Source organism: Brevibacterium sp. LS14, from assembly GCF_012027885.1.
GTDB classification, from domain to species: Bacteria; Actinomycetota; Actinomycetes; order Actinomycetales; family Brevibacteriaceae; genus Brevibacterium; species Brevibacterium casei.
The window spans coordinates 1-57,671 of the sequence record NZ_SJXG01000038.1 but is presented as its reverse complement, the minus strand read 5'-3'; the positions used below and the strand labels follow the sequence as shown (position 1 = coordinate 57,671).

48 protein-coding genes and 1 tRNA gene (1 of these 49 running past the window's edge) are annotated in these 57,671 nt (G+C 68.3%); 35 read left to right on the top strand and 14 right to left on the bottom strand.

The features are described from left to right. On the bottom strand, positions 1-1,110 hold the 5' portion of the coding sequence (locus EZE58_RS05690; RefSeq protein WP_167560029.1) for a hypothetical protein. Its footprint begins 690 nt before the window's first position; only the first 1,110 of its 1,800 coding nucleotides appear in the window; it begins with the start codon at positions 1,108-1,110; its stop codon lies off the left edge, out of view. Positions 1,111-1,334: 224 nt separating this feature from the next. On the opposite strand from EZE58_RS05690, the gene EZE58_RS05685 reads away from it, so the two are divergent. Together EZE58_RS05685 and EZE58_RS05680 are read left to right on the top strand one after the other, a co-directional pair. Then, a tRNA-His gene (locus EZE58_RS05685) sits at positions 1,335-1,407 on the top strand. Positions 1,408-1,624: 217 nt separating this feature from the next. Further along, positions 1,625-2,038 (top strand): VOC family protein, encoded by a 414-nt coding sequence (locus EZE58_RS05680; RefSeq protein WP_009379405.1) that lies wholly within the window; start codon positions 1,625-1,627, stop codon positions 2,036-2,038. A gap of 26 nt (positions 2,039-2,064) precedes the next feature. Here EZE58_RS05680 and EZE58_RS05675 read toward each other — a convergent pair whose 3' ends face one another. Then, a complete protein-coding gene (locus EZE58_RS05675; protein ID WP_009379404.1) occupies positions 2,065-2,733 on the bottom strand; it encodes a DUF1345 domain-containing protein in 669 nt (222 codons plus the stop codon). 62 nt (positions 2,734-2,795) lie between these two features. On the opposite strand from EZE58_RS05675, the gene EZE58_RS05670 reads away from it, so the two are divergent. The 3 genes from EZE58_RS05670 to EZE58_RS05660 all read left to right on the top strand — a co-directional run bounded on the left by EZE58_RS05670 (position 2,796) and on the right by EZE58_RS05660 (position 6,935). After that, positions 2,796-3,650, top strand: coding sequence for a ribokinase (locus tag EZE58_RS05670; protein ID WP_167560027.1), 855 nt, complete (start codon positions 2,796-2,798; stop codon positions 3,648-3,650). Then, entirely contained in the window at positions 3,647-4,597 is a 951-nt protein-coding gene (locus tag EZE58_RS05665) for a dihydrodipicolinate synthase family protein (RefSeq protein ID WP_101624954.1), read from the top strand. Before EZE58_RS05670 ends, EZE58_RS05665 begins: the two co-directional genes overlap by 4 nt. 196 nt (positions 4,598-4,793) lie before the next feature. Further along, positions 4,794-6,935, top strand: a complete 2,142-nt coding sequence (locus EZE58_RS05660; protein ID WP_240941159.1) for a choice-of-anchor I family protein — start codon at positions 4,794-4,796, stop codon at positions 6,933-6,935. 54 nt (positions 6,936-6,989) lie between these two features. Here the strand turns inward: EZE58_RS05660 and EZE58_RS05655 are convergent, their stop codons facing one another. From EZE58_RS05655 to EZE58_RS05635, 5 genes are all read right to left on the bottom strand, one after another. Continuing rightward, the gene (locus tag EZE58_RS05655) at positions 6,990-7,802 is read right to left on the bottom strand and encodes a siderophore-interacting protein (RefSeq protein WP_167560025.1); all 813 of its coding nucleotides are present in this window, start codon (positions 7,800-7,802) and stop codon (positions 6,990-6,992) included. A 127-nt stretch (positions 7,803-7,929) separates the two neighbouring features. Further along, complete coding sequence (locus EZE58_RS05650; protein WP_167560023.1) at positions 7,930-9,264, bottom strand: glutaminase; 1,335 nt, start codon at positions 9,262-9,264, stop codon at positions 7,930-7,932. 214 nt (positions 9,265-9,478) lie between these two features. Continuing rightward, positions 9,479-9,835: an antitoxin gene (locus tag EZE58_RS05645; RefSeq protein WP_167560021.1), complete on the bottom strand. Its 357-nt coding sequence runs from the start codon at positions 9,833-9,835 to the stop codon at positions 9,479-9,481. 151 nt (positions 9,836-9,986) lie between these two features. Next, a complete protein-coding gene (locus EZE58_RS05640; protein ID WP_009379395.1) occupies positions 9,987-10,631 on the bottom strand; it encodes a response regulator transcription factor in 645 nt (214 codons plus the stop codon). Beyond that, on the bottom strand, positions 10,628-11,884 hold the full coding sequence (locus tag EZE58_RS05635) for a histidine kinase (RefSeq protein ID WP_167560019.1): 1,257 nt from the start codon (positions 11,882-11,884) through the stop codon (positions 10,628-10,630). Before EZE58_RS05635 ends, EZE58_RS05640 begins: the two co-directional genes overlap by 4 nt. 109 nt (positions 11,885-11,993) lie before the next feature. Between EZE58_RS05635 and EZE58_RS05630 the strand changes: the two genes are divergently transcribed. Next, entirely contained in the window at positions 11,994-13,526 is a 1,533-nt protein-coding gene (locus EZE58_RS05630; protein WP_167560017.1) for an MFS transporter, read from the top strand. A gap of 5 nt (positions 13,527-13,531) precedes the next feature. Here EZE58_RS05630 and EZE58_RS05625 read toward each other — a convergent pair whose 3' ends face one another. Further along, complete coding sequence (locus EZE58_RS05625; protein WP_063249156.1) at positions 13,532-14,239, bottom strand: DUF2993 domain-containing protein; 708 nt, start codon at positions 14,237-14,239, stop codon at positions 13,532-13,534. A 39-nt stretch (positions 14,240-14,278) separates the two neighbouring features. Here EZE58_RS05625 and EZE58_RS05620 point away from each other — a divergent pair, with 39 nt between their 5' ends. Then, positions 14,279-15,199, top strand: coding sequence for a hypothetical protein (locus EZE58_RS05620; RefSeq protein WP_144588191.1), 921 nt, complete (start codon positions 14,279-14,281; stop codon positions 15,197-15,199). Here EZE58_RS05620 and orn read toward each other — a convergent pair. After that, positions 15,196-15,849: an oligoribonuclease gene (gene orn / locus EZE58_RS05615; protein ID WP_223289957.1), complete on the bottom strand. Its 654-nt coding sequence runs from the start codon at positions 15,847-15,849 to the stop codon at positions 15,196-15,198. The two genes, EZE58_RS05620 and orn, sit on opposite strands and share 4 nt — an antisense overlap. 196 nt (positions 15,850-16,045) lie before the next feature. Between orn and EZE58_RS05610 the strand changes: the two genes are divergently transcribed. Genes EZE58_RS05610 through EZE58_RS05600 form a run of 3 tightly spaced genes read left to right on the top strand, consistent with a single transcriptional unit; the run spans position 16,046 to position 20,377 of the window. Continuing rightward, a complete protein-coding gene (locus EZE58_RS05610) occupies positions 16,046-17,638 on the top strand; it encodes a hypothetical protein (RefSeq protein WP_144588318.1) in 1,593 nt (530 codons plus the stop codon). A 22-nt stretch (positions 17,639-17,660) separates the two neighbouring features. Next, on the top strand, positions 17,661-18,584 hold the full coding sequence (locus EZE58_RS05605) for a tetratricopeptide repeat protein (RefSeq protein ID WP_144588193.1): 924 nt from the start codon (positions 17,661-17,663) through the stop codon (positions 18,582-18,584). A 59-nt stretch (positions 18,585-18,643) separates the two neighbouring features. Beyond that, the gene (locus EZE58_RS05600; RefSeq protein WP_144588195.1) at positions 18,644-20,377 is read left to right on the top strand and encodes a hypothetical protein; all 1,734 of its coding nucleotides are present in this window, start codon (positions 18,644-18,646) and stop codon (positions 20,375-20,377) included. A gap of 66 nt (positions 20,378-20,443) precedes the next feature. Here the strand turns inward: EZE58_RS05600 and EZE58_RS05595 are convergent, their stop codons facing one another. Both EZE58_RS05595 and EZE58_RS05590 read right to left on the bottom strand, forming a co-directional pair. Further along, complete coding sequence (locus EZE58_RS05595) at positions 20,444-20,905, bottom strand: hypothetical protein (protein ID WP_009379376.1); 462 nt, start codon at positions 20,903-20,905, stop codon at positions 20,444-20,446. After that, on the bottom strand, positions 20,902-21,252 hold the full coding sequence (locus EZE58_RS05590) for a hypothetical protein (protein WP_009379374.1): 351 nt from the start codon (positions 21,250-21,252) through the stop codon (positions 20,902-20,904). Before EZE58_RS05590 ends, EZE58_RS05595 begins: the two co-directional genes overlap by 4 nt. A gap of 116 nt (positions 21,253-21,368) precedes the next feature. Between EZE58_RS05590 and EZE58_RS05585 the strand changes: the two genes are divergently transcribed. From EZE58_RS05585 to EZE58_RS05535, 10 genes are all read left to right on the top strand, one after another. Next, positions 21,369-22,580: a cysteine desulfurase family protein gene (locus EZE58_RS05585; RefSeq protein WP_232252475.1), complete on the top strand. Its 1,212-nt coding sequence runs from the start codon at positions 21,369-21,371 to the stop codon at positions 22,578-22,580. Next, complete coding sequence (gene mnmA, locus EZE58_RS05580; protein WP_009379371.1) at positions 22,577-23,749, top strand: tRNA 2-thiouridine(34) synthase MnmA; 1,173 nt, start codon at positions 22,577-22,579, stop codon at positions 23,747-23,749. The genes EZE58_RS05585 and mnmA overlap by 4 nt, the downstream gene beginning before the upstream one ends. A gap of 41 nt (positions 23,750-23,790) precedes the next feature. Next, complete coding sequence (locus EZE58_RS05575; protein WP_101624793.1) at positions 23,791-25,779, top strand: prolyl oligopeptidase family serine peptidase; 1,989 nt, start codon at positions 23,791-23,793, stop codon at positions 25,777-25,779. Next, positions 25,736-26,851, top strand: coding sequence for a hypothetical protein (locus EZE58_RS05570; protein WP_167560015.1), 1,116 nt, complete (start codon positions 25,736-25,738; stop codon positions 26,849-26,851). The genes EZE58_RS05575 and EZE58_RS05570 overlap by 44 nt, the downstream gene beginning before the upstream one ends. Before the next feature lie 56 nt (positions 26,852-26,907). After that, the gene (ligA, locus tag EZE58_RS05565; protein ID WP_009379368.1) at positions 26,908-29,067 is read left to right on the top strand and encodes an NAD-dependent DNA ligase LigA; all 2,160 of its coding nucleotides are present in this window, start codon (positions 26,908-26,910) and stop codon (positions 29,065-29,067) included. A 114-nt stretch (positions 29,068-29,181) separates the two neighbouring features. Further along, on the top strand, positions 29,182-29,652 hold the full coding sequence (locus EZE58_RS05560) for a hypothetical protein (RefSeq protein ID WP_009379366.1): 471 nt from the start codon (positions 29,182-29,184) through the stop codon (positions 29,650-29,652). Positions 29,653-29,665: 13 nt separating this feature from the next. After that, positions 29,666-32,485, top strand: a complete 2,820-nt coding sequence (gene gatC / locus EZE58_RS05555; protein ID WP_009379364.1) for an Asp-tRNA(Asn)/Glu-tRNA(Gln) amidotransferase subunit GatC — start codon at positions 29,666-29,668, stop codon at positions 32,483-32,485. Between the two features lies 1 nt (position 32,486). Further along, positions 32,487-33,986 carry an Asp-tRNA(Asn)/Glu-tRNA(Gln) amidotransferase subunit GatA gene (gene gatA / locus EZE58_RS05545; protein WP_009379362.1) on the top strand — a complete coding sequence of 500 codons (1,500 nt, stop codon included), beginning with the start codon at positions 32,487-32,489 and terminating at the stop codon, positions 33,984-33,986. Beyond that, positions 33,983-35,464: an Asp-tRNA(Asn)/Glu-tRNA(Gln) amidotransferase subunit GatB gene (gene gatB, locus EZE58_RS05540; protein ID WP_095375971.1), complete on the top strand. Its 1,482-nt coding sequence runs from the start codon at positions 33,983-33,985 to the stop codon at positions 35,462-35,464. The genes gatA and gatB overlap by 4 nt, the downstream gene beginning before the upstream one ends. A 195-nt stretch (positions 35,465-35,659) precedes the next feature. After that, positions 35,660-36,709 carry a hypothetical protein gene (locus tag EZE58_RS05535; protein ID WP_100227496.1) on the top strand — a complete coding sequence of 350 codons (1,050 nt, stop codon included), beginning with the start codon at positions 35,660-35,662 and terminating at the stop codon, positions 36,707-36,709. 8 nt (positions 36,710-36,717) lie between these two features. On the opposite strand, the gene def is transcribed toward EZE58_RS05535, so the two are convergent. Then, a complete protein-coding gene (gene def / locus EZE58_RS05530; protein ID WP_009379356.1) occupies positions 36,718-37,290 on the bottom strand; it encodes a peptide deformylase in 573 nt (190 codons plus the stop codon). Positions 37,291-37,718: 428 nt separating this feature from the next. On the opposite strand from def, the gene cysK reads away from it, so the two are divergent. The 13 genes from cysK (at position 37,719) to EZE58_RS05465 (ending at position 53,723) form a co-directional block, all read left to right on the top strand. Next, entirely contained in the window at positions 37,719-38,648 is a 930-nt protein-coding gene (gene cysK, locus EZE58_RS05525; RefSeq protein WP_009379353.1) for a cysteine synthase A, read from the top strand. Between the two features lie 131 nt (positions 38,649-38,779). Continuing rightward, positions 38,780-39,493: a serine O-acetyltransferase EpsC gene (epsC, locus tag EZE58_RS05520; RefSeq protein WP_009379351.1), complete on the top strand. Its 714-nt coding sequence runs from the start codon at positions 38,780-38,782 to the stop codon at positions 39,491-39,493. A gap of 618 nt (positions 39,494-40,111) precedes the next feature. Beyond that, positions 40,112-41,053 carry a hypothetical protein gene (locus tag EZE58_RS05515; RefSeq protein ID WP_164672059.1) on the top strand — a complete coding sequence of 314 codons (942 nt, stop codon included), beginning with the start codon at positions 40,112-40,114 and terminating at the stop codon, positions 41,051-41,053. Between the two features lie 358 nt (positions 41,054-41,411). Next, positions 41,412-42,623: an LLM class flavin-dependent oxidoreductase gene (locus EZE58_RS05510; RefSeq protein ID WP_009379347.1), complete on the top strand. Its 1,212-nt coding sequence runs from the start codon at positions 41,412-41,414 to the stop codon at positions 42,621-42,623. Next, positions 42,620-43,327, top strand: a complete 708-nt coding sequence (locus tag EZE58_RS05505) for a CE1759 family FMN reductase (RefSeq protein ID WP_009379346.1) — start codon at positions 42,620-42,622, stop codon at positions 43,325-43,327. Before EZE58_RS05510 ends, EZE58_RS05505 begins: the two co-directional genes overlap by 4 nt. Before the next feature lie 2 nt (positions 43,328-43,329). Next, on the top strand, positions 43,330-43,809 hold the full coding sequence (locus tag EZE58_RS05500) for a MarR family transcriptional regulator (protein ID WP_095375967.1): 480 nt from the start codon (positions 43,330-43,332) through the stop codon (positions 43,807-43,809). Between the two features lie 29 nt (positions 43,810-43,838). Beyond that, positions 43,839-44,786, top strand: coding sequence for a 2-hydroxyacid dehydrogenase (locus EZE58_RS05495; RefSeq protein WP_131248125.1), 948 nt, complete (start codon positions 43,839-43,841; stop codon positions 44,784-44,786). A gap of 146 nt (positions 44,787-44,932) precedes the next feature. Next, a complete protein-coding gene (gene ilvD / locus EZE58_RS05490; protein ID WP_131248124.1) occupies positions 44,933-46,645 on the top strand; it encodes a dihydroxy-acid dehydratase in 1,713 nt (570 codons plus the stop codon). 20 nt (positions 46,646-46,665) lie between these two features. Next, complete coding sequence (locus EZE58_RS05485; protein ID WP_119296426.1) at positions 46,666-47,607, top strand: D-2-hydroxyacid dehydrogenase family protein; 942 nt, start codon at positions 46,666-46,668, stop codon at positions 47,605-47,607. Positions 47,608-48,116: 509 nt separating this feature from the next. After that, positions 48,117-48,971, top strand: coding sequence for an ABC transporter permease (locus tag EZE58_RS05480; RefSeq protein WP_306460268.1), 855 nt, complete (start codon positions 48,117-48,119; stop codon positions 48,969-48,971). Between the two features lies 1 nt (position 48,972). Further along, positions 48,973-49,890, top strand: a complete 918-nt coding sequence (locus EZE58_RS05475; RefSeq protein WP_063249092.1) for an ABC transporter permease — start codon at positions 48,973-48,975, stop codon at positions 49,888-49,890. Next, on the top strand, positions 49,883-51,988 hold the full coding sequence (locus EZE58_RS05470) for an ABC transporter ATP-binding protein (RefSeq protein WP_009379335.1): 2,106 nt from the start codon (positions 49,883-49,885) through the stop codon (positions 51,986-51,988). Before EZE58_RS05475 ends, EZE58_RS05470 begins: the two co-directional genes overlap by 8 nt. A 46-nt stretch (positions 51,989-52,034) precedes the next feature. Continuing rightward, positions 52,035-53,723, top strand: coding sequence for an ABC transporter family substrate-binding protein (locus EZE58_RS05465; protein ID WP_223289960.1), 1,689 nt, complete (start codon positions 52,035-52,037; stop codon positions 53,721-53,723). A gap of 225 nt (positions 53,724-53,948) precedes the next feature. On the opposite strand, the gene EZE58_RS05460 is transcribed toward EZE58_RS05465, so the two are convergent. Together EZE58_RS05460 and EZE58_RS05455 are read right to left on the bottom strand one after the other, a co-directional pair. Then, the gene (locus tag EZE58_RS05460; protein ID WP_167560070.1) at positions 53,949-54,770 is read right to left on the bottom strand and encodes an aldo/keto reductase; all 822 of its coding nucleotides are present in this window, start codon (positions 54,768-54,770) and stop codon (positions 53,949-53,951) included. A 234-nt stretch (positions 54,771-55,004) separates the two neighbouring features. After that, a complete protein-coding gene (locus tag EZE58_RS05455) occupies positions 55,005-55,523 on the bottom strand; it encodes an adenine phosphoribosyltransferase (RefSeq protein ID WP_167560011.1) in 519 nt (172 codons plus the stop codon). Between the two features lie 100 nt (positions 55,524-55,623). Here EZE58_RS05455 and EZE58_RS05450 point away from each other — a divergent pair, with 100 nt between their 5' ends. Beyond that, entirely contained in the window at positions 55,624-56,214 is a 591-nt protein-coding gene (locus EZE58_RS05450; protein WP_167560009.1) for a methyltransferase domain-containing protein, read from the top strand. A gap of 544 nt (positions 56,215-56,758) precedes the next feature. Then, positions 56,759-57,577 carry a hypothetical protein gene (locus tag EZE58_RS05445; protein WP_167560007.1) on the top strand — a complete coding sequence of 273 codons (819 nt, stop codon included), beginning with the start codon at positions 56,759-56,761 and terminating at the stop codon, positions 57,575-57,577. The last annotated feature ends 94 nt before the right edge of the window (positions 57,578-57,671 follow it).

The following is a 57,671-nucleotide window of genomic DNA, read 5'->3' as shown; positions in this document are numbered from 1 at the left end:
GATCCGGGTGTTCGGGGGCAGGCTGTAGGACTTCGGGGTGGATTCGCCGTCGAAGAGCGCCTGTGCGGAGTCGCCGACCTGCCAGAGCAGGGCCGCTCGGCCCCCGATCCTCGTGTCGACGGCGAAGGTCGGCGCCTGATCGACCGTGCCCGAGTAGCGCACCGCACCGGTCGCTGCGTCGAGGACTTCGAGCTTGTCGCCGTCGACGACGAGCACGCCGCGATCCGACGCCGTCACCGAGGCGCTGCCGGGGATCTTCGCCTCCCACGTCGGTGTGTTCTCGAACGTCGGGACGATGTCGTCGGTCGTCTCCACGGTGAGGTCGGAGGCGGCGTCGAGCTGCTGGTCCGAGTTGATCGTCTGTGGGGATTCGGGGGCGCTGGTGGGGACGATGTTGGGGATGACGAAGGCGCCGATCATGAGGATCGCGATGCCGATGAGGACGAGGCCGGGCACGGTGAGGCGTCCGAGTCGGCGCTGCTTCCTGCCCGCCGGACGCTTCCGCGCGGGCTTCTGCCTCGGCTTCTGCGTGGGCGGGGTCTGGGCTGCCGGTCCCGAGTACGGGGTGCCGAGTGGGTACTCCTCGCCGGCGGCCGCCTCGGCGGACTCCGGCGCACGCCCGGCGTCCGTGCCGGTCGTCGGTGCGGGGTCCGTGCCCATGGCCGCCGCCGGTGCCGCGTCCGCCGCAGTTTCGGAGGAGGGGGAGGCTCCGCTCGCCGAGGTTGTGGTCGGGTCGGTCTCCCGGGCAGCCGGTTCGGTCGGGGTCGACTGGGCAGGCGTGGTCGACTGGGCAGCCGGGGTCGGCTGGTCGGGCTGGGAGACCGGGGCAGGTGCGGAGGCACCGGGAGCCGAGGCGTCGGCCGTCGCGGCAGGTGCGGGCTCCTTCGGCGCGGTGCTCTGGGCGGGGACGATCCGGCCTGCGGCATCGATTTCGACGTCGACGCCCTGGTCGCCGTTGTCGATGGTCACCGACACCGGAGTCTCGGTGGCGCGGGCATAGTCGCCGAGGTAGGTCATCGCCTGGCCCGTGTCAGAGTAGCGACTCGTCGCCCCATCGAGGGACAGGTAGGTGTACCCGTCCTGGGAGACAGAGATCAGCGCACGTGGCATGTACCAGGGGTCCTTGGGAAGTCGACGGCAGGGCGGTGACAATCCTAGTGAATGAGGATGGGGCCTCCCACCGCTTTTCCGAAACCGTTATACATCTCTACGGAATCGTTGCACGTCAGGAGATCTGCGTCTCATTATGCACCTGACCGCCTGTGCGTTTGCCCCACCGCAGTGCGGGACGTTAATATGTATCTTGCTGTCTGCGCCGAGGTGCAGGCTGTGTGGTGGGTATAGCTCAGCTGGTAGAGCGCCGCGTTGTGGTCGCGGATGTCGCGGGTTCAAGTCCCGTTACTCACCCCGATGGGAAGCCCCGCGATCCGCGAGAAATCAAGGATCGCGGGGCTTCTGCCGTGTCAGGCGCCCGCCCCACCAACCCTTTGTGGTCGAAGAACCGAGGGATTTTCGCTGAATCGGCTGATTTCCCTCGGTTCTTCGACCACAACTGGGCTGCGAGTGGTGTGGTTCCTGCCCACGCCATCGACGCAGGGCTCATGTCGCGGCGTTAGGGTGAGGAATGACCGAATTCCCGCGCCTGCTCCACACCGTCCTCGACGCCGAGGACCCCCGCGACCTGGCCGAGTTCTACCGGCAGTACCTCGGACTGCACTACCGCATCGGCGACGAACCGCCGACCGACGGCAGTCCCGACGAGGCGGACTGGCTCGTCCTCGTCGACGCGGCCGGCAACCGGACGCTCGCGATCCAGCAGGTCGACGAACTCACGCCCACCACGTGGCCCGACCCGGACGTGCCCATGCAGCTGCACCTCGACTTCACAGTCCCCGATGCCGAGGCGCTGGAGACCCACCGGGAGCGCGCCGAGGCGCTCGGAGCCCGCATCCTCCTCGACCGCACCGACGATCCCGACGAACCGCTCTACGTCTTCGCCGACCCCGCCGGACACCCCTTCTGCGTCTTCGTCGCCTGACCCGCGCCTGGGATATCGCCCACGGCTCACCCCTGGGCGATGAGGTTCTGGAGGACCTGGAAGGCGACGGCGACGACGAGGGCGTTGTAGAAGAACGCGGCGATGCTGTGGAGGAGGACGATCCGGCGTGCGGGCACCCCGCAGACCTCGACGTCCGAGGTCGCGAACGACGTGCCGATCGTGTACGAGAAGTAGAGGTAGTCGAGCGTCGAGGGTGTGGTCGTCGTCGGGAACCGCAGCTCCTGCTCGTCGTTGGCCGCCTCGGTGACCTCATAGATCTCCGCGAACGCGATGTGGAGCATGAGCCACGAGAGGATGATGCCCACGCTCGCCGCGAAGAGGAGCGCCGTCTTCTCGGAGCCGGCCTCTCCCGACCCCTGGTTGACCATCGCGGTGATCGCCGCCTGGACGCCGACGATCGCGGCCAGCAGCGGCGGGATCCACAGCCACTTCGCGACCACGCGGGCCTCCTCTCGGTCACCCGTCTCGGGCAGTCGGCCCCTCCACACGACGATGAGCCCGACGACGAGGTAGCCCAGCGTCACGCACTCCCAGGCGATGAGCGCCCACAGCGCGTTCGTGAACAGGTAGAGCAGGCACATGACGACGATGACCGCCTGCGCCGCCCCGCTCGCCCACGCCCCCGTCGAATACCGTCGGGGTGGGATGGTCCGTGACGTCGAGTTCTCAGCCATGGCCCGAATATACGGCACCACGGCTTCCCAGCCGGCGGACGCGGTGCGCGTTAGAGTGAGGTGTGTCCGCCTTCGCCATCCCCCTCACCGTCGTCGGCAGCATCAACGCCGACATCACCGCGACCACCGAACGTCTGCCCGGCCCCGGAGAGACCGTCGGCGGCGGTACCCTCACGCGCAGCCCCGGCGGAAAGGGCGCGAACACGGCCGCCGCGGCCGCCCGCCTCGGCGCCCGCACCCGGATGATCGGGGCCGTCGGCACCGACCCGACGGGGACCGAGGTGATCGCCGCCCTGCGTCAGGCCGGTGTGACCGTCGACTCCATCGCCGAGGTCGACGCCGAGACCGGAACGGCGCTCATCACCGTCGACGCCCACGGTGAGAACACGATCGCCGTCTGCGAAGGCGCGAACGCCCACGTGAGCATCGACGGCCACGACTTCGCCGACGACACCGTGCTCACCCAGCTCGAGATCCCGATGACCGTCGTGTCCGCGCTCGCCCGCACCGTGCGCGGGTTCTTCGTCGTCAACGCCGCCCCCGCCCTGCCTCTGCCCGCCGAGGTGATCGACCGTGCCGACCTCATCATCGTCAACGAATCCGAGTACGCCGCGCTTCCGCAGCTGCGCTCCGCCCGCTCGGTCGCCGTGACCTCCGGGGCTAAGGGCTCGACCCTCTTCTCCCGCGGCGAGCAGATCGCCCACGCCCCCGCCCGCCGCGTCACCCCGGTGAGCACCGTCGGTGCCGGGGATGCGTTCTGTGCCGCCCTGACCATCGCCCTGCGCGCAGGGATCCCCGCCGAGGCGGCGCTGAGAACCGCGAACGCCGTCGGAGCGTACGCCGTCACCGACCCGAGTGCCAGGCCGGCGTTCCCCACCCTCGACCGCTTCCTCCGGGACGACAAGGACAGCAGATGACCGACGTCGCGACATGCACCGAGGCAGTGCCCATGCCGTTGCCCGCCCCCTCACCCTTCACCGGACTCAGTGCCTTCCCGCTCACCCCGGTCCGAGACGGACGCCTCGACGAGGATGCCTTCGCTGGGCTCATCGACCGCCTCGTCGCCGCCGGCGTCGACTCGATCGCCCCGCTCGGCTCGATCGGATGCGGGCCCTACTTCAGTCCCGAGGACCGCGCCGAGGTGGCCCGCCTGACCGTCGACCGTGCTGACGGCATCCCGGTGACCATCGGCATCGGGGCGCTGAGCACGCGTGATGTCCTCACCAATGCCGAAGCCGCCGCAGCGGCCGGTGCCGCAGCGCTTCTCCTCGCCCCCGTGAGCTACCATCCGCTCACCGAGACCGAAGTCGTCGAGCTCTTCCGGGCGGTCACCTCGGCGAGTGGTCTGCCCGTCATCGTCTATGACAACCCCACCACCACCCGCTTCACCTTCACCACCGAGCTCTACGCCCGTCTGTCCGAGATCGAGGGCATCGCGGCGATCAAGATCCCCGGACTGCCGCTCAGCCCCGCCGACTGGCAGGAACGGGTGGCAGGAATTCGGCAGGCCACCGGCGGCCGAGTCGCCATCGGCGTCTCCGTCGACGCATACGGCGCGGAGGGACTCATCGCCGGCTGCGACGCATGGTTCTCAGCGATCGGCGGGACGATCCCCGCCCCGATGCTCGCGATCACCCGCGCCATCCAGGCAGGCGAGGTCGAACGCGCCCGCGAACTCGCCGTCCTCCTCCAACCGCTGTGGGATCTCTTTGCCGCCCACGGCGGCAGCCTCCGAGTCGGGGCCGCGATCGCCGAGCACCTCGGCCTCGTCACCGGCGACTGCCTCCCGGCACCGCTCAAGGGACTGAGCACCGAGGACAAGCGCAGGGTCGCCTCGGTCGTCGACGACCTCGGCCTGAGCTGAGCCGCAGGCGACCGACCCCGGCCGCAGGCGACCGACCCCGGCCGCAGGCAACCGACCCCCGCCGCACCGAGCGGCGCGCCGCCGACGCCACGCGTTCACGCACGCGCCACCTCCGGTTCCGGGCACCGTCACCTCTCTCCATATATATGGAGTAGGCGGACACGAATCGTCCGCGCCGCCTCGACTCGGAGAACCGATGACGACAACGAAGACAGTCACCGCCGCCCTCACCGCCCTCCTCCTCACCACCGGCCTGAGCGCCGGGCTGAACGTCACAGGCGGCACCCCGGCACAAGCGGGAGAGGTGCCGGAGCCGATCACCACCTCGGCGCCGGGCGCGCAGGTCGCGCTCGGCTACCTCGGCGCGTACGAGACCGGACAGTTCGACGAGTCCGCAGCCGAGATCACCGCCGTCCACGGCAACACCGTCTTCACCGTCAACGCGCAGGCCGCGAGCGTCGACATCATCGACGCCTCTGATCCGAAGAACCCGGCCAAGGTCGGCGAGATCACCGGTTCGGGCACCGCGAACTCGATCGCGATCCGTGAGGACGGCCTCGGCGTCATCGCGCTGGAGAACGAGGACAAGACGAAGCCCGGGTCACTGATGTTCTTCGACGCGAGGACCACCTCGGCGACGGTGCTCGGAACGGTGGGCGTCGGATCCCTGCCGGACATGGTGACGATCACCCCCGACGGCAAGCAGGCCCTGGTGGCGAACGAGGGCGAGCCGGCCGGTGACTTCTCGACCGATCCGGAAGGGTCGGTGGGCATCGTCGACCTCCCCGCCGAGGTGGCCGCCCCCACCGAGGCGGATGTGCGGACCGCCGACTTCCGGGAGTTCGAGGAGGGCGGGTCGAAGACCCTGCCTGAGGGTGTGCGGGTCTTCGGCCCCAACCCCGAGGGCGACCTTCCGGTCTCCCGCAACCTCGAACCCGAGTACATCACCGTCGCAGGCGGCAAGGCGTACGCGACCCTGCAGGAGGCGAACGCGATCGCCGTCGTCGACATCGCCGCCGGGGAAGTCGAGCGGATCATGCCCCTCGGCTTCAAGGACTACGGCAAGGCCGGCAACGGTCTTGACCCCTCCGACAGGGATCCGAAGGACGCCCCGATGGTGAACATCGCGACCTACCCCGGGCTCAAGGGCGCGTATATGCCCGACACCGTCTCGACGTTCTCCGCCGGCGGCACCGACTACCTCGTCACCGCGAACGAAGGCGACTCCCGTGAGTGGGGCGACTTCGTCGACGCGGCCAGGGTCAAGGATCTCGGCGGCGACGGCCTCGCCCCCGTGTGCGAGACCTCGCCGTTGGCCGACAGCCTCGGGGATGACGAACTGGGTCGCCTCAACGTCATCACCGACCTCGGACTGAGCGAGGACGGGAGCTGCTATGAGGAGCTCTACGCGTTCGGAGGCCGGTCGTTCTCGATCTGGACGACCGACGGCACGCTCGTCGCCGACTCCGGCGATGAGTTCGAGCAGATGACCGCGAAGGCGATCCCGCAGTTCTTCAACTCCAACCACACCGAATCCAACCTCGAGGGCCGCAGCGACGACAAAGGACCCGAGCCCGAGGCGCTGACGATCGGCCAGGTGGGGGAGACGACGTACGCGTTCGTCGGCTTCGAGCGCATCGGCGGCATCGCCGTCTACGACCTCAGCGACCCGCAGAGCCCGGAGTTCGCGACCTACTTCAACAACCGCGACTTCTCCGTCTCCGTCGAGGATGAGATCGACGGTGCCGCGGATCCGGCAGGCCTGCTCTCGAAGGCCGGCGATCTCGGCCCTGAGGGCATCACGTTCCTCAGCGCGGGGGAGTCCCCGACCGGGGAGGCCGCGCTCGTCATCGGCAACGAGGTCTCCGGCACGACGAGCCTCTACTCGGTCGACGACCTCACCGAAGGCGGCGGCGATTCGGATGCCCGGGCCGACGCTGACGGAGGTGCCGGGGCCGAGGCTGACGGAGGTGTGGGGGCCGATGAGAATGCTGGCGCCGAGGCGGACGCCGGTTCGAGGGCAGACACCGATGCCGGCGATGGCAGTGATGCGAGGGCGAGCGATGACGCGGACGCGGGCACCGGCGCGGATGCCGACACGGCCGATTCGCGCGGGTCCGGTGCGAACGACTCCGATGCGAAGGACTCTGACCCGAAGGGCGGCAGCGCCGGCGGTGTCTCGGCAGGGTCTGAGGGATCCGCCGCCGCCGACGATGAGAACGCCGGATCGCTGCCGCGCACCGGTGCCGACCTCGGTCAGTACCTTCTCATCGGCGGGGTCGCGGCCGGGCTCATCGCCCTCGGCGTCGTCGCCTTCCTCGTCACTCGGAGACGCTGAGCCGACGTCCCGGCGAGGACGTCGCTGGGCGTCCCCGCGGAGACGCCCAGCGGATCAGTCGATCTGACCGATGGGCTCGCGCTTCTCGGCCTGGAACTGGTCCTCCGCGCGTCCGCGCGCCCAGTAGGCCGAGATCGACAGCGACTCGCGGGGAACCTCGCGCTCCTTGAGGATGCGGCGGATCGCCTTGATCGTCTCCCGCTCCCCGTGGGCGAAGACCTGTGGGGTTCCCTCAGCCCAGTCGAGGTCGCGGACGGCGGCGATGAGCGCCTCGTCGTCATCGACCCAGGTCATCGTCATCCCTGCGGGAACCTCGGGCAGCAGACGGTCCTCGGCGTGGGGGACATTCGCGATGATGTGTCCGGTCGCCGCAGCGTCCATCTCCTCGAGCGCGGAACTCACCGCGGGGATCGCCGTGTGGTCGGCGATGAGCAGGTGCCAGGGAGCGTCCGGGTCGGGTCGGTAGGCGCCGCCGGCCCCCATCGCCACGAGCGTGTCACCCGGGGCCGCGGTCCGCGCCCACGGGCCGGCGATGCCCTCGTCTCCGTGGACGACGAAGTCGATCGTCAGCTGCCGATTCTCCCTGTCCATCTCGCGCACCGTGTACGTGCGGTTGCGCGGCAGCCTCTCGGGGGAGTGCTCGCGCAGTTCGGCGAGATCGTAGGGCGGGGTGAGTCCGTGCCGGGGGTCGGCGAAGATGATCTTGACGTACTTGTCCGTGGCGTCGTTGTCCCTGATCGCGTCGAAGCCCTCACCGCCTGCGGTGATGCGGATGAGATTGGGCGTGACCGCCTCGGTCGCGGTGACCGTGAGGATCGCCTGGGGGCGTTCGGGTCGCTTCGTGCGGGCAGGGGCGTCAGTCGTCATCGGAGACCTTTCGTTCGCGTTCGGTTAGGTTTACCTTAGCAAACAGGGGCGGTCGGCCCGTGCGCGTGAGCGAGGCACCCCACGAGCACGGCCTCCCACGCAGCCGAGGCCCGCCGACCCGCGGCCCCTACGAGGTCTGATCGGCGAAGTCGTCGCGGACTCGCCGCAGACCGCGCAGGTCGAGGTTCCGCAGCTCCTTCGGGGAGTCGACGATCTCGACGTCGGGCAGTGCCGAACCGCTTCCGGCGCATCCCATCGTGTCCTCGGGGTCGAGGAGGACGACGCGCTTGCCCTCGCCCTCGAGCCGACGCAGCGCTTCGACGATCATCCGGCGGGCCACCTCGTTGATCGAATACACCCGGCGCATGTCGAGGGCGAAGACGTCGACGGCGTCATCGGGCGCGGCGATCTCCCGCATGACGTTCTCCGCCCCGGCCCACTGGATGAGGCCCTGGAGGCTGACGATGCGGACCATGTCGCCCTTCGCGTCGACGAAGCGGCGGTCGCGGCGGATGATCGAGCGTGCCGGTTCGGGCGCATTCATGATGTGGAGGCCGAGGTCGGCCGAGAGCGAACGGAAGATCTTCGCCCCGCGCACACTCGTGCCGTGCCGATCGAGCCGGGGCGAGAACGTCGCGATGCCGAGCTGACCGGGCAGGACGCCGAAGAGCCCGCCGGAGACGCCGCTCTTGGCAGGCACCCCGACCTCGGTCATCCAGTCACCGGCGGCGTCGTACATCCCGCACGTCATCATCACTCCGAGCACCTGCCGGTTGACACGCGGCGAGAGCACCTGCTCGCCCGTGAGCGGGTTCGTGCCCCCGCCGGCCAAGGTTGCCGCCATGATCGCCAAGTCCTTGACGCTGACGAGGACTGAGCACTGGTTGATGTAGCCGTGGACCACCTCGTCGGGGTCGTCGGTGATGACCCCGTAGGAGCGGAGCATGTTCGCGATCGCGATGTTGCGGTACGCCTCACCGAGTTCTCCTGCCGCGATGTGCTCGTCGATGCGCAGCTGGCGGCCGGCGAAGCGTGAGAGACCGGCCCGGACGATCTCCGTGCGCTCGGCCAGGGTGGCGTCCTTCCCGCCGAGGAGGGCGTGGACGGTGAGCGCTCCGGCGTTGATCATCGGGTTGAGCGGTCTGCCCGAGGATTTGTCGAGGGAGAGCTCGTTGAAGGCCTCACCGGTGGGTTCGACGCCGACCTTGTCGAGGACGGCGGGCAGGCCGAGCGCTTCGAGCGCGAGACCGTAGATGAAGGGCTTCGACATCGACTGGATCGAGAACTCGAAGTCCGCGTCCCCCGAGTCGTATTCGACCCCGTCGAGGGTGGAGATGCAGATCGCGAGCTTCGTCGGGTCGGCGGATGCGAGGTCGGGGATGTAGTCGGCGGTGGCGCCGCTGAGATCGTAGCGATGACGCTCGAGCGACGCGTCGAGGAAATCGGGGATCGGTGATCGCATGGCACCTCCTGTCGTCGGTTCGGGGTCCGCGAGGGCTGCGACCCGACTGCCATTCTCACACACTGGTGCGTCCCGGCAGTGTGGGATCGCCCACCCCGGACCAGGTGGGCCCGGGAATGCACGACGCCCCCGCACGGACGGACCGTGCGGGGGCGGGGGAGCGGGTCAGCCCTGAGACCCGGGCCGAGCGCTCAGCGTCTCATGAGCATTCGCCTCAGGGAACGTCGGGCCGGTTGCGGGGATCGCGTGGATCGACCGATCCGTCGGGTCGGTGCGTCTGCGGGCGGTCCGAGCCGGGGTCTCCCGGGCGGACATCCGGACCGGGTCCGGAGCGGAAGTCAGGACGCGTTCCCGGGTTGCGTCCATCGGTGCCGATCGCACGGTCGGCGGCGTCGCGGGCACCCTTGATCTTGTCGCTGTACTTGCCCTTCGTCAGCGAATCCGCGGCACCTGCCGCCTTGTCGAGCACCTGATCGCTGAACTTCTCCATCTTCTCGGAGTTGAGCTTCTCACGGACCTTGGGGTCGTTGGCGAGGTTCTTCGCCTTGTTGAGGAACTTGTCGAAAGCCATGGTGGCGCCCTTCTTCACAGGTGTGGTTCACAGATGTGATGGTCAGCACCGATCGTAGACTCACAGACTGAGTCGGTCCTGGCAAACGCCTCCGACGCAGCTTGGGAGGCTCGGTTCGGTCGGCGGCCCGCGGACCGGTGGTTCCCGGGTCCTATCTCGCCGAGGTGTACCGCAGCGCCGCCTGGACCCGGGACTCGACGCCGAGCTTCGTGAGCACCCGGGAGACATGGGTCTTCACCGTCGCCTCGGAGATCCCGAACTCCCGGGCCAGGGTCCGGTTGTTCTTCCCCTCGGCGATCCCCGCGAGGACCTCGAGTTCACGGTCGGTGAGATCGTCGGGCAGGGCGGACGGCTCGGACTCCTGCCCCGCAGGTTCAGCCGGCAGCGTCGAGAGCATCGCGACGACGCTCGCGGTGACCTCGGGTGAAAGCACGGTGTCCCCGGCCGCGGCCCGGAGCACCGCGTCGATGAGTTCCTCGGCCGAGGCGTTCTTGAGGAGGAAGCCGGCGGCACCGGCACGCAGCGCCGCGAGGATGACATCGTCGAGTCCGAAGGACGTGAGCATGAGCACCGCAGGCCCCGTGCCCCGCAGCGCGCGTGCCGCAGCGACCCCGTCGAGGACGGGCATGCGCACATCCATGAGGACGATGTCGGGCCGCAGCGCCCCCGCCATGCTCACGGCGACCGCACCATCGGCGGCCTCGCCGACGACGGTGATCTCCGGTGAGGTCTCGAGCACCATGCGGATGCCTGCCCGCACAGCGCCGTGGTCATCGGCGATGAGGACGGTGGTCATGGGGTCGACTCCTCATCGTTCGCCGAGGCGGTGGCGGGCCGGGCCGGGCGTGCGGGCAGGCCGATGGTGGCACGGAAGCGTCCCGCCTCGAGAGTGAAGTCCGCGGTGCCGCCGAGGCGGTGGAGGCGGCGGACGATGTTCTCCAGTCCCCGTCCCGCACCGATGAGTTCGGCGGTGGGGACAGCGGGGGAGGCGACGGGGTTGGAGACGGCGAGGGTGCCGGGCTTCTCTACGGTGATCGTCAGCTCGCTGGGCTCGGCGTGTTTGACGACGTTGGCGACGAGTTCCGCGAAGACCGGGCGCAGCGCCTCCTCTTCGTCGGCGTCGAGCGTGCCGAGGGCCTCCTCTCCGTTCACGGTGACGCCGATTCCGCGGGCGAGGGCGAGCGTCTCGGTCACCGACGCCGCCGGGTCGGGAATGCCGGTGTCCGCACTGAGGACGTCGATCATCCGGCGCAGCTCGCCGAGCGCCCGGTCGGCCGAGGCGTGGATGGTCGTGAGCACCCGGGCCCGCACCGCCTCATCGTCGGTCGCGAGCGCAGCCTGTGACTGGAGGGCGATCGCGGAGATGTGCCCGGCGACGAGGTCGTGGAGGTCCTCGGCGGCAGCGGCGCGCACCTTCTGCTCGGCCAGGCGGGCGCTCACCTCGGCGGTGCGGTTGGCGAGGGCGGCCACCTGCGTCTGCGCATCGGCCCGGGAACGTTCGGCCTCGGCCCGGGCCCACTCGGCTTCGGCGGTGTTCCGGTGCTCACGGACGCTGCTCGCCCACAGGGCGGGCAGGAAGACGATGAGCGCGGCGAGCAGGGAGTACTCGAAGGCCGCGGGCACCTCGGCGCCGAGGGCGAAGGCGAGGAGACCGGTGAGGACGGTGGCGGCCCCGGCAGCCAGGGACACGGACCTCGCGACGGGACGCGGAGCGTGGCCGACGAGGGCGAAGACGAGCTGGAAGATCAGCCAGAGGGCGAAGGTGTGGCCTCCGGCGAGGACGTCGATGCCGAGACCGGCGAGGATGCTCACCGTCGAGACGAGGACCCGGGAGGCGAAGAGAGTGCCGACGAACCCGCAGAGGACGAGAACCGGCTGCGCGATGGCTTCGGGGACGACGTCGACGTCGAACCACCGGCCCTCGGGGCCGAGGACGATGAAGAGGACGCCGATGCTGCTGAGCACGATCGCGGTGACGAGGTCCTCGACGTCGACCGTCGGGAGCCCCGGCACGCGGATGCGCCTGGGGGAGGGCCTCGCGGAGGACATGACCGCAGTCTACTGACGCCGACGCCGGTGCGGATCATCCCAAAGTTGCATACCCGGATGCGACTTTCTCCCGACGCGCACCTCGAGGTCGCGTTCCTAGCCTGAGGGCATGACCTCCACCCATGAGCATCGTCCCGCCGAGGCGGCACGGGCGACGACCGCGTCCGGCTTCTTCAGCGGTCCGGCCGAGCTCCTCGAGTTCGTCCTCCCCATCGTCGCAGCCCAGGTGCTCTCGGCCACTCCCGCCCAGACCGGAGCGCTGCTCGCCGTCCAGTTCCTCGTCTCCCTCCTCGTGAGGCCGGTGGCCGGAGTCCTCGTCGACCGCGCAGGGAGTGAGCGGGGCACGCTTCTGCTCGCGGCTGCCGGGGCGGGATGCGGTGGGCTCTCCTTCGGCCTCTACGCCGCCGCGACCACCTTGCCCCCGGCCTTCGCCGCCGCTGGTCTCGGCGGCCTCGGCGGCGCGTACTTCTGGGTGGCGGTCCGCGCCCACATCGCCTCACGCATCGACTCCGGAGACGACCGCTTCGCCGCACTCATGGAGAGCGAGTCCTCCGGCGCGTGGATCGCCTTTCTCGCCGGCATCCCGCTGTTCCAGATCGCCGGAGCACAGGCGATGTTCCTCGCCTGCGCGGCCTCGTGCTTCGTCGCCGGTGTCCTCCTCGCGCTCACTGCCCTCACCGGCTCCGGCCGGCTCACCGGCACCGACCGCCTCGTCGCGAGACCCCTCACGCCGGTCGACGCTCGGAACCTGTTGCGGTCCCTACGCCGAATCCTCGTCCTCGCCGGCGTCGTCGCCTTCGCCGAAGGCATCGTCTCCCTCCTCCTCATCCTCCACCTCATCGGGCAGCTCGGCTTCGACCTCGGGGCGATCGCGCTCGTCTATCTGCCCGGGGCGATCGTGCTCAGCATCGCCCCGAAGCCGTTGCACCGACGTGTCCGCCGGGTGCCTCCGCACCGGATCCTGCTCGTCGGTCTCGGCTGCTCCGCCGTGTTCGCCGCGGCACTGGTCGCCCGACCCGGCCCTGTGGCCCTCGCGGTGCTCTGGATCCTCTCCGCCCTGTGCTTCTCGCTGCTCGTCCCCCTGCTCGAACGTCTCGTCGCCGAGGTCTCCGGTGGGCACGCGGGTCGCGGATTCGGGTGGTACCAGAGCGCGGACCTCCTCGGCTCTGCAGCAGGTGCCCTCGCCGCCGGTCTCCTCTTCGGAGCGGGACTGTGGGAGGTCGCGACGATCGGGGCGGGGCTCCTCCTCGTCGTCTCCGGCGTCCTCGGCCGGCGCAGCCTCCGGTCCTTCGCAGCCGTCGCGACAGCACCCGAGCACACTCCACCACCACAGCACCATGATCAGGGAAAGGGGCTGAGCCCAGCCATGAAGAGAACCGCCACCACCCTAGCCGTCCACCTCGGCATCTACGCCGTCGCGCAGATCGTCTTCGCCGTCGTCGCCCAGAGCTGGCCGTGGGAGGTGATCACGGGAGGGACCTCGGTGACGACCCTGCTGACGTGGAACGCCGAGGGCTCGCAGCTGCAGAGGCTGGTCGGGTCGGTCTCACGCATCTGGACCATCGTCGTGCTCGTCGACATCGTCTGGTCCGGCTACCGGATGCTCGTGCCCAAAGAGCGGACCGAGCCCACAGAGGAGTGAGCGCCTCAGCGCAGCATGACTCCGGAGCCGTGGAGGCTGACCCGCAGGCCGTCGTCGGCGGGTTTGATGTCGGTGAGCTCGAGTCCCGCGGGCAGGGTCTCGAGGTCGATGACGATGTCGGAGATCGCCGAGGTGAGGAACCCGGGAAGGGTCGAGAGGTCGACCTGCGCGGAGCCGAGCTGCAGCGTCGTCGCCGAGACGAGGATCCGCCGCGCCTCCGCACGGGTGTCGATGCCGATGCGCACGTCCTGGCCGAGCAGGGAACCCGTGAGGACGAGTCCGCTGGCACTGCTGTCGAACGCCATCCCGTCGGGCAGAGACGCCTTCTCCTTCGCCAGCCGGTCGATCGTCGTCAGCGGGATCGTCGCTTCGGCGTCGACCGTGCCGACCGGACGCGAGGAGTCGGTGGGGACGTCGAAGAGCTTCGCGTCGACGTTCGTGAAGTCGATGCCCTCGTAGGTGGCCTTGGCCGCGGTCACCCGCACCGCATCGAGACGACCGGCGGCGAGCTGGGTGAGGACGGGGAAGCCCTCGACGTCCACCTCGGTCTCACCGTAGGATTTCAGGCCCTCGGCGATGCGCTGTTCGGTGAGACTGTCGACGATCCTGTCGGCGGCGATCGCGCCGACGATGAGGGTGAGGACGACGACGATCCCGGAGACGATGAGGGTTCTGCGGCGGCTGCGGGGGCGGGCGTACTCGCGGGTCGTCATGGCCTCCATTGTTCCATCGCGCACGCCTAGGATGGGGTCATGGACTCGACTCGCACGCAGAACATCAGGACTCTCTCAGCCCGTCTCAACTCGTTCCACTCGTCCATCTACTTCTCCGAGACCGTGGGCCGCTCGTTTGCCGAGCTCGGCCTCGAACCCGGAGTCGAGGCGAATATGGCCGCCCGATCGGCCCCGATGGGCCGCGTCACGGCAGGGGCCGTCGCCGGGACCTTCTCCAACTACTCGCCCGAGTTCATCGCCACCATCGTTCCCCGCGTGTGGGACGTCGTCTCGCCCGACGTCATGGTCTCCGCCCGCTTCGACGCCGTCTCCCTCTACTTCGAGGAGCTCTTCGGGACCCGGGACGACATCGCCCTGCTCACCGAGGCGGCCACCGAACTCACCACCACACTGACCCCGGTGCGGGCGGACCTCGACTTCTCCGGGCGGGCGCTCGCCGCCGCGACGGCCGATGCCGTCGACGCCCACACCCCGGCGACTGCTTTCGAAGCTCTGTGGGACACCGCCACGGTGCTGCGCGAGTTCCGCGGCGACGGTCACGTCGCCGCCCTCGTCACTGCGGGCGTCTCCGGCATCGAGGCGCTCCTCCTCGACGTCGCCACGGGTGCGGGTTTCAGACCGCGCGCGGCCCAGAAGACCCGAGGGTGGAGCGACGAGGCCTGGCAGTCGGCGCAGGAGAGCCTCGCCGAGGCGGGGCTGATCACCCTCGGCACGGACGAGCGCGGGTACCCGCTGCCGGAGATCACCGACGCGGGACGACAGCTCAAAGAGGAGATCGAGATCCTCACCGACGGCACCGTGACCGCAGCGTGGGCGCGGCTGAGCGACGAGCAGATCGCCGCACTCGTGTCCCCGAGCCGCACCCTGGTCAAGGTCTTCGCCCAGGCAGGCGCCTTCCCGGCCTCGATCTTCGCCCAGCCGGCGAAGAAGACGAGCTAGGCCCCCGCCGCCGAACCGGGTGCCGTCGAGGCATCGGACTCATCGTCGGCGGAGAAGGCGGCGACCACCTCGGCGGCGATCGCCTTCGCCTCATCCGAGGTCGGACCAGCGGAGGAGAAGACGGCGCGACGGTAGTAGGCGAGTTCGACGATCGAATCGCGGATGTCTCCGAGCGCACGATGTCCGCCGCGCTTCTCCGGCGCCTGGAAGTACGCGCGCGGGAACCACTGCTTGGCGAGCTCCTTGATCGAGGAGACGTCGATGATCCGGTAGTGGAGGTAGTCGACGAGCTCGGGCATCTGCTTGCTGAGGAACACCTTGTCCGTGCCCACCGAGTTCCCGCCCAACGGCGCCTTCCCGGCCTCCTTGACATGCGACTTCACATAGTCGAGGACCTGTGCCTGGGCGTCGGCGACGGTCGTTCCCGCATCGAGTTCGGTGATGAGGCCCGAGGAGGTGTGCATCTGGTTGACGAAGTCATTCATGTTCTCCAGCGCCTGCGCCGAGGGCCGGATGACGATGTCGACGCCCTCGTCCAGGGGCCTCAGTTCGAAGTCGGTGACGATCGCGGCGATCTCGATGAGTTCGTCGCGCGCCTCGTCGAGGCCGGTCATTTCGCAGTCGATCCACACAATTCTGTCGTTGCTCACCCTGCAAGCTTATACGTCGCCCTCACCCGAGAGCCCTGCGGTGGTGTGGTCGACGACACACGCTGAGTGCATCCGCAGAGCCCGTCCCAGCTCAGTGGCCTAAACTTGTGCTGTCGTCTGCCCACACGGGCGGACAAGGATATTCGCGAGTTGAGGAGAAGGTTCCCGCGTGCGTTACACACTGGCTGTGATTCTCATGGTGGTCGGTGTCGTCGTCGCCGGCCTCGGGCTGCTGCAGAAGACCCTGTGGGCCCCTGACGACACGATCACCGCCACGACGCAGATCGACGGCTCGGCGCCCGCCGTCGTCGTCGACCCGGGGATGCTCAATCTCTACGAGACCCCGGCGACGCTCACCGCTGAGGGCACCGGCGACCTGACGATCGCCCAGGCTCCGATCGAGAGCATCGACGCGTGGATCGGCGATTCCGCCGCCGCGCGCATCACCGGCCTCGCCTCCGAGGGCGGCCTCACCGTCGAACCCAAGGACGGCGCCGAAGAGGTGCCCAACCCCGCCGGGGCCGACCTGTGGGAGGCGGAGACGACCGGCAGCGGCACCGTGAGCCTCGACTGGGACGCCGAGGCGAACCGCACCGGGTTCCTCATCGTCGGCTCCGGACAGCCGGGCGAGGTCAGCTCCGTGACCCTGTCGTGGCCGAGCAATGCGGCGACCCCGTGGGCGATCCCGCTGATGATCGGCGGCGGCGTGATCTTCCTCATCGGGCTCGTCCTCCTCTTCCTCGGGCGCCGCACCGCCAAGCGCGAAGCCGACCGGCGTCAGGCCCGCCAGGACCGTCGTCGCAAACTCGCCGAATACGGCACCGCCTTCGCCATCGTCCCCGTGCTCGCGCTCAGCGCGTGCGGACCTGAAGAGCTGCCGAAGCCCGAACCCTCGGCCGCGCCGACGACCCCGATGGCCGGGGTGAGCAGCACGCAGGCCGAGCGCATCCTCGGTGCCGTCGCCGACGGTGTCGCCGCCGCCGACAAGGACCTCGATGCGAAGGCGCTCGAGGAGCGGGCGACCGGTCCCGCCCTCGACCAGCGCGGGGCCGCCTACGCGGTGAAGAAGAAGGTCAAGGACCACGACCTTCCCCCGGCCGTGGCCGCCGACGACATCGTCGTCAACTACACCGCCGCCACCGACACCTGGCCGCGGGTCACCAGCCTCATCACTTCGGCCGGCGATGCCACTCAGCTCCTCGTCCTCACCCAGGAGGATCCGCGCTCGGACTACAAGCTGTGGTCGCAGACGCGGCTCGTCCCCGGCACCGAGCTGCCGGAGATCGCCGACGCCCGGCAGGGCTCGCCGCTGCTGGACGCCGAGGCGGACGGGTATGCGAAGACCCCGAAGCAGACCATCGCCGACTACGCGAAGGCGCTCGGATCGGGTGCCGACTCGAAGGAGGCGAAGAGCTTCGAAGCCGACGACTTCGCGAAGTCGATCTGGGCCAACCAGAAAGAGCAGCGCAAGAGCGCCGAGGCGGGCAAGGCGAGCGTGAAGTTCTCCTACGATCCGGGCAACCAGATCGTCGCACAGGGCACTGCCGGCGACGCCGCAGTCGTCACCGGCGTCATCGAGGCGACGTCGACGATCACACCCCAGTCCGAAGGAGGACGGACCGGGACGCTGACGCTGAGCACCCCGCAGAAGGAGCTCACCGGAGAGTCGAGCACCCAGAAGCCGGTGTCGACCTCGACGTATCAGGTGCTCACGTTCCTCGTGCCGAAGGACGGCAAGGTCCGACTCATCGGCGGACTCGAAACCCTCAGCGGAGCCAAGCTCGGCTGACCAGCCACCAGAAGGAGATCCCGTGTCACTCGATCCCACACAGGACGCCGGCCCCCAGGAGGGGCTCGACCTCTCCGCGGTCCGCAGCAGGAATCTGCCTGCCGACGAGCAGGCGGGCGCCGGCGATCCGAACGCCGTGCCGCTGCCCTCGCTCGTCCTCGACGTCGACGAAGCCGTCTTCAACGATGTCGTGGCACTGTCCGATCGCGTGCCCGTCGTCATCGACCTCGGATCCCCGGCCGCCCCGGAGAGCACCCAGCTCACCGCGGTCCTCGAACGCCTCATCTCCTCCTACGGCGGTCGCCTCGTGCTCGCGAAGGTCGACATCGACGCCAACCCGCGCCTACACCAGGCATTCGGAGTCCAGGCGGCACCGACGGTCGTCGCCGTCATCAAGGGCCAGCCGGTTCCCCTGTTCCAGGGACCGCTGCCCGAGCCGCAGATCGCCGCGTACCTCGAGGAGATCCTCAAACTCGCCGCTGAGAACGGGGTGAACGGCCGCGCCGTCGTCGGCGGTGCCGAGCCGGAGCCTGCGGGTCCGAAGCACCCGGAGGCCGAAGCCGCCCTGGCCGAGGGTGACTTCGACACCGCCGAGTCCCTGTTCAAGGCCGCGCTCGCGGAGTCCCCGGCCGATGACGAGGCGAAGTTCGGCCTCGCCCGCGCAGGGCTGGGCCGCCGCCTCATCGACGCCGACCCGGCCGAGCTCATCGCCGCCGCCGACGCCGACCCGAAGGACGTCGATGCCGCGATGGCCGCCGCCGACGCCCAGGTCGTCACCGGCGATCCCGCCGGTGCGTTCTCCCGGCTCATCTCCCTCATCCGCACGTCGACGGGAGACCAGAAGGAAGCCCTGCGCCTGCGGGTCCTCGACCTCTTCGAGATCGTCGGACCCGACGATCCGGCCGTGGCCAAAGCACGCACATCACTGATGAGGGCATTGTTCTGATCCAGATAGTCCGTCTCACCACAGCCATCCTGTTCGCGATCGCCGCGGCGATCCTCGCAGTGCTGGTCGGCTCCGCGCTGTCCGTCGTCGGCACCGACGAGGTCACGGAGACCGAGGCCTTCGAGGTCTCCGACGGGTCGTACGCCGTCGTCCTCGACCAGGCGGTCGTGCCGTACTCGGGCACCGACGTCACCATCGAGGCCCGCAACTCGCAGGGCAAGGAACTGTTCCTCGGCACCGCCAACGGCGTCGACACCGACAGCTTCCTCGACGGGGTCTCGCAGGTCCAGATCAGCGACGTCGACTTCCCGGACCAGGCGACCCACCGGTCGCTGCCCGGCGATCCCGCCCCGGCAGCCGACATCGCCGGACGCGACTGGTGGACGAGCCGGGAGACCGGCCAGTCGGTGGCGAAGACCTTCGACCTCGACGCCGATCCGCAGATGCTCGTCATCGCCCCGGCGGCCGAGGGGGAGAACCTCGACGGCACGACCGTGCAGCTGAAGATGCGCGTCGAGGGCGTGCTCGCCCTCAGCCTCATCGGACTCGCCGTCGCGATCATCTTCGCCGGCTTCTCCGCGTACTTCTTCCTCCGCTGGTGGAACGCGCGCATCCGGCCGCGGAAGAAGGAGGGCCCCGGCACGCCCAGCGACGAGGCGGGCGACGGGACCCGGGGCAGGACGAAGACGACGATGACGGACAGGGCGAAGGCCGCGGTCAAGGGCCGCTCGAAGCCGGAATCGAAAGCGGACGCCGAACCGGAGACGCAACCGGCGACCGACGCCGCACCCCCGACCGAGGGAGAACCGCCTCGGCGACGCTCCCGGCGTGGTGCACGCACCCGCGCCGCCACGGCCCTGACCCTGACCACGGGACTGGCCCTGAGCGGATGCGCGGCGCTCCCCGTCGCCCAGCCGCACACCCCGAACGTCACCCCCTACGAGCGCACCGCGGTCCGCCCGGGCGAGGCCGGGGACTTCATGACCGCCTACACGGAGTCCCTCGACAAGATCCTCGCCGACAAGGGGGAGGGCCTCGAGTCGATCCAGGGTGCCCCGCTCATCGACCGCACCCGCGCGCAGATCCAGATCGCGGAGAAGACGAAGCAGAAGCTGCGGGCGCCGAACTTCACCGAGGTCGTCGCCGGGGGACCGAGCTTCGAGCAGTACCCGATGTGGTTCTATGCCCTCGGCACCACCGATGGGGACGAGAAGCTCACCCAGGTCCAGCTCGCCACCCGCGAATCCGCGTCGACACAGCCGATCGTCCGCTCCGCCGTCTTCATCCCCGCCGATCAGGCGCCGACCCTCCTCGCCGACGCGAACGGCGCTGTCGAGGTCGCCCCGAAGGCGTTCTCGGAGTCGATGACCACCTCCGCCGATGAGGTCGCGTCCTACCTCGCCGACGGCAAGGCGGACAAGGTCAAGGGGCTCGACCAGGGCGGCTTCAAGTCCTTCCGGGACTACCTCGGCGGGCTGCGCGACAAGGACTCCGGCTTCGACGAGGTGAATGCCGAGTGCAAGCCCTACACCGAGTTCGACTTCGCTTCGATGACGCTGACGACGGAACAGGGGGCGCTCGGCATGGGCGAGGTCCGCTGCACGCTGACGATCAAGGTTCCCGAGGACTACTCGCTCGACCTCGGTGACACGATCGAAGCGGTGAAGACGAACGACAAGGACGGCAACACCGTCAAGGTCGACACCGCACAGCCCTACGTCATCATGCAGAACGGTGAGGAGCTCACCGCCGTCGCCTCCGACTGGGACATCCTCTCCTCGCGGATCGAGTGAGGCAGCATCGAGTGAGGTCGCGGGGCCCCGCAGCCGTAGGGCGGCGTGACCTCGCGGCCCTCGCGCTCAGCGGACGGCGGGGGCCTCTGCGCCGCGCACGCGTCTGCCCACCCGGATGAGCCACCACAGGCCGATCACGGGGAGGACGAGGGGGATGAAGCCGTAGCCGATGCCGAAGCTCGACCACACCGAGGGCTTGGCGAAGTCCTCGGGGTGGGTGAAGCTGAGGATGCCGACGACGATGACGCCGGCGAACTCGATGAGGCATGCGGCGATCGCGATGCGGTGGGTGACACGGCTGCCGATGACGAAGCAGACGGTCGCGACGATGTAGACCAGCGCTGCGAAGACCGAGAGCGAATACGCGACCGGGGCGACGTCGAACTCGCGGATGACCTGGTAACCGGCCCGCGCGGTCGCCGAGAGCGCGAAGATCCCGTACACCGCGGTGAGCGCGCGCCCTGGACCCGAGTGCATCGCCGAGTACGGGGAACGCGGGGAGGGGCGGCGGATGGTGCCTCTGTTCACAGCCAAATCTGGTCCATTCTCTCGATCATGACGATCACCGTCAGTCCTGCCGCGGCGAGCACGCCGGGACCCCACCGGGAGAGTTCGGCGAACGCCCAGAACCCGGCGAGGGCCATGACGAGGATCGCCGTGATGACGTAGCCGAAGTAGAGGAGCGGATCGACGTCGTGCGTGCCGCCGAAGGTGACGATGGAGACGACGAGTTCGACGATGAGGAGGAGCAGGAGGAGGGCCGCAACCCCGAGCAGGAGCTTCCCAGCCGGGCGGTTGCGGATCGTCTCGACGATCGACCACACGGTGAGCACGGCCGCGACGGCGTAGAGCACGAGGGTGAGAACGGTGAACACCCGATCAAGTCTAGTCACCGCACCGGGCAGGCACCCACCCTCTCAGCCCGCGCTCACGGGTGAGATCGGGCACGGATCCTGGCCCGGGGAGCGGGCGTGGACCTAAAATGGTGCGCGTGCCGATCTACCTTGACCACGCAGCGACTTCGCCGATGCCCCAGGCTGTGCTCGACGTCTACGCGACCGAGTTGAGCCGCCGGGCCAACCCCTCGGCGCTGCACGCCGTCGGCCAAGCAGCGCGGATGCGGCTCGAGACCGCCCGCGACGACATCGCCCGGGCACTCGGGGCCACGAGCTCCTCCGAGGTCGTCTTCACCTCCGGCGGCACGGAGGCCGACAACCTCGCCGTCAAGGGCCTCTACCTCTCCCGCAACGACGGCTCGTTCGCCTCGCCCACGCGCCCGCGCGTGCTCACCTCGGCGATCGAGCACCATGCGATCCTCGACTCGGTCGAGTGGCTGGAGTCCCTCGGCGCCGAGGTCGTCGTCCTTCCCGTCGACGCCGAGGGCCGACTCGACCTCGCCGCCGCCGAGGCGGAGCTGCGCCGCGACCCCGAGCGCACGGCACTGGTCACGGTCATGGCCGCGAACAACGAGATCGGCACGATCCAGCCGATCGCCGAGATCGGAGCAATCGCCCGCGAACTCGGCATCCCCTTCCACATCGACGCCGTCCAGGCGCTCGGGCAGATCCCGCTCGACTTCGCAGGCCTCGGGGCGAGCGCGATGACGATCACCGCGCACAAGATCGGCGGCCCCGTCGGCATCGGTGCGCTCCTCCTTGACCGCACTGCCGCTCCGACCCCCGTCCTCCACGGCGGCGGACAGGAGCGGGGCGTGCGTTCGGGCACGCTCGACGTCGCCGGCGCGATCGCCTTCGCCGCCGCGGTCGACCTCGCCACGGCCGACCTCGGGGCCCGGGCGGCGGGATTCGCGCGGCTGCGCGACCGCCTCATCTCAGGCGTCGAGGAGACGATCGACGGCGCCCGCCTCTCCGGTCCCCGCGGGGATGGGCGGCTGCCCGCCAACGCCCACTTCACGTTCGCCGGCTGCGAAGGCGACTCGCTGCTCTTCGGCCTCGACGCCCGTGGGATCGCGACGTCGACCGGTTCGGCCTGCTCGGCCGGCGTCTCCCGTCCCTCCCACGTGCTCATGGCGTGCGGAATGGACGAAGATGTCGCCCGGTCGGCGCAGCGCTTCAGCCTCGGCCACGCATCGACGGAGGACGACGTCGACGCCGTGCTCGCCGTCCTCCCCGAGGTCGTCGAGCAGGCTCGCCGGGCCGGAATGGTCTCGGCCACCCCACGATGGAAGCAGGAGAGCGCATGAGGGTGCTCGTCGCCATGTCCGGCGGAGTCGACTCCGCCGTCGCCGCCGCCCGAGCCGTCGATGCCGGCCACGAGGTCGTCGGCGTCCACCTCGCGCTGTCCCGGATGCCCGGCACCCTGCGCACCGGGTCGAGGGGCTGCTGCACAATCGAGGACTCCCGCGACGCCCACCGGGTGGCGGGCATGCTCGGCATCCCCTTCTACGTGTGGGACTTCTCCGAGCGGTTCAAGGAGGACATCGTCGATGACTTCATCGCCGAGTACGCCGCCGGCCGCACCCCGAACCCGTGCATGCGCTGCAACGAGCGGATCAAGTTCGCCGCCCTCCTCGACCGGGCCCTCGCGCTCGGCTTCGACCGGATCGCGACCGGCCACTACGCCGAGGTGGTCCGCGACGCCGAGGGCCGTCCCGAACTCCACCGGGGCGAGGATCTGCTCAAAGACCAGTCGTATGTCCTCGGCGTCCTCACCGGCGACCAGCTCGAGCACTGCTACTTCCCGATCGGGGCGAGTGCGTCGAAGGCCGATGTCCGCGCCGAGGCGGCCGAGCGCGGCTTCCCCGTGGCGAACAAACCCGACTCCTATGACATCTGCTTCATCCCCGACGGGGACACGAAGGCCTGGCTGTCCGACAAGATCCCCATGCGCCCGGGCCTGATCAAGGACGCCGGCGGCGAGGTGCTCGGTGAACACGACGGGGCGATGACGTTTACGATCGGCCAGCGCAAGGGACTCGGCATCGGCAAGCCCGCCGCCGACGGTCGGCCGCGCTTCGTCACCGGTCTCGACCCGGCGACGAACACCGTGACCGTCGGCTCCCGTGAGGACCTCGCCGTGGGCCACCTCACCGGGATCCGCACCTCGTGGTGCGGACCGGCACCCGCCGACATCGGGTCGACGCCGGAGTCGGCGATCGACTGCGAGGTCCAGATCCGCGCCCATGCCGATCCCGTGCCCGCCCGGGCGTGGCTGGGCGAGGTCATCGCCGAGGTGCCCGCCCACGAAGCCGACGTGCCCGCTGCCCGGCCCGCCGGTCAGCTCCTCCACGTCGATGTCGGCGAGGAGCTCTCGGGAGTCGCACCGGGCCAGACGATGGTGATCTACCGGGGAACCCGAGTGCTCGGCCAGGCGACGATCGACGTCACGGCTCCCGACCGCCTCGGCGTGTGAATGAGGGGTCACGTGTCCGGGCCGGGCGGTAGCCTGGGAGCATGAAGGAATCGCCTCAGGACGTCGTCACCGCGCCGTACGGCACGTGGTCGTCGCCGCTGAGCGCAGCCGAGGTCGCCGCCGGGGCCGCACCGATCTTCGAGGCGAAGTTCCGCGGCGATCACGTCTACTACTCGACGAAGATCCCCGAGGAGAACTCCCGCACCGGTCTCGTGCGCACCTCACTGTCCCATCCCGGGCCCGGCGAACGGATCCTCCCGGATCCCTTCAACATCCGCTCCGCCGTCCACGAGTACGGGGGAGGGGCGTGGGCCCTTGACCCCGACAGCGAGGTCATCTGCTTCGTCAATGCTGCTGACCAGCGGGTCTGGCAGATCGTTCCCGGCCGTGCCCCGCACCCGCTCACCCGGGACACCTCGGGCCTGGTCCGCTACGGGGACCTCCACATGACACCGTGGGGACTGCTGTGCGTGCGCGAGGACTGCCGGTCGACGGCCCGCGAGCGCGCGATCGTCCTCATCACCCGGCACGGGACGACGCGTGTGCTCTCCCGGCAGGCCCATTTCATGGCCTGGCCGAGGCTCTCACCCGACGGTCGGCTGCTCAGCTTCATCGGCTGGGAGCACCCGAACATGCCGTGGGACGCCACGAGTCTGTGGGTCATCGATCTCCACGGGGCGAACCCGGGACACGTGTGCGCCGTCCTCCACGGCACCGATGCCTCCCTCCTCCAGCCGGAGTTCACCTCGGCGACGACCCTGCGGCTGAGCTCCGACCACGCTGGGCACTGGTCCCTGTATTCCCTCGACCTCGCCGAGGCGCTCGCCCCCGCCGACGGCCACCGGCAGGAAAGGGAATTCGCCGCATCCGACCTCGTCCCCGTCCTCGACACGGGAGCCGAGATCGGCGGACCACTGTGGCAGCTCGGCGCGCAATGGCACCTCGGCGACGGCGACGAGATCTGGGCGCACTCGCAGTCGGATCGGGCCGCGCTCGTGCGGGTGCGGACGCCGGCTGCCGATGCGGCGGGGGAGGGGGAAGCGCCGGCCGATGCCGGGGCGCCGCTGACGGCGATCGCCGCGGCCGGGAGCATCGAACTCCACGACATCGGCCGCACTCACGTCCTCCTCACCCTCAAATCGCCCGAGTCATCGGGCGCCCTGATCGCCGTCGACCGGGTGAGCGGAGCGCTGCGCGAGATCGCCGTCGAACGCCTCGACGCCCATGACGAGTACTACTCGCGCCCGCACACGCGCAGGCTCGGCGGAGTGCCCGTCGTCATCCATCCGCCCCACAATCCGCGCTTCGTCGCCCTCGACCGCGAGCGCCCACCCTACGTCGTCGTCGCCCACGGCGGACCGACCGGTCAGGCGACGGCGGACATGTCGGCGCGGATGAGCTACTTCGCCTCCCGGGGCATCGGGGTCATGGAGGTCAACTACGGCGGGTCGACCGGGTTCGGCCGGGCGTGGCGGGAGCGCCTGCGCGGACGGTGGGGGATCGTCGACGTCGACGACATCGTCATCGCGGTGCGCGCACTCGTCGCCGAGGGCCTCGCCGACCCGAAGCGGATCGCGATCTCCGGCGGCTCGGCAGGCGGGTGGACGGCGCTCTCGGCGCTCGCCTCCTCCGACGTCTTCGCGTGCGGGACCTCGTACTTCGGGGTCACCGACCTCATGCGCTTCCTCGTCGACACCCACGATTTCGAGAAGCACTACGTCGACGGCCTCGTCGGTCCGTGGCCGGATGCGGCGGAGGAGCTCGTCGCCCGCTCTCCCATCCACCGGACCACCGAGATCTCCGTGCCCGTGGCCGTCATGCAGGGCGATCGGGACCCGATCGTCCCACCCAACCAGGCGCAGCAGTTCGTCGACATGCTCCGGCTCTCCGGAGTGGAGTACATTTACCGTCTGTACAAGGGCGAATCCCACGGCTTCGTCCGCACCGAGACCATCATCGATTCCCTGGAAAGCGAGTTCGGATTCTATGTCGACGTCTTCGGAATCCCCCGCACCCGCCGGCACCGCTGACGACCGTGCGCTGCCGCCGTCGGCGACGACGACGGGGATCTGGGTGCCCGGACACGCGGTGCAGCGGCCGGGGGAAGAGACCCGGCGGGCCGCCTCGGCGGGGTTCGACCTCCTCGCCGCGGGACTGCCTCCCGTCCCCCTCATCGCCCACCGTGCGGGGGACCGATGGGGCGCCGACGCCGTCGGGCGCGCGGTCGGGCTGCTCCGTGACCTCCACGTCGACCGCACCTCGTACGGGTGGCGCCTGACCTCGGCCGCGGGCCGCGATGAGCGCCTCGAGGCCTCCGACCTCGGCGAGTCCCTCGACGCCGTCGCCGAGTACGGACAGGGCTTCGAGGGCTCCGTCCAGATCTCCCTGCCGGGACCGTGGACGCTCGTCACCGCGCTCAGTCTGCCCTCGGGCGCACGCGTCCTCGGCGACTCCGGCGCCCGTCGCGATGTCGTCCAGGCCTACGCCTTCGGCATCTCCGACCTCGCCGAACGTCTCCGTCGTCTCGGACCAGACGTCGTCATCCGCTTCGTCGAGACCCGGCTCGACCCCGTGCTCACCGGCTCGTGGCCGACGGTCTCGGGCTTCGCGAGCCTGCCTGCGATCAGCGAGACCCAGGTCTACGCGGCCCTGCGCTCGACGCTCGCCCACCTGCCCCCGGTCCTCCTCAGCCTCCCCGATCTCGCCCCGCTGCATCTGCGGGGGAAGGCCATCCCCGCCGCCGAGGTGGTCGCCGGCATCGGCGCGACCGCCGTGTCCGTGCCCCTGGGTACGCTCGGGGCAGAGGGATGGGAGCAGCTGGCCGTCCTCGCCGAGGCGGGGGTGGGCACCTGGCTGCGCCTGCCCGCGACGGCCGGGGCCAGGCCCGAGGAGGTGCGGGCCTGGTACGAACGGATCAGCCAGCCGTGGATGCGGGTCGGCATGAGTGCGCGAAGCCTCTCAGGCTTCGGTGTCCTCGCCGGGGATGAGCTGCCCTTGGGGCACCCGCCCCTGCTCGACCCCGCCGTCGTGCCTGCGGCGGCCGACGAGGGCGCGATGCGCATCGCCGCCGGGCTGCGCCGAGCCCTCGAGGACGCGGAGTGAGCGAGACTGGGTCAGGAACCCCGGAGCACCGGTCTCCGGAGACAGGAGAGGAACGGATGGACTCAACGGACCTGCAGGACGCCGCGGCGAGGGCCAAAGCGCACGCGGAGCTCGCCGAGCAGATCGAAGAGCACCGCGCCGCCTACTACAAGGACGACTCACCGCTCGTCTCCGACGCCGAATACGATGAGCTCTCCCGGCGGCTCGAGGCGCTCGAGGAGAAGTACCCCGAGCTCGTCACCGACTCCTCACCGACGCAGACCGTCGGCGGCAGCGTCGACACCTCGACGTTCGCTCCCGTCGAGCACATCGGGCGGATGTACAGTCTCGACAACGTCTTCGACTTCGAGGAGCTGCGCGCCTGGTACGACCGGGTCCGCGACGCCGTGTCCGTGAAGTCGAAGTTCCTCTGCGAGCTCAAGATCGACGGGCTCGCCGTCAACCTCCTCTACCGCAACGGCGAACTCGTGCGCGCCGCGACCCGCGGCGACGGCCGCATCGGCGAGGACATCACCGCCAACGTCCGCACGATCGCCGACATCCCCCAGCGCCTCGACACGGAGTTCCCACCCGCCGAGGTCGAGATCCGCGGCGAGGTCTTCTTCCCCGTCGAGAAGTTCGCCGAACTCAACGCCCAGCTCGTCGCCGAGGGCAAGCCCCCGTTCGCCAATCCGCGCAACTCCGCCGCCGGCTCCCTGCGGCAGAAAGACCCTGCGGTCACCGCGACGAGGCCCCTGCACATGCTCGTCCACGGCATCGCCGCGTGGACCCCGGCCGACGACTCCCACCCCGAACCCGCCCGCCAGTCCGAGGTCTACGAGCAGTTCCGGCAGTGGGGTCTGCCGATCAGCGAGTACTACAAGGTCCTCGGGACGCTGAAGGAGATCGAGGAGTTCATCTCCTACTACGGCGAGCACCGCCACGACGTCACCCACGAGATCGACGGCATCGTCGTCAAGATCGACGACTTCGCCGTCCAGGAGGCGCTCGGCTACACCTCGCGCGCGCCCCGGTGGGCGACGGCGTTCAAGTACCCGCCCGAAGAGGTGACGACGAAGCTCCTCGACATCCAGGTCCAGGTCGGACGCACCGGCCGGGTGACGCCGTTCGCCGTGATGGAGCCCGTCACCGTCGCCGGCTCCACCGTCGAACGCGCGACCCTGCACAACGGCTACGAGGTCAAGCGCAAGGGCGTGCTCATCGGTGACACCGTCACCCTGCGCAAGGCCGGCGACGTCATCCCCGAGGTGCTCGGCCCCGTCGTCGCCGCCCGCGACGGCTCCGAACGCGAATTCGTCATGCCCACCCACTGCCCCTCGTGCGGCACGCTGCTCGGGGAGCAGAAGGAGGGCGACAAGGACCTCCGCTGCCCCAACGCCCGCTCGTGCCCGGCGCAGCTGGCCAACCGCGTGTTCTACCTCGCCTCCCGGGCGGCCTTCGACATCGAAGCCCTCGGGGAGGAGGCGGCGCTCGCGCTCACCGCCCCCGCCGAACCGGAGACCCCGCCGCTGACCTCGGAGGCGTTCCTCTTCGATCTCACCCCCGAAGACCTTGCGGAGGTGAAGATCTGGCGGAACAAGCGGGTCAAAGGCGTCGAGACGGGCGAGCGCGAGCTCGTCCCCTACTTCTTCACCCGGGGGACTGCGAAGAAACCGAGCGCTCCCACCCAGAACACGCAGAAGCTCTTCGACGAACTCGACAAGGCCAAGGACCAGGACCTGTGGCGGGTCCTCGTCGCACTCTCCATCCGCCACGTCGGACCCACAGCCGCCCGGACGCTCGCCGCCCACTTCCACTCGCTCGACGCGATCGAGAAGGCGAGTCTCGAGGAGCTCTCCGCAGTCGACGGCATCGGGGAGACGATCGCGACTTCGATCCGCGACTGGTTCGCCGTCGACTGGCACCGGGAGATCGTCGACCGGTGGCGGGCTGCCGGGGTGCGCATGGAGGACGCCCCGGGGGAGGAGGCCCCGCAGACCCTCGCCGGTCTGACGATCGTCGCCACCGGGTCCCTCTCAACCTTCACCCGCGACGGCATCAAAGAGGCGATCGTCGCCGCCGGCGGGAAGGCCGCGAGCTCGGTGTCGAAGAAGACCGACTACGTCGTCGCCGGCGAGAACGCCGGATCGAAGCTCGAGAAGGCCGAGTCCCTCGGGGTGCCCGTCCTCGACGAGGACGGGTTCCGCACCCTGCTCACGACCGGGAACCTCGAGTGACGGGATTCTGACCGACAGCGAGGCTCGATCCCGACTGGCGGCGGAGGCTGCGACGGAGGAACGTCACAGGCGGGGCCAAGTCGTCGGACAGCTTCGTCTGGAAGAGTGACGGTCATGAAGGCCATTCCCCGTGTGATCGCCGGTACCGCGGTCGTCCTCGCCGCCGTCCTCACCGCCGCACCGATCGGAGCCGGTCTCGCCGACCTCGTGCTCAGCCCCGATCATCACGGGAAGCAGCTCACCGCCGGGGCCGCACAGAAGACCGCCGCCGAGGCGGGCGAACCGTGGTCCGGCGGCACCCCGGAGGGGACGAGCCCGCCCGTCGGTGTCGACGGCTCCGACGTCGTCCCGCTCAGTCCGCGCAGCCTCGATTCGACGGCACCGGTCCGCAGCGACGTCACGTTCCGCACGGCAGCGGGCTCCGGAGCGGAATCGCCCGAAGCGCGGATCACCGACCTCGCCGCGGACCTCCAGACCGGGGTCGATGCCGGCGAGATCACCCAGGCCGACGCCGACCGCGTGCTCGGGGACATGTCCTCCTACATCCGCGGTGAGAGGACCTGGCCCGAGCGCACGACCGTGTGATACGAAGGGGACCATGAGCTCGGTCGCGCACAGTTCTCACTGGGGAGCCTTCACCGCCGTCGTCACCGACGACACCCTTGTCGACCTCGTTCCCGAACCGCGCGACCCGCACCCGAGCCCGATGATCGCCGACCTCGGCGAGTCCGTCGACTCTGGGCTGCGCGTCCGCCGTCCCGCGGCGAGGAGGTCGTGGCTCGAGGCCGTCCGAGCCGAACGGCGGTCCGCGGGACCGAGCGACCGCCTCGGCGAGGAGGACCTGCGCACACACCGGCACGGTGAGCGCCGCGGAGCCGATCCCTTCGTCGAGATCGACTGGGACGAAGCCCTCGACCTCGCAGCCTCCGAACTCGATCGGGTGCGGACCGAGTACGGGAACGCCGCGATCTTCGGCGGCTCCTACGGCTGGTCGAGCGCCGGTCGCTTCCACCACGCACGGACCCAGCTCCACCGTTTCCTCAACTCGTTCGGCGGCCACACCTCGCAGGTGGGCAACTACAGCTTCGGGGCCGCGGCGATGATCCTGCCCCATGTGCTCGGGCCCGCCCAGTTCGCCAACGGCCGCCTGAGCAGCTGGGACGTCGTCTCCGAGCACACGCAGCTGTGGGTGATGTTCGGCGGAATCGCCCTGAAGAACACGCAGCTCGAATCCGGCGGGATCTCCGACCACACGATCCCGGGCCGACTGCGGGCGACGCGGGACAACGGCTGCGCGTTCGTCTCCGTCTCCCCGATCAGGGACGACGCTCCCGACGTCATCGACCCGCAGTGGCTGCCGATCCGACCGAACACGGACACCGCGCTCATGCTCGGACTCGGGCACACCCTGCTCACCGAGAGCCTCCACGACGAGGAGTTCCTCACCACCCGCTGCGTGGGCTGGGAGCGGTTCCGGGACTACCTCGACGGCAGCGAGGACGGGACCGCCAAGGACGCCGACTGGGCGGCGGAGATCACCCGCATCCCCGCGGAGACGATCCGCGAGCTCGCCCGGAGCATGGCCGGGAACCGGACGATGATCTCCGTGGCCTGGTCGCTCCAGCGCGCCGACCACGGAGAGCAGCCGTTCTGGGCGGCCCCGGCGCTCGCGGCGATGCTCGGGCAGATCGGACTGCCCGGCGGCGGCTTCGGCTTCGGGTACGGGGCGACCGGGACGATGGGCAACTGGCAGTACCCGTTCCCCGCCCCGCGCCTGCCGGTGGGGGTCAACGCCGTGAGCGCCCCGATCCCCGCAGCTCGGATCGCCGACATGCTGCTGGCCCCGGGGGAGAAGTACGAGTTCAACGGCGAGGTCCGCCGCTACCCGGACACCCGCCTCGTCTACTGGGCGGGCGGCAACCCGTTCCACCACCATCAGGACCTCAACCGGCTCCGACGCGGCTGGGCCAGGCCGGAGACGGTCATCGTCCACGAGCCGTTCTGGACGGCGACGGCCCGGCACGCCGACCTCGTTCTGCCCGCGACGACGACGCTCGAGCGCAACGACCTCGGCGCGGCCTCCGGGGACCGACGGATCATTGCGATGCACCGGGCGATCACGCCGCGCCACGAGGCCCGCGCCGACTGGGACATCTTCCGTGCCCTCGCAGGCCGCCTCGGCGTCGCCGAGGACTTCACCGCCGGCCGAGACGAGATGGAGTGGATCGCCCACCTGTACACCTCCACGCGATCCGCTGCAGCCGAGCACGGCATCGACCTGCCCGAGTTCGCCGACTTCTGGGAGGAAGGCGGCGTCGACATCCCGCAGGGCAGCACCGTGCTCCTCGAGGCCTTCCGCGCCGACCCCGTCGCGCACCCGCTCGAGACCCCGTCCGGGCTCATCGAACTCTTCTCGGCGACGATCGACGGCTTCGGCTACGACGACTGTCCGGGGCACCCCGCCTGGCTCGAACCGACCGAATGGCTCGGCGCCGCCGACGCCCCGGCAGGCTCTCTCCACCTCGTGTCCAACCAGCCCGCCCACCGTCTGCACAGCCAGCTCGACATGGCCGCCGGCAGCAGGGCAGCGAAGATCGGCGGCCGCGAACCCTGCCGACTCAATCCCGCCGACGCCGCCGCCCGCGGCATCGCCGACGGCGACATCGTCCGTGTGGTCAACGACCGCGGCGCCTGCCTGGCCGGCGTGCGCCTGAGCGAGGACATCAGCCCCGGGGTCATCCAGCTCTCCGCGGGAGCCTGGTATCAGGCCGCCGACCCGGGCATCGAGGACTCCCTCGAGGTCCATGGCAACCCGAACGTGCTCACCCGCGACCACGGCACCTCCCGGCTCGCTCAGGGTCCCGCAGCACTGTCGACCCTCGTGCGCGTCGAACCCTACCGTGGGCCCGAGCTGCCCGAGGTGACGGTGACGACGACACCCCCGCCCTTCGCGAGCGGAGGGAGCGGCACCGACCGAGCGCCCGGGCCGAGTCGGGCGGCCACCCGGGGTCGGACCGCCTCGGCGAGGGGGAGGTCACCATCGGCCTGTGCCGTCGACGACAGGGGACAGACTAGACTTGTCGGCAGTGATCACGACGATGAAAGGCAGGGAATGACGGAGTCCTCCGCAATCACCCCCGAGCAGGTCGCGCACTTGGCGTCACTGGCTCGGATCGCCATGAGCGAAGACGAACTGGCAGCACTCTCCGGCGACCTCACGACGATCCTGAGCAACGTCGCCCGGGTCAACGAGGCGGCAGGAGAGGACGTTCCGGCCACGAGTCATCCGATCGCCCTGACCAACGTCATGCGCTCCGACGAGGTGGGGCCGACGCTGAGCAGCGAGCAGGCGCTCGCCGCCGCCCCGGCCTCCGCCGATGACAAGTTCCTCGTCCCCCAGATCCTCGGGGAGGAGTGAGATGAGCGAACTCATTACCAAGAGCGCCCTCGAACTCGCCGCAGGTCTGGCATCCGGCGAGTTCTCCTCTGTCGAGGTCACCCAGGCCCACCTCGACCGGATCGCAGCGACCGAGGACGACTTCGGCTCGTTCATCACCGTCACCGACGAGCTCGCGCTGGCCACGGCCAAGGACGTCGACGAGAAGCGTGCCCGCGGCGAGGAGCTCCACGCGCTCGCCGGCGTGCCGGTCGCGCTCAAGGACCTCGTCGTCACCGAGGGTGTGCGCACGACCGCTGCCTCGAAGATCCTCGAGAACTGGGTCCCGCCCTACGAGTCGACCGTCCACAACAAGGTCAAGGACGCGGGTCTGCCCGTCCTCGGCAAGACCAACCTCGACGAGTTCGCGATGGGATCGACGACCGAGCACTCGGCGTTCGGGACCACCCGCAACCCGTGGAACCTCGAGCATGTGCCCGGCGGTTCCTCCGGCGGTGCCGCCGCCGCGCTCGCCGGCTTCCAGGCACCCCTGTCGGTCGGCACCGACACCGGCGGCTCCGTCCGCCAGCCCGCCGCGTTCACCGGCACCGTCGGCGTCAAGCCCACCTACGGGTCGATCTCGCGCTTCGGCATCATCGCGATGGCCTCGAGCCTCGACCAGGTCGGACCGATGGGCCGCAGCGTCGCCGACGCCGCAGCGCTGCACAAGCTGCTCGCCGGACACGACCCGCTCGACTCCACCTCGCTGCCCGACCCGGTCTCCGACTTCGTCGCGCTCGCCGAGAACGGCACCCTCAAGGGCAAGCGCCTCGGCGTCATCAAGCAGCTCACCGGTGACGGCTACGATGCCGGCGTGAGTGCGGCATTCACCGCGGCCCTCGACGTCGCCGCTGCCGCTGGGGCCGAGATCGTCGAGGTCGACTGCCCGTCGATCTCCTACGCCCTCGACGCGTACTACCTCATCATGCCCTCCGAGGTGTCCTCGAACCTCGCCCGCTACGACGGCATGCGCTACGGTCTGCGCGTCGAACCCGAGACGGGCCCGGTGACCGCCGAGACCGTCATGGCAGCGACCCGGGCCGCCGGCTTCGGCGCTGAGGTCAAACGTCGCATCATCCTCGGCACCTACGCGCTCTCGGCCGGGTACTACGACGCGTACTACGGGTCGGCGCAGAAGATCCGCACCCTCGTGCAGCGGGACTTCGCGAAGGCCTTCGACGCCGTCGACGTCCTCGTCTCCCCGACGGCCCCGACGACGGCCCTGAGGTTCGGGGCGGAGTCCGCGTCCGATCCGATGGCGCTCTACCTCGGCGACGTCGCCACCCTGCCGGCGAACCTCGCAGGCATCCCGGGACTCTCCCTGCCCGCCGGCCTCGCCGACGGCCTGCCCGTGGGCTTCCAGATCCTCGCTCCGGCCCGTCAGGACGCCATGATGTACTCCGTGGCCGGCCCGTTGGAGGCCGCCCTCGAGGCCGCCGGACCTCGCGTGCTCGACACCCTCGCGGAAGGACTGACCAAGTGAAATACGACGACGCGATCAAGAAGTACGATCCGGTCATCGGCATCGAGGTCCACGTCGAGCTCGGCACTGCGACGAAGATGTTCGACGCCGCCCCCAACACCTTCGGCGGGGGCCCGAACTCGAACATCACCCCGACCTCGCTCGGACTGCCCGGCTCCCTGCCAGTCGTCAACGCCAAGGGCGTCGAATACGCGATCCGGATCGGTCTCGCGCTCGGCTGCGAGATCGCCGAATCCTGCCGGTTCGCGCGGAAGAACTACTTCTACCCCGACGTGCCCAAGGACTTCCAGACCAGCCAGTACGACGAGCCGATCGCCGCCGAGGGTTCGGTGGAGATCGAACTCGAGGACGGCACCCCGTTCACGATCCCCATCGAGCGGGCGCACATGGAGGAGGATGCGGGCAAGAACACCCACGTCGGCGGTGCCACCGGCCGCATCCACGGCGCCGACCACTCCCTCGTCGACTACAACCGTGCGGGCGTCCCCCTCGTCGAGATCGTCACCCACCCGATCACCGGCACCGGGGAGCGCGCCGCCGAGGTGGCCGCAGCCTACGTCCGCACCCTGCGCGACATCTTCCGTGCCATCGGCGTCTCCGAGGCGAAGATGGAGCAGGGCAACGTCCGCGCCGACGTCAACGTCTCCCTCCGGGAGAGCCCCGACGCTCCGCTGGGCACGCGCACGGAGACGAAGAACGTCAACTCGTTCCGCTCGATCGAACGCGCCGTGCGCTTCGAGATCGCCCGCCAGGCGACCGTCCTCGAAGCCGGTGAGAGCGTCGTCCAGGAGACCCGGCACTTCCACGAGGACACCGGGGAGACGACCTCGGGCCGCGTGAAGTCCGACGCCGACGACTACCGGTACTTCCCCGAACCCGACCTCGTGCCCATCGTCCCCTCGCGGACCTGGGTGGCCGAGATCAAGGAGTCACTGCCCGAGCTGCCCGCGCAGAAGCGCCGCCGGCTCACCGGCGAATGGGGCTTCAGCGACCTCGAGATGCGCGACATCGTCAACGCCGGCCTCCTCGAGGCCATCGAGGACACCGTCGTTGCCGGCGCTCCGGCGCCCGCGGCCCGCAAATGGTGGACCGGGGAGGTCGCTCGCCTCGCCAACCAGCGCGAGATCCACCCGACCGAGCTCGTCACCCCCGCCCAGGTCGCTGCGCTGGTCGCGCTGCTCGCCGACGGCAAGCTCAACGACCGCCTCGCCAAGGAGGTCCTCGCAGGCGTCGCCGACGGTGAGGGAGAACCCGCCGAGGTGATGAGTGCCCGCGGACTCGAGATCGTCGAGGACACCGGGGCCCTCGAGGCCGCCGTCGACGAGGCGATCGCGGCCAATCCGGATGTCGTCGAGAAGATCCGGGGCGGGAAAATGCAGGCCATCGGCGCGCTCATGGGTCCGATCATGAAGGCCACCCGCGGACAGGCCGATGCCGGCAAGGCCAAGGAGCTCATCCTCGCGAAGATCAACGGCTGAGCCGCGTGGGCGGCTGAGCCGAACTCAGGGTTGATCCAGCCACACCCTCTAGACTCTCCCCAAAGGACTCCGGGCCCGTCACTGGCCCAGGGAGTCCGGCAGGGAAGTCGGAGGGTGTGGCTTTTCGCATCCTCCCCGGTGGTGCCGCGACGACGTTCGCCCGGCAGCACCGCAGCGTGCGTGGAGGTGGACACGGTGGCACATGCGTGGAAGTCGTTGTGGAAGAGCGAATGCGGTCGGACCGTGCCGATCTATCGGGTGCTCGTGCCCGAGAGCGTCAACGACGAGATCCTCGAGGCGTGGAAGGCGCGCGGATACCGGTACACCGCGGGGTCCCCGAGCGCGATCATGGTCACCCCGGGGATGCGACGGAACTTCTTCCGCACCTCGGCGACGTTCAAGGGCGGAACCGCGGCCGGCACCGCAGTGACCGCGGGCTTCGCGGCACCCGGCGGCGTTGCGCTCCTCACCGGATTCCTCGACGCGGCCCTGACCTTCGGCGTCCTCGGCGGGGCGACCGCCGTGGGCACCGGCGTCTTCGCCGCGGTGACGGCCCCGAAGTACCTCCGTGACCCCAAACGCCTCAACCGCCGCAACCGACAGAAGGCGGCCGGCGCCGAATGGCTGACCCCCGCGAGCCTCGGGTACCTGCCCGGACGCAAGGAGGGACGCGACACCGACGAGCAGCGCCTCTTCCACCTCGCCGTGACGATCGCGCGGAAGATCGTGCGCACCCGGGCGTGGACGCACCCGATACTCACCGACCATGTCTCCCGTGTCGACCTCGACCATGCGGTCGCCTCGATCGGGGTGCGGCTGTCCGAACTCGTGCGGCTGCGCGAGGAGATCGAGAGCATCAAGGACTCCGGCACGGCGAAGACCGTCGACGCCTACTTGGCGAAGCTCGCCGTCGCATTCACCTCGATGGCCAACCGTGTCGTCTCGATGCACGAGTACTACCTCCGGCTCCTCGAGCTCGACCAGCAGCTCATCCTCCTCCACAACTCGGAGCGCTCCCGCGAGCTCGGGGACCGGGTCCTCGACGTCCTCTCCCGCACCGCCGCCGACGACAACGCCGACTGGCAGTTCCGGGAGCTGCGCATCGACGCCGACTCCCAGTCGGAGGTCATCTCGGGTCTGCTCGTCGAACTCGAGCAGACCGCCGACACCTTCGACGACTTCGACGAGAGGCTCGCCGCGGCGCAGAAGTCCCTCGACGCGGGGGAGACGAGCAGCAGTCAGTAGGCCGTGCCTCAGTGGCCGAAGGGATCCGGGTCGACCCCGGGCATCCACGACCGGCCGGGTTCGTCGAAGCCTGCGGCGGCCTGCTCCTTCTTCCACTTCTTCGCCCAGCGCTTATCGAGGCGGTCGACGTAGAGCGTGCCCTGCAGGTGGTCGTACTCGTGCTGCATGATCCGGGCGAACCAGCCCTCTGCGCTCAGGGAGACCGGTGCCCCGGTCTCGTCGACGCCGTTGATCGTCACCCGCTCGGCCCGCTTGAGCGGGAAGTCGAGGCTCGGCACCGAGAGGCAGCCCTCTGTCTCCTCCGCCGGGTCGGGGCGGGTGTCGGGGATCCGGGAGGACACGAGCACAGGGTTGACGAAGACGCCGTGACGGCGCACCCCGGTGTCGTCGTCGGCGTGATAGACGAAGATCCGCTTGCCCACGCCGATCTGGGGTGCGGCGAGTCCGACGCCGTTGCTCGCGTCGAGGGTCTCGTGCATATCGGCGACAAGGGTTCGCAGGGCGTCGTCGAACTCCGTGACGGTCTCGGCGGGACGATGGAGGACGGGTTCGCCGTAGATGACGATGGGATGAACGGTCATGGACTCCATCGTATCCAGCCCGGGGCAGGGCCGTCCCGCTGCGACCACGAACGCGGGTGCGCAGGGTGCCCAGCCCTGTCTCACACTGCGCGCTCGGGGCACCTCTGCGTCCGCCTCGGCGGACATCCACGCGAGCCATCCGGGGACGTCGATTGCTCAGCGGTTCGCGACCGACTGGAGGCCTCAATCGATTCCGCACTGCATCATCTCACCGCACTGACAGGGAATTCTGCGAATGTGTCGTCATGCGTCGAACTTTTTCGCCTCCAGCGAACACAGATTGTTGAGCAACCTCTGAGGAGGCGTGGCCGTCGCCTGCGTGGTTAAGATGGGCACTGGACGTCTCGTTCCACGAGATGACAGCCGCACCCGGGGCCGATGCCGCGGACCGGCGAGCCAGAAGGCACGCACACCTGGAAGGACTCGACTTGACCATCTACAGCAACGTCTCCGAACTGGTCGGCCGCACACCGCTGATCCGCCTCAACAAGGCGAGCGAGCGCACCGGTGCGGAGATCATCGGGAAGCTCGAATCGTACAACCCCGCGAACTCGGTCAAGGATCGCATCGGCGTGGCGATGATCGATGCCGCCGAAGCCTCCGGTCAGCTCCAGCCGGGCGGCACCATCGTCGAGGCGACCTCGGGCAACACCGGCATCGCGCTGGCCATGGTCGGCGCCTCGCGCGGGTACAAGGTCGTCCTCACGATGCCCGAGTCGATGTCGAAGGAGCGCCGTGCGCTGCTGCGCGCCTTCGGTGCCGAGCTCGTCCTCACCGACAAGTCCCTGGGTATGAAGGGCGCGGTCGAGAAGGCCGAGGAGATCGCCGCCGACGGTGCCGTCCTCGTGCGTCAGTTCGAGAACGAGGCCAACGCCGCGATCCACAAGGCGACGACCGGCCCTGAGATCCTCGCCGACACCGACGGCAAGGTCGACATCTTCGTCTCCGGCATCGGCACGGGTGGAACGATCTCCGGTGCCGGTGCGGCGCTCAAGGAGGCGAACCCCGAGGTGAAGATCGTCGCCGTCGAACCCGCCGCCTCGCCGCTGCTCACCGAGGGCAAGGCCGGACCGCACACGATCCAGGGCATCGGTGCGAACTTCGTGCCGGCGATCCTCGACACCGAGATCTACGACGAGGTGTTCGATGTCGACGCCGATGCCTCGTTCGATCGGGCCCGGACGGTCGCGCACGAGGAGGGGCTGCTCGTCGGCATCTCCTCGGGAGCCGCCCTCGTCGCCGCCGAGGAGGTCGCCTCGCGGCCGGAGAACGCCGGCAAGCGCGTCGTCGTCATCCTCCCGGACTTCGGCGAGCGCTATCTCTCGACGCCGCTGTTCTCGGAATACCTCGACGACTGAGGCGGCAACCACCTCGGCGAGGAATCGTCGGGGCCGAAAGACAGACGAGGGGACGTCGGCATGCGGCGTCCCCTCGGTCGTCGGTAGGGTCGACATCGGCGACGGGAAGACTCGTGAAGGGGAGCGGCTTGATGAAGGCACTGTGGGCGATCGCGGCGGCGACTGCGGGAGCGGCGACATACGGGCTCAGCCGCAAGGGCGTCCGGGAGGCGCTGCGCGAGGACCTCGACACGGTGCAGCGCCGGGATCCGGCGGCGTCGAACGACCTCGTCTCGATCCTCTCCTATCCGGGACTCCACGCGATCTGGGCGCACCGCGGCCTCCATCGGATGTGGCAGCACGATGAGCTCAAGGTCCCGGCACGCCTCCTCTCGCAGGCGGTGCGGGCGCTCACCGGCGTCGAGATCCATCCCGGCGCGACGATCGGCAGGCGCTTCTTCATCGACCACGCCAACGGCGTCGTCATCGGGGAGACCGCGGAGATCGGCGACGACGTGATGCTCTACCACCAGGTCACGCTCGGCGGCACGTCGATGGAGAAGACGAAGCGGCATCCCACGCTCGGCAACCACGTCCTCGTCGGCTCCGGCGCGAAGATCCTCGGGCCCGTCGTCGTCGGCGACAACTCCTCGGTCGGGGCGAACGCCGTCGTCGTCAAGGACGTCGCGCCGGACTCGAGCGCCGTCGGCATCCCCGCCACCGTCCGTCCCAAGCGCACCGGTGCGGTGCCGACCTCCGTACCCACGCCCGCGAAGCCCGACGCCGAGGCGGGACGCACCGACGCCGACCAGCGCACCGCCGATGAGGCGGACTTCGAGCTCTTCGACCCCGCCATCTGGATCTGAGCGGGCGAGCACCGGCGTCCCGCACCGTCTCCCGCGCTGACGCCGGCACCAAGTCTGCGCCCCGGCCCGGCGCCCACTTCGCTCCCGGGCTTGCGCCCACCCCGCTCGCCGACCCACCGCCTCTCCGAGGAGGATCCGGTGCGAACTTCGGCTCTAATTCGCATCGGATCCTCCTCGGGGCCGCCCGCCGCGGCACCCCGTGGGGTTTTGAGCGCTGTGCGGTCAAACCTGCGCGCCTCGGAATCGTGCGCACGAACCCCTCGCCGTGAGCCCCGCGCCTGCATGGGGTGTCGGCTGACTCGCGGTCACGTCGGTGTGGACGGGCACTCGAGGGAAGCGCTCCGCGTGCTCCTGCCCTCCGGCCGTGGCACTATCGCTGTCCCGCCGCTGCGTTGCCGCCTCCGCCGAGTCCACGAGGTGGATCCAGTGCGGATTCGGCTCGGGAATCAGACTGGATGCACCTCGGGGGCCACGCCACTCGTGCGTGCCACCCTGTGCACGGCGACACCGACTCGTGTGCATTCTGCCTGTGGACCAGACCCGACTCTCCACAGGGCCGATCGCAGGTCTACCGTGCTCGGGGTGTTCGGGCTGAGCCTGGGCCGTATGTGGAACTCGATGAACGAACCCGTGACCTTCCGACCGGCGTCGATCCCCTTCACAATGACGTCCGCCGACCGCCCCGACGTCACCCGTTACGCACTGCTGACGGAGAAGCGGTTCGTCCAGCTCTTCCGCGGAGTCTGGATCGACGTCGCTTCGGAAACCGAGCTGCCGGTGCCGCGATGGGCTGATGACCGCTGGATTGCTGAATGGACCAAGCTGAAAGGGCTGAGGCTCCTCCACTCGGACGTCGCCGGCAGTCATGCCACCGCCGCCCGGCTCTACGGGCTTCCGCTTCCGGCCCGCTTCGACGCAGGTCCACTCCACGTGGCCAGCGGTTGGAAGGACCTGCGCATCGATCGTCCCGAGGTGGTTCTCCACCGGTCGAAGTTCCATGAGCGCCAGACGATCGGACTGCTCGACGTCGATCTCGTGGCGATTCCGCTTCTCGTCGTCCAGCTCGCACCGGAGCTCACGCTGGCCGAGCTCGTCGCGCTTGGGGATGCCGCGATCGGACGGCAGGCCGGCGGGCCGTACATCTCCCTCGACGAACTGCGGCAGCGTGTCCTCGACCGACCGAGGATCAGCGGCCGCAGGAAGGTCGAGCGAGCGCTCTCCCTCATCCGACCGACCGTGGACTCCTCCCGCGAGACGTGGCTGCGATTGTGGCTGGTCGACCACGGTTTTCGCGAGCCCGTCGTCCACCCTGCGGTGCCGAGCGAAGCCGGGCGCTGCCTCCTCCACCCCGACCTCGGATACCCCGAACTGCGGATCGCGATCGAGTACGAAGGCGACCAGCATCGCTCCTCGCCCGAGCAGTTCGCCGCCGACATCCGCCGCCGTGAGCTGCTCGAGGCGGAAGGCTGGGTGGTGCTCAGGGTGACCAAACGCACCAACATGGCAGCGTTCGCGCGGACCCTGTCCGCCCATATCGTCCGCAGAGGCGGTCGCCCCTGACCTCGTCATGCATGGGGTGGCGCACGTTCCCTGAGCGCGGCGCGCTCGGACCGCAGTGACATGGTCCGACTGACGTGGCCGCTCGCCGAGGTGGCTGCTGCGCGGTCCGCAGCCTCGTCCCCGAGGTGGATCGGGTCCGAAACTGGGCCCAATATCGGACTGGATCCTCCTCGGGAGCGTGGGTGGAAGCCCCGGGCGCACGGTTGCGCTGGGACTCGGGACCGCCTCGGCGAAGGAATTCCGAATCGGGGAATACATCTGCGGACTCGACTGTTAAGATTTCAACAAGTTACTTCAAAACTGAAGTTTTAACGGCTGTAGGCTGGCTTCGGGCCGACCACAGAGACGAGGAGCAGTCATGGAATTCGGAATCTTCACCATCGGCGACGTCACCACCGACCCGACGAACGGCACCACGGTGTCGGAGCACCAGCGGATCAAGAACACCGTCGAGATCGCGAAGAAGGCCGAAGAGGTCGGCCTCGACGTGTTCGCCACCGGACAGCACCACAACCCTCCGTTCGTCGCTCCGGCCAACCCTCCGGTCCTGCTCGCGAACATCGCCGCGCAGACCGAGAAGCTCAAGCTCTCCACAGCGACGACCCTCATCACCACGACCGACCCTGTGCGCATCGCCGAGGACTACTCGTACGCCCAGCATCTGGCCGACGGACGCCTCGACCTCATCATGGGCCGCGGCAACACCGGACCGGTCTACCCGTGGTTCGGCAAGGACATCCGCGCGGGCATCCCGCTCGCGGTCGAGAACTACAACCTCCTCTACCGTCTGTGGCGGGAGAAGAACCTCGACTGGGAGGGCAAGTTCCGCACGCCGCTCAACGGCTTCACGGTCACCCCGTGGCCGCTCGACGACGTCCCGCCGTTCGTCTGGCACGGGTCGATCCGCAGCCCCGAGATCGCCGAGCAGGCCGCCTACTACGGTGACGGCTTCTTCCACAACAACATCTTCTGGCCCACCTCGCACACCGCGCGCATGGTCCAGCTCTACCGCCAGCGCTACGAGTACTACGGCCACGGCACGGCGGAGCAGGCGATCGTCGGCCTCGGCGGTCAGGTGTTCATGCGGAAGAACTCGCAGGATGCGGTCAAGGAGTTCCGTCCCTACTTCGACAACGCCCCGGTCTACGGCCACGGTCCCAGCCTCGAGGACTTCTCGACGCAGACCCCGCTGACCGTGGGATCGCCGCAGGAGGTCATCGAACGGACCCTGAGCTTCCGCGACTGGGCCGGCGACTACCAGCGCCAGATGTTCCTCATCGACCACGCCGGTCTCCCGCAGAAGACGGTGCTCGAACAGCTCGACATCCTCGGCGAGGAGGTCGTGCCGGTCCTCCGCGAGGAGTTCGCCAAGGGCCGTCCGGCCGACGTGCCCGATGCCCCGAGCCACGAATCGCTCGTCATCCGCCACCGAGAGGGACGCGACCCCATCCCCGGCGGCGGACCCGGCTCGAAGGCGTACGAGGACCGTGAGGCCCGCGCGGCCGAAGCGAAGAAGGCCAAGGAGGCCGAAGAGCGCGAAGCAGCAGAATCAGGAGCGCAGAGCGAATGAAGATCCTCGCAGTCACCACCTCGCTGAGTGAGAACTCGACGACGCAGAAGCTCGCGGACAGGATCATGGCCGCGGCCGCCTCGGCGGCGGAGTCTGCCGGAATCGAGGCGACGACGGAGAGCATCAACGTCCGTCGGCTCTCGACCTCGCTCACGGACATGGCGCTCACCGGGTTCCGGTCCGAGGAGCTCGAGGAGGCGTACCGGAAGGTCGCCGAGGCGGATGCGATCATCACCGTCACCCCCGTGTACAAGGTGGCACCGGTGGGACTGCACACGCTCTTCTGGCAGCTCATCGACGAACAGGTCCTCGCGGGCACCCCGGTGCTCATCGCCACGACCGGCGGCACGGCCCGCCATTCGCTGGCCGGGGACACCGCGATGCGCCCGATGCTCAGCTACCTCAAGGGCATCGTCGTGCCCACGACGGTGTTCGCCGCGACCGACGACTGGGGCAGCGCGGAGGGCGGGCGTGCGCTGACCTCCCGCGTGCGCCAGTCCGCGGAGGAGCTCATCGAGCTCACCGCGGCGGTGCGCGGACTCACGGGCACCGAGGCGGCAGCGACCGACGACTCACCGGGCAACGAGGGGCCGGACAGCCTCGCCCCGCACCGGGTGACCATCGGACGGGGTGAGAAGCGCAGCGTCAGTGACGAGTTCGACCCCGAGCGCATCACCCCGTTCGCGCAGCTGCTCGAGGGCTGACGATGTCCGAGACCACCGCAGCCCCGGTCATCCGATTCGGGCGCGGCCGGGAGGAACGCGCCCAGGAGGCATGGCGGACGTACTTCGAGACCTCACAGCGCATCCGGCAGGTCCTCGACGACCGCCTCAAGGAGCAGGCGGGGATGAGCGTGAGCGACTACAACACCCTTCTGCTCCTCTGGGAGGCGCCCGAGCGGACGCTGACGATGGGGACGCTGGCGAAGCGCCTCGTGTTCTCGCCGTCACGGCTCAACTACCGGATCAAGGTGCTCGAGGACGCCGGGCTCGTCGAGAAGCTCGCGTGCGCCGCGGACCGGCGATCGCACAACATCCGCCTCACCGAGGCGGGGGGTCGCCGGTTCCTCGACGCCGCCCGGCTGCACAGCAGGGCGATCGACGAGGTGTTCCTCTCCCACGTCGACGACGCGGAGCTCGAGGTCATCGAGACGGTGTTCTCCCGGATCGCGAGAGCCCTTCCGTGAGCCTGTGAGACCCGTGCCACAATGAACCTATGACGATCACGACCATCGCCTTCCCCGACTCCGACCTCCGCAATCGCGTCATCGCCAGGATCCCCGCGCACCAGCGCGCGAACGTCGACCTAGTCGTCTACTCGGACAAGGAGAAGTCGGCGAAGCTGAGCAAGGACGACGTCGACGTCGTCGTCCTGCCCTACATGGATTCGGCCGGCACCATCGACCTCCTGCCCGATCTGCCCAACCTCCGGCTCGTCATCACCCAGACGACGGGCTACGACCCGGTAGCGCACCTGCCCGAGAAGGGCATCGAGGTCGCCACCGCCTCGGGCGTGCACACCGGAGGCACCGCGGAGCTCGCCCTGGCGCTCACCCTGGCGAGTCTGCGCGGAATCGACGACGCGGTGCGCAACCAGGTCTCGCGGACCTGGGACCACAGGCGCTACCGGTCCCTGCAGGACCGGCGGGTCATGGTCGTCGGCGTCGGGGAGATCGGACGGGCGATCGCCGACCGGTTCGCTCCCTTCGAGGTCGAGCTCACCCGGGTGGGCACGACCGCCAGGGAGGACAACCGCGGCAGGGTCCACGGCGTCGACGAACTGCCCGACCTCCTTCCCCACACCGACGTCGTCGTCCTCATCACCCCGCTCACGGACTCGACGCACCACCTCGTCGACGCCGAATTCCTCCGGCAGCTGCCGGACAACGCGCTCATCGTCAACGTCGCCCGCGGCAAGGTCGTCGACACCGATGCCCTCGTCGCGGAGCTGTCGACCGGACGCCTCCATGCGGCCCTCGACGTCATGGACCCCGAGCCGCTGCCGGAGAACCACCCGCTGTGGGGAACCCCGAACACACTCATCACTCCGCACGTCGGCGGCGACACCTCGGCGTTCGAACCGCGGGTCGTCAATATCCTCGCCGAACAGGTGCGCCGGATCAACGACGGGGAGAAGCTCCTCAACGTCGTCGCCGAGGACTGAGGTCAGCCGAGGCATTCCCGCCTGAAAGCCCACGTGAGAAGGGGTGCCGGCTCGACCGGCCGGGTCGAAACCGGCACCCCGAAACCCTGGTTCCACGATGCGAGAACGGGGCCGACGGATGCCGGACAGGGGCGTAGAGTGCCCCCATGAGCATCGATACGGACACCTCAGCACCGGACATCAAACCCCGTTCCCGCGATGTCACGGACGGACTCGAGAGCACCGCCTCGCGCGGCATGCTCCGGGCCGTCGGCATGGGCGATGACGACTGGGCGAAGCCGCAGATCGCCGTCGCCTCGTCGTGGAACGAGATCACGCCGTGCAACCTCTCGCTCCAGCGCCTCGCCGCTGCCGCGAAGGAAGGCGTGCATGCGGCGGGTGGGTACCCGCTCGAGTTCGGCACGATCTCCGTCTCCGACGGCATCTCGATGGGCCATGAGGGCATGCACTACTCGCTCGTCTCCCGCGAGGTCATCACCGACTCCGTCGAGACCGTGATGAGCGCCGAACGCCTCGACGGCTCCGTGCTCATGGCCGGCTGCGACAAGTCGATCCCCGGCATGCTCATGGCAGCCGCCCGCCTCGGGCTCTCGAGCGTCTTCCTCTACAACGGCTCGATCATGCCCGGCACTGCGAAGCTCTCCGACGGCACGGAGAAGGAAGTCACCCTCATCGACGCGTTCGAAGCCGTCGGCGCCTGCCGGGCGGGAACGATGTCACGCCAGGACGTCGACGCCATCGAACGTGCCGTCTGCCCTGGTGAGGGCGCGTGCGGCGGCATGTACACGGCGAACACGATGGCCTCGGCCGCCGAGGCGATGGGCATGTCCCTGCCCGGATCCGCCGCCCCGCCGGCGATCCACCGCAACCGCACGATCTACGCCCGCCAGTCCGGTGAGGCCGTCGTCAACCTCCTGCGCAAGGGCATCACTGCGAAGGACATCATCACGAAGGAGTCGCTGCACAACGCGATCGCCGTCGTCATGGCCTTCGGCGGGTCGACGAACGCGGTCCTCCACCTCCTCGCGATCGCCGCCGAAGCCGGCGTCGACCTCGAACTCGACGACTTCAACCGGATCGGGGACAAGGTTCCCCACCTCGGCAACGTCAAGCCCTTCGGCGAATACGTGATGAACGACGTGTTCAAGATCGGCGGCGTGCCCGTGATCATGAAGGCCCTCCTCGACGCCGGTCTCCTCAACGGCGACTGCCTCACCGTGACGGGCCGGACCGTGGCCGAGAACCTCGCCGAGATCAACCCTCCCGACCCCGACGGCAAGATCCTCCGGGCGCTCAACAACCCGATCCACGCGACCGGCGGACTCACCGTGCTCCGCGGCTCGCTCGCCCCCGAAGGCGCCGTCGTCAAATCCGCGGGCTTCGACGCCGACGTCTTCGAAGGCACGGCCCGGGTCTTCGACCAGGAGCAGCCGGCGATGGATGCGGTGCTGAACGGCGAACTGAAGAAGGGCGACGTCGTCGTCATCCGCTACGAAGGCCCCAAGGGCGGGCCGGGCATGCGCGAGATGCTCGCGATCACCGGTGCGATCAAGGGCGCGGGCATCGGCAAGGACGTCCTCCTCATCACCGACGGCCGCTTCTCCGGAGGGTCGACCGGGCTGTGCATCGGCCACGTCGCGCCCGAGGCCGTCGACGGCGGACCGATCGCCCTCGTCGAGGACGGGGATAAGATCACCGTCGACATCGCCGCCCGGTCGATCGAACTCCACGTCGACGAGGAGGTGCTGGCCGAGCGTCGCACGTCGTGGACGCTGCCGGAGAACCACCGACTCACCGGCGTGCTCGGCAAGTACGCGAAGCTCGTCCAGTCGGCCTCGACCGGGGCCGTCTGCCGCTGACCGTCGACGGGAGCCGCACCATGCGCATCGTCATCCTCGATGACTACCAGGACGTCTCCCGGGACTTCGCGGACTGGTCGGTCCTCGACGCCGACATCGACGTCGTCACCCGGCCGGTCACCGATACCGCGGATCTCGAGTCCCTCCTCGCCGGCGCCGAGGTGGTCGTCGCCATGCGCGAACGCACCGTCTTCGACGCCGACCGTCTGAGCCGGCTGCCCGATCTGCGGCTCCTCGTCACCACGGGGGCCGCGAACGCCTCGATCGACCTCGAGGCGGCGAGGGCACACGGGGTCACGGTGTGCGGCACCGAGGCCCCGCGGACGGCGACTCCGGAGCTGACGTGGGGACTCATCCTCTCCGTGCTCCGGCAGATCCCCGCGGAGGATGCGCGGGTGCGCGCCGGGGGCTGGCAGGAGACGATCGGGGGAGACCTCGCCGGGTCCCGCCTCGGCGTCATCGGTCTGGGCCGGCTGGGATCGCGGGTCGCCGCGGTCGGCAAAGCCTTCGGGATGGACGTCGTCGCGTGGAGTCAGAACCTCACCGCGGAGCGGGCGGCGGAGGTCGGGGTGCGGGCGGTGGACAAGGACGAGCTGCTCGCCACCTCCGATGTCGTGACGATCCACTACAAGTTGGGCGAGCGCAGCCGGGGTCTCATCGGGGCGTCGGAGCTTGCGCTGATGAAGCCGAACGCGATCCTCGTCAACACCTCCCGGGCCGGTCTCGTCGACACCGAGGCGCTGCTCGACGTCCTCGCGGACGGGCGGATCCGCGGTGCCGGCCTCGACGTCTTCGACACCGAACCCCTGCCGGGCGATCATCCTATGCGTCGTGCCTCGCGCACCGTGCTCACCCCGCACCTCGGCTACGTCACCGAGGAGACCTATCGGGTCTTCTACCCGCAGGCCGTCGAGGACATCGCGGCATGGACCGCGGGGGAGCCGATCAGGGTGTTCACGTAGGGCTTGACCTCCCGGGCCCACCCGCGGCCACCGTTTCGCTGAGAATGCGAAGCCGCGGCGGCCAAGCAGTCCTGTCATCGGCGTGTCGCCCGTAAACTCGCGGATCGTCAATGCCACTTCGTCTCTAGTCGATTGCCTTCTTTGTGTTAGTGATCACAGTTGGCTACAGTGAGCTGTATCTTCAGTTTCCGGTGAGTAACCAGTCAGGTTGTGCTCAGCTGAACTGTTCGATTGGCCGTGCGAGCGAAGGAAGTCTGATCGTTGATGATTGACAGTGCGTTTGAGATTCGTCGGGAGATCTACACTCTGCTTCCCTGCCCGATGCGCCATCGCATCTGCCATGAGAGGACCGCGTCGACCACTGCCCTCTAGGCCTCGCCATGGGGAAATACATCCTTCGACGGTTCATCAACTACTTCATCCTGGCATTCATTGCCACAGTGACGGCCTATATCGCGGCCAGTGCTTTCATGGACCCCGCGGCACGGTACCGCGGATAGAATCCTCCCTTGTCAGAGGCGTCAATCCAGTCGATCCTCAACGGTCATGGAACCAATCCGGACGTCCCCATCCTCCAGCGCACATGGGCGTGGCTGACGAACATCTTCCTGCATGGAGACTTCGGCACCACGGTCAACGGCAGTCCGGTGCTCACTGAGATCATGACCCGCGCCGGAGTGAGTCTCAAACTGCTGCTCATCGGTACGCTTCTCGGTGCGCTTCTCGGTGTCGTGCTCGGTGTTTGGGGAGCCGTAAGGCAATACAAGGGATCTGATCAGCTAGTGACTTATGCGTCCTATCTGATAATCGCCACGCCGACGTTCGTCATCGGTGTCGTGCTGATGATCCTCGCTACCAATTTCAACAATGCGGTCGGCGACAACCTCATACGCTTCACCGGTGAATACACGGTCGATATCGACCCTGGATTCTTTCCGTGGCTGGCAGATCAGTTCTCCCATATGTTGCTGCCGACGATCGCCCTGATCCTCATGAGCGCTGCCACGTACTCGCGCTATCAGCGGTCGGTCATGCTCGATGTGCTCAGCTCCGATTTCATACGCACAGCCCGATCCAAAGGGCGGACACGGAGATCCGCGCTCATCCGACACGGAGTGAGGGTCGCTCTCATCCCGATGTCGACCTACTTCGCGTACGCATTCGGCACTCTGGTCGCCGGTTCCGCGATGCTCGAAGTCGTCTTCTCCTGGAAGGGGATGGGCGAATTCACCATCAACTCCATTCTCCAATCCGATATCAACGCAGCGGCCGGGTCTGTCCTGTTCATCGCGGTCCTGACACTCATCTCGTCGACGCTGTCCGAGGTGCTCTACGCTGCACTCGATCCGCGAGTGAGGATCTGACATGGCTACTGATATTCCGATCTCAACCACTCCGGACACCGAGGTCGTCGCCCAGCGGTCTCGTCCTACGTCCCGGGCGAAGCTGATCTGGCGACGGCTCAAAGCCACCCCTCGCTTCTGGGTCGGCGGGATCATGCTCGCCTTCTTCGTCCTTTTCGCCGTGTTCGGCAACACCATCAACATCTACTCGCCGACCGACCAGGACATCTTCGCGCTCAACCAGCCTCCCAGCGCTCAGCATTGGTTCGGCACGAATGCGATCGGTCAGGACATCTACGCGCAGACTGTGGCTGGGCTCCAGAAATCACTGCTCATCGGCATCATCGCCGGGCCCGCCGCAAGCATCCTCGCGGCGATCATCGGTTCCACCGCCGGCTATTTCGGTGGGCGCGTCGAGGTCGTCATCGTCTGGTTCATCAACCTGCTGCTCGTCCTCCCTGCGTTCTTCATCCTCGTCCTGCTCTCGCCGCTGCTGCGGCAGCTGTCGTGGGTGGCGATCGTCGTCTTCCTCGCTCTGTTCGGGTGGATGATCATGGCGCAGGTCGTCCGCAACCAGACCAAGGCGATCAAGGACCGTGACTTCGTCAAGGCAGCCCGGTACATGGGAGTCTCGACCCCGCGCATCCTCAGCCGCCACATCATCCCCAACGTCGCTTCGATCCTCATAGTCGACGCCACTCTCGGAGTGGTCTCGGCCATCCTCGCCGAGACGTCGCTGAGCTATTTCAACCTGGGTATTCAGAAGCCGGACGTCTCGATCGGCACGCTTCTTGCCGAGGGATCCGGCGCCGCCGTCACCAGACCGTGGCTCTTCGTCTTCCCTGCCGGCGTCCTTGTCCTCATGCTGTTCGCCATCAGCCTGATGGCTGACGCTCTGCGCGACGCGATCGATCCGACATCAGGAGCCAATCGTGACTGACATCCTCAACTCCGTCCCCACACTGCCGACCTCCGATTCACCGATTCTCGAGGTCAGAGATCTGACGGTCACGTTCCCCAACTCGAACGGCGATGTGAAGGCAGTGCGCGGGGTCAACTATTCCGTCCGACCGGGAGAGTTCCTCGGCATCGTCGGCGAATCGGGTTCGGGGAAATCGGTGTCGTCGATGGCCGTGATGGGACTCCTTCCGTCGAACGCGGTGGTGGAAGGCTCGATCAGTTACCGGGGCAGAGAACTCTTGGGCATGCCCGATGAACAGATGTCTCGGCTGCGCGGTTCCGAGATCGCGATGGTCTTTCAGGATCCGCTCTCAGCACTCACTCCTGTCTACACCATCGGAGAGCAGATCGCCGAGGGACTGCTCCTTCACGATGCGTCATTGAGCAAGGACGCCGCGCATGACCGCGCGATCGAGTTGCTGCGCATCGTCGGCATTCCTGTGCCTGAACGCCGGGTCAACGCCTATCCTCATGAGTTCTCCGGCGGAATGCGCCAACGGGCCATGATCGCGATCGCGATCGCCAACGATCCTGATCTCATCATCGCCGACGAGCCGACCACCGCACTCGACGTCACCATCCAAGCACAGATCCTCGAGGTGCTGCAGAAGGCGCGGGAGATCACCGGGGCCGCCGTCGTACTCATCACGCACGACCTCGGCGTCGTAGCCGGCAACGCTGACCGGATCGCCGTCATGTATGCGGGACGACTGGTCGAGACAGGGCCAGTCGAGAGCGTGTTCTCCCGCCCGCAGATGCCGTATACATCCGGTCTGCTGCGGTCCGTGCCCAATCTGGCGACTGCGGGCACTCAACGGTTGGTGCCTCTCGAGGGCAGGCCCCCGTCACTGTCGAACCTTCCTACCGGGTGTCCTTTCGCACCGCGTTGCCCCATCGCGCTCGACATCTGCCGCGAAGTCGAGCCGGAACTGAAAGGCCATGGCATCGCCGGAACATCCGCAGCATGCCACCGCGCCGACGAGATTGCGTCGGGAACGCTGACCGCAGCGGAGATCTTCCCGCGCCCTGATCCGGTGCAGAGGAAAGCCAGGGACCTCGGGGCGGCGCAGATCCTCGAGGTCACGGATCTGCAGAAGCACTATCCCCTGCTCAAGGGAGCCGTCTTCAAACGACAGATCGGTACAGTCAAGGCCGTCGACGGCATCGATTTCGAGATCAAGGCAGGACAGACACTCGGCCTTGTCGGTGAATCTGGCTGCGGCAAGTCGACGACGATCGGGGAGATCCTCGAGATGGTCGCACCGCAGAAGGGTTCGATCGTCATCAACGGAGTCGACGTGTCGACTCTGTCGAAGCGGGAACGTCTGGCGCTGCGCAAGGACGTGCAGGTCGTCTTCCAGGACCCGATGGCTGCGATCGATCCGAGACTGCCCATCGCCGATGTCATCGGTGAACCCCTCACGGTGCATGGAGTCCGGTCGGCCGAGCGGCACCGCAGAGTTGAGGAGATGCTTGACCTGGTCGGACTCGACCCCTCGATGGCCGATCGGTATCCTCATGAGTTCTCCGGCGGCCAACGTCAGAGGATCGGAATTGCCCGAGCCTTGGTGACGAATCCAAGCCTCCTCGTCCTCGACGAACCGGTATCGGCTCTCGACGTCTCAGTTCAGGCCGGGGTCATCAACCTTCTCGAAGACCTCCGCGACTCACTCGGACTGTCCTATCTGTTCGTCGCCCACGACCTCGCCGTCGTCCGGCAGATCTCTGATTTCGTAGCGGTGATGTACCTGGGACGCATCGTGGAATATGGGGGTTCGGACGAACTCTATGCGAGTCCGAAGCACCCCTATACCCGGGCACTCATGTCGGCGATCCCGGTGCCCGATCCGCTCGTCGAACGCTCCCGCGAACGTGTACTTCTCTCCGGGGACCTGCCCAGCCCGACCGACGACATCAGCGGCTGCAACTTCCGCACTCGCTGCCCGCTCTACCTCCTGCTCGACCCCGAACGGCAGCAGATGTGCGCGCAGATCGATCCGCAGCCGAGTCCCTCGGGCGAGAGCCTGGTGGCCTGCCACCATTCGGAGCTGATCGGCGAGCTCGATCACCCCCACTGAACCAGCACAACCCGCTCAAGGAAAGGCAAGAACAATGATGATCAGGATGAGAAGGGCGACAGTGGTCGTCGCCGCGACCGCCGCTCTGGGGCTGGCTCTCTCCGGCTGCCAGCAGCAGAACAACGGCTCGGGCGGAGTGGACAGCGACAAGGCGGACAAGGAGATCTCGGCACTGCCGACCACCGATTACCAGAAGGCGAGCTACGACGAGGTCGCCGACGGCGGTACACTGACCTACCCGATGACGGAGATTCCGGCGAGTCTGAACTACTATCACGCCGACGGCGCGCACGTCGACAACAATAATCTGTACGGAACCTCGCTCGGCGGACCGATCTCCATCAAAGCGGACGGCACGTGGGAGGTCGACAAGAACTACGCAGAGAGCGTTGAAGTCGCCAGCGAGGACCCACTGGTCATCGACGTCAAGCTCAACAAAGACGCCGTGTGGGAAGACGGCACCCCGATCGACGTCGAGGACTACAAAGCCTTCTGGAAGACCCGCGACGGAAAGTCCGACGAGTACCAGGTCGCATCGACGAAGGGCTACGAAGACATCGAGTCGATCGAACCCGGGGCGGACAAGTACGAAGTGAAAGTGACTTTCAAGACGCCCAACATCGATTGGCCGAACTACATTGCGGCTCCGCTGCCGAATGAGATCAGTGAGGACCCCGAGGTCTTCAACAAGGAGTACACCAAGAAGGTGCTGCCCTCCAACGGTCCGTTCAAGGCCGAGAGCGTCGACAACAAGTCCGGTGTCATCACCATGGTGCGCAACGACAAGTGGTGGGGCCAGACCCCGAAGCTCGAGAAGGTCGTCTTCAAGGTCGTGTCGCAGGCGCAGCAGGCTCAGGCTTACGCGAACAAGGAGATCGACGTCGTCGATGTCGGCACCGACGGCGACGCGTATCAGACGGCGAACAACCGTGAAGACGGCGCCATCTACAAGTCGCAGGGAATGCAATGGACTCACCTGACGATGAACGCCGAGAAGGGCGCATTGAAGAACCAGGAAGTCCGTGACGCCATCGGCAGGGCAGTCAATCGCGAAGCGATCGCCCAGGCGGCCATCGGCCCGGTCGAGGCTCCGGTGACCTTGGTTAACAACTACACCTTCATGCCCGGTCAGAAGGGCTACCAGGACAACACCGGCGGCAGTCTGGATTTCGATCCCGAAGCGGCGAAGAAGATCCTTGACGACGCCGGATGGACACCCGGCGACGGCGGAGTCAGGGAGAAGGACGGCGAGAAGCTCCAATTCAAGATCGTCGTCCCTGCAGACACCGCATCGAATGCGCAGCGGGCTGAGCAGATCATGAAAGATCTAAACGAGGTCGGCTTCAAGATCGAGCTGGAGACCGTCCCGGTCGCCGCGTACTTCGCCGACAACATCCTCAACGGCAATTTCGATATGGCGACGTTCACCTGGGAAGGCACGGCGTTCCCGATCTCGTCGGGTTCGAACCTGTTCTACCCCGCCGACTCGGAGCAGAACTACTCGAAGATCTCGAGCGACGAGATCGGTGAGAAGTTCAAGGCTGCGACAGCGACGCTCGATGAGGAAGAGGCCCGTAAGCTGGCCAACGAAGGCGATGCGGCGATCTTCAAGCTCAAGCCGGTGATTCCGATCTACCCGACTCCGTACGTGTGGGGAGTCAAGGACGACATCGTCAGCCTCGGACCCCGCCAGCTTGAGACGCCTGATTGGACGACCATCGGCTTCAAGGACTGAGGCGACTGATATGACTGTCCATACAACCGGAGCGGCCAGAGGTTCGCTCACCTGATCTCCGGCCCCGTGGTTCCACGTTCTCCCACGGGGCCGGTCTCAAACGCATCATCGGGAGCGCTCCGGAGTTCGGGTGAGAAGACGCAGGACGCGGGCGGAATGATTCCGCCCGCGTCCTGCGGGTTGGTCCTCAGCGGACCACGGGAGTCCGCATCACCTCGGCGAGGGTCAGTTCACCTCGGCGGGATCGGCCGAGACCCGACCGCCGTTCTCGAGGGCATCGATCGAGGCCATCTGAACGTCGGTGAGTTCGAAGTCGAAGACGTGGAAGTTCTGGGCCATGCGCTCGCGGCTGTTCGACTTGGGGAAGAGGATGTGGCCGCGCTGCAGGTGCCAGCGGATGATGACCTGGGCCCACGACTTGCCGTGGGCGGCCGCGATCTCGCCGATGACGGTCGACGCGTAGTCGACGCTGCCCTGGCCGAGCGGTCCCCACGCCTCGATCTTGATGTCGTTCTCGGCGAGGAGGGGACGGGTCTCGATCTCCTGGAACTGCGGGTGGAGCTCGATCTGGTCGACGGCCGGGATGATGCCGGTCTCAAGGATCGCCGGCAGGTACCGGTAGTCGAAGTTCGAGACGCCGATCGACCGGGTCAGGCCCTCGTCGCGGTAGGAGGGGAAGGCCTCCCAGGTCTCGACGGCCTTGTTCTGGGCCGGTGCCGGCCAGTGGATGAGGTAGAGGTCGACGTAGTCGAGGCCGAGCTTGCCGAGGCTCTCCTCGAGCGCGCGGCGCGACTCGGCCGCACCCTGGCGGTCGTTCCACAGCTTGGTCGTGATGAAGAGCTCGTCGCGGGCGATGCCGGAGTTCTTCAGGGCGCGACCGACGCCCTCTTCGTTGCCGTAGACGGCAGCGGTGTCGATGTGACGGTAGCCGACCTCGAGCGCGTCGGTGACGATGCGCTCGGTCTCGGCCGGGTCGACCTTGAAGACGCCGAAGCCGAGCTGGGGGATGGTCTTGCCGTCGTTGAGAGTGAGAGTGGGAACCGACATCATGTCGCCTTTCGTCACGGATGGGAGTCTGATCGGCGCCCGGTGGGGCGCCTCGACGGGTTCAGCTGCCGGTCTCCGGCACCTGATCCGAGCGTACAACGGCACAAGGTCCGTGGATCATTCCCGGTTGTCCGAAAGTTTCCGTTGAACGGGAATCAGGGCCTCGCCGAGGCGGTCGGTCGGTGCGTCTGCGACGGCCGGGCCGCGCCGGTCGCGTTCAGTCGGCGGTCGCGCTCAATCGGCGAAGACCGTGTGGACGTCGCCGGTGTGGGCGCGCCCGCCGAGGTCGGTGAGTTCGAGGACGATGGCGGATCCGACCACCTCGGCGCCGAGTTCGCGGACGAGTGCCTGCGCAGCGGTGAGCGTGCCCCCGGTCGCGAGGATGTCGTCGACGAGGAGGACCCGGTCGCCGGGGGAGAGGACGGCGGGGGCTTCGATCGTCGCGGTGCCGTACTCGAGCGAGTAGGACACGGCGGCGGCCGGCCGGGGCAGTTTCCCGGCCTTGCGGATCGGGAGGATTCCGGCTCCGGTCATCGCGGCGATGGCACCGGCGAAGAGGAAGCCGCGGGCCTCGAGCCCGCCGACGAAGTCGAAGCGGCCGAGGAATGGGGCGATGAGCGCCTCGGTGACGGCGGTGAACGCGGGGCCGTCGGCGAGCAGGGGAGAGATGTCGCGGAAGTTCACCCCGGGTTCCGGGTAGTCGGGGATCGAGGTGATGAGGGCCTGCGCGCGGTCGAGCTCTGCATTCGTCACGGGTCAACTGTACTCGGGTGGGGTGGAGCCTTTTCGGCTGGTGCTCGAGAGCGTATCGTCGACGCCAAGACGTCAGGGCGCAGACCGGCGAGGGGAGAAGATGAGCACGTCCGATGACGAAGTCACCCTCGCCGAGGCGTTCGCTCGGGTGCCCCGGCAACGCTTCCTTCCCGAGCATCAGCAGGGGTGGGTGGGGTCCAACATTCCGCTCGAGATCGGGTGTGGTCAGACGAACTCGCAGCCGAGCACGGTCGCGGACATGCTCAGCCTCCTCGGCGTCGAGCCTGGTCACTTGGTGCTCGATCTCGGGTCAGGCTCGGGGTGGACGACCGCACTCCTCGGCGTGCTCGTCGGTGGGCGCGGCCGTGTCATCGGGGTCGAACGGCATCGGGAGCTCCTCGACAGTGCGATCATCGCCTGTGATGGGCTGGGGATCGAGTCGATCGAGTTCGCCGAGGCGGTCGCCGGGACCCTCGGCCTGCCCGAGCGTGCGCCCTTCGACCGGATCCTCGTCTCTGCCGAAGCTGTTGAGCTGCCTAGCAGTCTTGTCGAGCAGCTGAGGGTCGGGGGAGTGATGGTCATCCCCGTCTCCGGCGAGATGCTCCGCGTCGAGCGCACCGGCGAGGCGGCCGAGGACGTGTCGATCACTCGCCACGGTCGCTACCGGTTCGTCCCGCTCATCGAGGAGTGAGCGCGGACGGCTGGTCGTGAGCTCAGGGTTCGTCGTGAACGCAGGGTTCGTCGTGAGCCAGGCTCGAGGGCGACTAGCGGCGCGATACTTAGGCGCTTCGACGGTACTCCGACGCGGCCAAGGTGCTTCGACGGTACTCCGACGCGGTGAACCGACACATACGCGGTCGCGCTCAGCGCCCATTCCTATCGACGCGGTCATCCGACATATACGCGGTTAGCAGACCGCGTATATGTCGGATCGCCGCGTCGCTGGTGCGCCGTCGATGTCGAGCACAGCGCTCTCACTCGAAGTCGTTTGATACGAAATTCGTGCGTCTATTGACGTTTGTTTCGTATTAGAGCACTATGATGTCATGTACCAGGTGTTCACGACCGGAGAGCTGAGGAACCTCGGCTGTTCGGATCGCGACGTCCGACTTGCTGTCGACTGCTGTCTCGAGCTCGTCGCCCGAGGAAGGTTCGCCGTCAAAGCTCAGTGCGACAACCCCAGACATGCTCGGATCTGGGAGGCAGTTCGCCAAGGCGATGCCGAAGTGCTCGGAATGTTAGGGGATGTCCGTGACCGCCTCGAACGGACGAAGATCCTCATCAGAACGCGGGCTGACCTCATCAATCGACGCTGCGCGGATTCCGGCATCAGCTCTGCCGAAATCTTCTCCCACCTCTCCGCGGCCCTTCTCTGGGAATTCGTCATCGTGAGCATGGAGAAGCCTGTGGTCGAAGTCATCAGGACGAATACGAACACTCGGCACGCCCACCTGATCATCCGCAGACGAACCGTTCCGGCGCAGCACATCGCTCGCCTCGGCGATACCGTGGTGACGTCGAAAGAGCGCACGCTCATCGACGTAGCCCGTGATTACCCTCTCGACCTCAGCGTGCCGATGCTCGACGATGCTCTGCGGAAGTGCCTGGTCGCGGGCGACGGACTGCTCACGATTCTGTCCGAGTGCCCCGAAGTGCGTGATGCCGCCCGAGTGAGAACCGCCCTCGGACTCGCCGACCCCCGCCGCGAGTCGCCCGGGGAGTCGATCGTCGCGGTGCGGTTCCATGAGATCGGCGTGGACGGCTTCGAACCGCAGGTCGAGATCGTCGACGATCGCGGCTTCTTCATCGCCCGCGTCGACTTCCTGCACGCGAAGTCGAAGACGATCGTCGAGTTCGATGGGCGGATCAAGTACACACTCGACGGACAGGACGCCCGGGACGCCTTCGATCGGGAGCGCGAACGTGAGAGGCAGCTGCGAGCTCTGAGCTATCACGTCATCCGAGTGTTCTGGAAGGACCTGTGGAGGCGGCAGGCGTTCACCGAGATCGCCCGGATCGTCGCCGCGCGCACACCGGCTGCTTCGACGCGGTGATCCGACATATACGCGGTCGCGCTCCGTGCCCGTTCCTATCGACGCGGTGATCCGACATATACGCGGTCTGCTTACCGCGTATATGTCGGATCAC

Excerpts from the sequence above, each read along its gene's own strand:
- EZE58_RS05680 (WP_009379405.1), top strand. The coding sequence starts at position 1,625 with ATGACCGAATTCCCGCGCCTGCTCCACACCGTCCTCGACGCCGAGGAC.
- EZE58_RS05475 (WP_063249092.1), top strand. The coding sequence starts at position 48,973 with ATGGCTACTGATATTCCGATCTCAACCACTCCGGACACCGAGGTCGTC.
- ilvD (WP_131248124.1), top strand. The coding sequence starts at position 44,933 with ATGAGCATCGATACGGACACCTCAGCACCGGACATCAAACCCCGTTCC.
- EZE58_RS05620 (WP_144588191.1), top strand. The coding sequence starts at position 14,279 with ATGGACTCGACTCGCACGCAGAACATCAGGACTCTCTCAGCCCGTCTC.
- EZE58_RS05575 (WP_101624793.1), top strand. The coding sequence starts at position 23,791 with ATGAAGGAATCGCCTCAGGACGTCGTCACCGCGCCGTACGGCACGTGG.
- EZE58_RS05505 (WP_009379346.1), top strand. The coding sequence starts at position 42,620 with ATGAAGATCCTCGCAGTCACCACCTCGCTGAGTGAGAACTCGACGACG.
- EZE58_RS05675 (WP_009379404.1), bottom strand. The coding sequence starts at position 2,733 with ATGGCTGAGAACTCGACGTCACGGACCATCCCACCCCGACGGTATTCG.
- EZE58_RS05630 (WP_167560017.1), top strand. The coding sequence starts at position 11,994 with ATGACCTCCACCCATGAGCATCGTCCCGCCGAGGCGGCACGGGCGACG.
- EZE58_RS05445 (WP_167560007.1), top strand. The coding sequence starts at position 56,759 with ATGTTAGGGGATGTCCGTGACCGCCTCGAACGGACGAAGATCCTCATC.
- EZE58_RS05500 (WP_095375967.1), top strand. The coding sequence starts at position 43,330 with ATGTCCGAGACCACCGCAGCCCCGGTCATCCGATTCGGGCGCGGCCGG.
- EZE58_RS05665 (WP_101624954.1), top strand. The coding sequence starts at position 3,647 with ATGACCGACGTCGCGACATGCACCGAGGCAGTGCCCATGCCGTTGCCC.
- EZE58_RS05510 (WP_009379347.1), top strand. The coding sequence starts at position 41,412 with ATGGAATTCGGAATCTTCACCATCGGCGACGTCACCACCGACCCGACG.
- mnmA (WP_009379371.1), top strand. The coding sequence starts at position 22,577 with ATGAGGGTGCTCGTCGCCATGTCCGGCGGAGTCGACTCCGCCGTCGCC.
- EZE58_RS05495 (WP_131248125.1), top strand. The coding sequence starts at position 43,839 with ATGACGATCACGACCATCGCCTTCCCCGACTCCGACCTCCGCAATCGC.
- ligA (WP_009379368.1), top strand. The coding sequence starts at position 26,908 with ATGGACTCAACGGACCTGCAGGACGCCGCGGCGAGGGCCAAAGCGCAC.
- EZE58_RS05515 (WP_164672059.1), top strand. The coding sequence starts at position 40,112 with ATGAACGAACCCGTGACCTTCCGACCGGCGTCGATCCCCTTCACAATG.
- EZE58_RS05640 (WP_009379395.1), bottom strand. The coding sequence starts at position 10,631 with ATGACCACCGTCCTCATCGCCGATGACCACGGCGCTGTGCGGGCAGGC.
- def (WP_009379356.1), bottom strand. The coding sequence starts at position 37,290 with ATGACCGTTCATCCCATCGTCATCTACGGCGAACCCGTCCTCCATCGT.
- gatA (WP_009379362.1), top strand. The coding sequence starts at position 32,487 with ATGAGCGAACTCATTACCAAGAGCGCCCTCGAACTCGCCGCAGGTCTG.
- EZE58_RS05610 (WP_144588318.1), top strand. The coding sequence starts at position 16,046 with ATGGTGGTCGGTGTCGTCGTCGCCGGCCTCGGGCTGCTGCAGAAGACC.
- EZE58_RS05465 (WP_223289960.1), top strand. The coding sequence starts at position 52,035 with ATGAGAAGGGCGACAGTGGTCGTCGCCGCGACCGCCGCTCTGGGGCTG.
- EZE58_RS05450 (WP_167560009.1), top strand. The coding sequence starts at position 55,624 with ATGAGCACGTCCGATGACGAAGTCACCCTCGCCGAGGCGTTCGCTCGG.
- EZE58_RS05645 (WP_167560021.1), bottom strand. The coding sequence starts at position 9,835 with ATGGCTTTCGACAAGTTCCTCAACAAGGCGAAGAACCTCGCCAACGAC.
- EZE58_RS05625 (WP_063249156.1), bottom strand. The coding sequence starts at position 14,239 with ATGACGACCCGCGAGTACGCCCGCCCCCGCAGCCGCCGCAGAACCCTC.
- EZE58_RS05570 (WP_167560015.1), top strand. The coding sequence starts at position 25,736 with ATGTCGACGTCTTCGGAATCCCCCGCACCCGCCGGCACCGCTGACGAC.
- EZE58_RS05460 (WP_167560070.1), bottom strand. The coding sequence starts at position 54,770 with ATGTCGGTTCCCACTCTCACTCTCAACGACGGCAAGACCATCCCCCAG.
- EZE58_RS05560 (WP_009379366.1), top strand. The coding sequence starts at position 29,182 with ATGAAGGCCATTCCCCGTGTGATCGCCGGTACCGCGGTCGTCCTCGCC.
- EZE58_RS05660 (WP_240941159.1), top strand. The coding sequence starts at position 4,794 with ATGACGACAACGAAGACAGTCACCGCCGCCCTCACCGCCCTCCTCCTC.
- gatC (WP_009379364.1), top strand. The coding sequence starts at position 29,666 with ATGAGCTCGGTCGCGCACAGTTCTCACTGGGGAGCCTTCACCGCCGTC.
- EZE58_RS05655 (WP_167560025.1), bottom strand. The coding sequence starts at position 7,802 with ATGACGACTGACGCCCCTGCCCGCACGAAGCGACCCGAACGCCCCCAG.
- EZE58_RS05635 (WP_167560019.1), bottom strand. The coding sequence starts at position 11,884 with ATGTCCTCCGCGAGGCCCTCCCCCAGGCGCATCCGCGTGCCGGGGCTC.
- EZE58_RS05650 (WP_167560023.1), bottom strand. The coding sequence starts at position 9,264 with ATGCGATCACCGATCCCCGATTTCCTCGACGCGTCGCTCGAGCGTCAT.
- EZE58_RS05485 (WP_119296426.1), top strand. The coding sequence starts at position 46,666 with ATGCGCATCGTCATCCTCGATGACTACCAGGACGTCTCCCGGGACTTC.
- epsC (WP_009379351.1), top strand. The coding sequence starts at position 38,780 with ATGAAGGCACTGTGGGCGATCGCGGCGGCGACTGCGGGAGCGGCGACA.